Genomic DNA, 50,549 nt, shown 5'->3' on the forward strand with positions numbered 1-50,549 from the left:
TTTATTTGTGACCTAAGCTCAAGCCTACCGCGCGGCGGAAGTGCCGGGCGCGGGTACTTTTGCGCCGGGCCGCGGTGGCCCGCTTGCATTCGCGCTTATGAAAATCCGGACCGGCTTCGGCTACGACGTTCACCAATTGAAAGAAGGGCTGCCCTTCTGGCTCGGCGGCATTGAGGTGCCGCACACCCACGGCGCCCTCGGCCACTCCGATGCCGACGTGCTCATCCACGTCATTTGCGACGCGCTTTTGGGCGCGGCCAACCTGCGCGACATCGGCTTCCACTTCCCCGACACCGACCCGCAGTACAAGGGCATCGACTCGAAAAAACTGCTTTCCGGCGTGATGCGCCTGCTGCGCGAGCGCGGCTATGAGGTAAGCAACATCGACTCGACCATCTGCCTGGAGCGCCCCAAGGTGAACCCACACATTCCGGAAATGCAGCGCGTGCTGGCCGCCGTGATGGGCATCGCGGAAGAGGACATTTCCATCAAAGCAACCACCACCGAAAAACTGGGTTTTGTGGGCCGGCAGGAAGGCGTGGCCGCCTACGCCAGCGTGCTGATTCAGAAAGGGCTGTAGAGACGCATAATTGCGTCTCTACAGCCCCGCACCGTTGAATACGTTTGCCGTTCAACGACGAGACGCAATTATGCGTCTCTACATCGTTCTAAATTTCCCACCATACTAATACAATGAAGCAAACCCCTCTCCTGCTGGCTTTTCTCGCGCTGGCCAGCGCCGCCCCGGCTCACGCCCAGGGCAAGGTTAAGGTGAAATCCAAGGCCGCCACCACGACCAAAATCAAAACCAAGGCCGGCGAAACCGCCGGAAAAGACTGGAGCGTGAAATACGCCGACCAGGTAACCGCCGAACGCCTGCGCACGCACCTAGCCGTGCTGGCATCGGACGAGTATGAAGGCCGCGAAACCGGCCAAAAAGGCCAGCACATGGCCGCCGACTACGTAGCCAAGCAGTTCAAAGAGGCCGGCCTGACCGGCCCGGTAACCACCGGCACCGACCCTTACCAGCAGCATTTTGATGTGGAGCAGGTGACCTGGGCCGACGGCAATACCCTGAAAGTGGGCAGCACGAGCTACGAATGGCTGACGGATTTCTATGGTCTGGGCGATTCGCCGTTCGGCCAGGAAACCAGCGTGAAGCCGGTTTTTGTGGGCTATGGCATTGAGCAACCCGGCTATTCCGACTACGCCAATGTGGACGTGAAGGGCAAGGACATTCTGGTGCTGATGGGCGAGCCCACCGGCGACGGTGGCAAAGCCCTGCTCAGCGCCGACGGCTCGCCCACCAAGTGGGGCACCGACTACCGGGGCAAGGCCCAACTGGCGGCCCAAAAGGGTGCCCGCACGGTATTTTTCGTGAGCTTCAACCCCACCAGCAACTTCGCCAAGCAAACGGCGCGCATGGCCCCATTTATCTCGCGCCCGTCGATGGTGATGGTGGGCAACGACAAGCCCGGCCGGGCGCCGTCGTTCTTTATCTCGCCGGCCGTGGGCCTGGCCGTGCTGGGCACCAATGATGCGGCGATGCAGACGTATCTGGGCAAAATCAACTCGACCAAGCAGCCGGTAGCCGCTACTTTCAACGTGGTGCCGATGCAGATTAAAGCCGAGCGCAAGCGCGAAAAGCTCGACACGCAGAACGTGCTGGGCTTCATCGAAGGCACCGATAAGAAGGAAGATGTCATCGTGATTTCGGCCCACCACGACCACCTCGGCAAGCACGAGGGCCAGGTTTTTAACGGGGCCGATGATGATGGCTCGGGCACCACAGCCATTATCACGATGGCGGAGGCTTTTGCCAAGGCCAAGAAGGAAGGCCACGGCCCGCGCCGCAGCTTGCTGTTCCTGAGCGTGACGGGCGAGGAAAAGGGTTTGTTTGGCTCGGAATATTATTCCAAGCACCCCATCTTCCCGCTGGCCAGCACCGAAGCGGACTTGAACGTGGACATGATTGGCCGGACCGACGTGGAGCACGAGGGCAAGCCCGACTACGTGTACGTAATCGGCTCGGACAAGCTGGCCTCGGAGCTGCGCGTAATTCTGGAAGCCGAAAACAAGCAGTACGACCCCATTGACCTGGACTACCGCTTCGACGACCCCGCCGACCCGAACCGCTTCTACTACCGCTCCGACCACTACAACTTCGCCGTGAACAAGGTGCCAGTGGCATTTTTCTTCAACGGCGTACACGCTGATTATCACCAGCAGAGCGACGAAATCGAGAAAATTCAGTTCGATAAAATGGAGAAGCGGGCACGGCTGGTGTTCCACACCGCCTGGGAGTTGGCCAACCGCGACGGCCGCATTGTCGTTGACTCGAATAAGCCGTAGATTAAACAGTCGTCATCCAATTCGTCTGTCATCCTGAGCACAGCGAAGGACCTTATCGCGTCTGAATAAATAGCAGTCTGTTTACTGCCAGCCCTTCAAGCGTGATAAGGTCCTTCGCTGTGCTCAGGATGACAGACGTTTTCATTTTTTCTTACTCCCGCCCACATTCCTCCTTCCTCCATGCTGAAAATGTACGCGCTGGCGGCCCTGCTGCTAGCTAGCGCTCTACCCGCCGCCGCCCAAACTGCGCCCACCAAAATCAAGGTAAAAACCAAGGGCGCACCCGCTACCCCCGCCGCGCCGGACATATCCCAAACCTACGCCGCCCTCATCCAGCCCGCCGACTTGCGCACTCACCTCACGGTAGTGGCTTCGGATGCGTTCCAAGGACGCGAGGCGGGCCAGCCGGGCCAGAAGCTGGCGGCGGATTATCTGCAGAAGCAGTTTGCGGAACTCGGCCTGCAAGGGCCGGTGGCGGGTAGCGACAACCCGTATTTGCAGCATTTCCAGCTGACGCACAGCCTCTATGCGCCGGGCGGCTACCTGAAAGTGGGCGCACAGCGCTACGAGTACCTGAGCGATTGGTTCAGCTACGGGCCGATGCCGTCACCCTTTCTCACCGAAACGACTTCGCAGCCGGTTTTTGCGGGGTTTGGGGTGGAGCAGGGGGCGTATTCGGACTACGCAGGCTTGGATGTGAATGGCAAGGACGTGGTGGTCATCATGGGCGAGCCGCAGGACGAGCGCGGCCGCAAGCTGCTGAAGCCGCTGGGCCGCAAGGATGATTACTGGGATTCGGGCCTGCGCAAGGCGGCGCTGGCCAAAGCCCACGGGGCGCGCAGCATTTTCCTGATGACGTTTGCCCCGTCCCTGACTTTCCAGAAGCAGACGAGCGAGCTGGGCGAATCACTGCGCGAAGCAGCATTTTCGCTGCCCGACCCCGGCCCGGAAATTATCGACACGGTGGCTGAAAATATCCCGCCGGGCATCGGCGTGTATTTCACCTCGCAGGAATTGGGGCTGGCAATGGCGGGCACCAGCATAAACGGGCTGCTTGACTACGTGCGGGCGCTGGGCCGCGCCGGGCGGCCAGTTCCGGCGGGCTTTCAGCCTCCGGTGGCGACCATTTATTTGCCACAAAACCAGCAGCCGCTCACCACGGAGAACGTGCTGGGCTTTCTGGAAGGCTCGGATAAAAAGGATGAGGTGCTGGTGGTTTCGGCCCACTACGACCATTTGGGCGTGAAGCATGACACGGTATATAACGGGGCCGATGATGACGGTTCGGGCACGGTGGCGGTGATGGCACTGGCGAAGGCGTTTGCGCAGGCGAAGAAGGACGGGCACGGCCCGCGCCGCAGCATCCTGTTTGTGCTGATGACGGCGGAGGAAGAGGGCCTTTTCGGCTCGGAATACTACACGGCGCATCCTGTGTTCCCGCTGGCTAATACCATTGCCGACCTTAACATCGATATGGTGGGGCGCACCGACCGCAAGCACAGCGCCAAGCGGCATTTTGTGTGCATCGTGGGTTCGGATAAGTTGTCGTCGGAGCTGCACGCCATCAACGAGGCGGCCAACCGCGACTACACGCACCTGGAGCTGGACTACCACTTCAACATTCCCGGCGAGCCGGAGCACATCTACTACCGCTCGGACCACTACAACTTTGCGCGGCGCAAAATCCCGGTCATCTTCTACACCACCGGCGAGCACGTCGACTACCACAAGGTCACGGATGACGTGGAGAAGATAGAATTCGATAAATTGGCGGAACGCGCGCAGCTGGTGTTCCACACCGCCTGGGCGCTGGCCAACCGCGAGCAGCGCATCGTGGTTGACTCCAACAAGCCCTGATTTGCCATGACCACCGCCACCAAAGCCAGCCAGTTTCAGCTCGACGCCGAGAAGAAAGCCTTCGACCGCGAGCACCGCCGCAAAATCCGCTTCAACATCGGCAAGTACGACGCGGCCGTGAGCGCGGGCATGAAGCTCTACGACCAGCACGAGCTGGCCCGCGACCGCGGCGCTTACCTCAAAGCCACCGTGCTGGAAAAGCTGGACGAGTACCTCCTGCAGTTCGAGGCGGCCTTCACGGCGCGGGGCGGGCGCGTAATCTGGGCGCGTGATGCCGCCGAGGCGCTGGCCGAAATCGGCAAGCTGACTAAGGCGCGCAACACCAAAACTGTGGTGAAGGCCAAGAGCATGACCACCGAAGAAATTCACCTCAACAAGTACCTCGCCACGCAGGGCATCGAGTCGGTGGAAACCGATTTGGGCGAGTACATTGTGCAGCTCAATGGCGAGCGGCCCTACCACATTGTGACGCCGGCCATGCACCTGAGCAAGGCCGACATCAACGATATTTTCGTGAAGCACCTCGGCACCGAAAGCACCGACGATGCCCAGAAGCTCGTGCTCACGGCCCGCCACCTGCTGCGCAATAAGTACACCGCCGCCGAAGTGGGCGTTACCGGCGGCAACTTCCTCATTGCCAAAGAAGGAGCCGTGGCCGTGACGGAGAACGAAGGCAACGCCCGCCTTTCGGCCACCTTCCCCAAGCTGCACATTGCGGTGGTGGGTATTGAGAAAGTCATTCCGCAGCTCACGGATTTGGATTTGTTCTGGCCCCTGCTCAGCACCAGCGGCACGGGGCAGCAGGTCACGGTTTACAACACGGTTTATTTCGGCCCGCGCCAGCCCGGCGAGGTGGACGGCCCGGAGGAAATGGTGGTGATTCTGCTAGATAACGGCCGCACCAACCTGCTGGCCCAGCCCGACAAGCGGGCAGCCCTGCGCTGCATCCGCTGCGGGGCCTGCCTGAACGTGTGCCCGGTGTACAAGAACATCGGCGGCCACACCTACGAAACCACGTATTCCGGCCCCATCGGCTCGGTCATCAGTCCCCACCTTTCGGGCCTGCCCGAGCACAAGCACCTGAGCTACGCCAGCAGCCTGTGCGGAGCCTGCACCAGCGTATGCCCAGTTCGCATTCCGCTGCACAACCTATTGCTGCTCAACCGCCAGCAGAGCGTGCAGGAAGGCTACGCGCCCACCGAGGAAAAACTCGCCATCGGCCTCTGGAAGTGGAGCATGCAGCACCGCTGGGCGCTGGATTTGCTGCCCGTGAAGCTGAAAGACTGGAGTCTAGGACGCCTGCTGGGCCAGGTGGGCTGGAGCAAACGGCGCGAGAGCCTGCACATCGCCGGGCCGTCGTTCCGGGAGTTGTGGAAGGCCCGGGCAGGCCACTAGGCTACCCGGGAGGGATTCATTAATTCGGCTGCCGGGGGATTTTGCGCGTATCAGGTTTTTTCGCCGCCTATGCCTTCCCCCTTGTTTTTCGCGTTGCGTGTAATCGTCGGTCTGAGCGGCATGGTGTTGGTTATTACCACCTTGTCAGCGGCCATCCGGTCGTTCGTACTGCCCCGCAACGAGGTGGTGCGCCTGAACGTGTGGGTATTCATGGGAATTCGCGTGTTTTTCGATTTGGCGGCGAAATTGTCCAATTCCTACGAGCGGCGCGATAAAATCATGGCTCATTACGCACCGGTGGCGCTGGTGGCACTGCCCATATTCTGGGAAGCGTTGGTGAGCTTGGGCTATACCGGCATGTACTGGGCCGTGGGCGAAGGCAACCTGCTGCACTGCTACCAGCTGAGTGGCAGCTCGTTGCTCACACTGGGCACCATTGATGATTTCAGCTTTATCGGGGGCGTGCTCACTTATTCGGAGGCGGCGCTGGGGCTGCTGCTGCTCACGCTGCTGCTATCGTATCTGCCCACCATCTACCAGTCGTTTTCGCGGCGCGAGGCCACGGTGGCGCTGCTGGAACTGCGGGCCGGCACGCCGCCCACGGCCGCCTGTCTGCTCATGTGGCTCAACCACGACGGCTCGGTGCAGAACGACGACCAGCAGTGGGCCGAGTGGGAGCGGTGGTTTGTCGAGATTGAGGAAAGCCATACCTCGCTGCCCATCCTCTCGTTCTTCCGCTCGCCGCAGCCGGGGCGTTCCTGGGTCACGTCGGGCGGGCTGATTCTGGACACGGCCGCGCTGCTTTTTGCCGCCGTGGATGGCCCCCAGCCCCGCCAGGCCCAGATTACCTTCAAGGCCGGCTGCCTGGCCCTGAACCGGGTGTACCGCTTCTTCGACACCAAAGCCGGGGCCGAGCCCACCAGCCTGTTGCCCGACGAAGAAGCCGACCCCGGCCGCGTCGATTTTGACCAGACCTGCCAGGAGCTGGCCGCGCACGGCCTGAAGATTTGCGAAGACCGGGCGGATGCCTGGCGGCGCTACTGCGAGCTACGCAGCCGCTACACCATGGCCCTTGGTTTCCTGGCCCGGCTCACCATGGCCCCGGGCGTAAAAAGCAGCACGTAGTACCCGGCCGAAGGCATTTTCCGGGCAGTAGCACGGTGCCAAATCAGCCAGGGCACGAAGGACAACCATGCGCCGCCTAAAAGCTTGGTTAGAATATATTTTGCGGGCAAAAACCGGCTTAAAATACTAACTGAAGGACTTTTGCATAATTTCAGCAACAAGAAGGACTACACCCTTACCAATGATAATAGCCAAGCGCTGGAATATTGATTAATTTACGCCCCCATTTACTGGCTTAATTCAACTTACTCTTTTTCTTTTTTCCTCTTCTCTCTTCACCCTCTTCCCCAACTCTATTTCCAAACCTCTATGCACACATTTTTATTAAGCAACCGGCTGGGCCGGTGGCTGGCGGTAACGCTTTTGGCGTTAATGAGCGCCACCACGGCCCATGCCCAGCTCACTGGTGCCAAGACCATTCCGGGCGACTATGCCACCGTGGCCGCAGCTATCACGGCCCTCAACGCGCAAGGCGTGGGCGCAGGCGGCGTCACGTTTAACGTGGCGGCGGGCTACACCGAAACGGCCGCCAACCTAGTCATTACGGCCACCGGCACCGCCGTTAACCCCATTGTGTTCCAGAAATCGGGCACTGGTGCCAACCCGCTCATTACGGCGGGTGTAGGCGTGAGCACTTCCGTGGATGCAGTAATTGCCCTGGCTGGCTCCGACTACGTGACATTCAATGGATTGGACGTGACCGAAAACGCCGCCAATACCACCACCACCACACAGATGGAGTTTGGCTACGCGCTGGCCCGGGCCTCGGCCACCGACGGTGCCCAGTTCAACACCATTCGCAACTGCGTGGTGACGCTGAACAAGACCAATACCGCCACCATCGGCATCGCGGGCCTGGCTTCGGCCATTGCCAACACCACGGCCGTGCCGGCCACGAGTGCAGCCGGTGCCAACTCCGGCAACAAGATTTACGGCAACGTGGTAACCAATTCGCTGGTTGGCATTTACCTGGCGGCGGGCTCGGCTACGGCCGTTGCTTACTTCGACCAGAACAACGAAATCGGGGTAACGACGGGCAACACCGTTGGCAACTTCGGGGGCACGGCCTCGGGCTACGGCGTGGGCGGCACCTACCAGAACGGCCTCAAGATTTCGGGCAACACCATCAACAGCACGCTGAACTACACGTCGGCCACGGCCTCGACGGCTGTGGCAGCCAGCACGGTTACGAGCACGCTGCGGGGCATTTACACGCCCAGCAGCACCTCCGCCACCATCGATATTACCAACAACATCGTTACGCTGGCCAGCGGGGCCACCTCGTCACAGCTGTCGGGCATCGAAAACTCATCGGGCGGTACGCCGACGACCAATACGATTACCATCAGCGGCAATACCTTGTCGATGTCCTACCTGACGGCCACTTCGGCCACGGTGTACGGCATTAACAACTCGGTTTCGCCCGCCACAATTGTTATTTCGAATAACATCATCAATAACACGACGCTCTCGACCACCGGCACCACCTACCTTATCTACAACAACCACAGCGCGGCGGTAGCAACCGTCAGCGGCAACCAGGTGTCGGGGGTGACGCGCACGGGGGCATCGGGCACGATGTACGGCTACTACAACAACGGCTCGGGGGCCGGCACGCAGTCGCTGACCAACAACGTGTACAACAACATTTCGGTGGCGGGCTCCTCGGCATTCTACGGCCTGTACAACACCAGCTCTTCGAGCGAAACGCAGCTGTGGTCGGGCAACCAGATTACCAACATCACGGCCGGCACCACGCCTACCGGGGCACTGTACGGCATCTACGATTCGTACGGCAATACTGGTTCGCAGTTCTTCAACAACACGGTGACGGGCCTGAGCGGCGGCAGCACGGTGTATGGCCTGAACATTTCCAACTCGGGACTGGCGCAGGCCGCCGCCTACGGCAACACCATTGGCGGGCTGAGCACTTCGGGAGCATCGTCGGTTTATGGCATTTACACGTCGGTTACAACGCCTACCATCTACCGCAACAAGGTGTATGGCCTGTCGGGTAGCAACGCCGGTGCGACGCTCTACGGCATTTATACCGCCGGCGGCACCACCATCACCCTGTATAACAACCTGGTGGGCGACCTCCAGGCTCCGGCGGCAACGGGCCTGACGGCCGTGAACGGCCTGTACTTCAGCTCGGGCACCACCATCAATGCCTATTTCAACACGGTATACCTGAATGCCAGCAGCACGGGGGCCACGTTCGGCACCTCGGGCATTTACTTTTCGAGCACGCCTACGACCGTAGACCTGCGCAACAACATTGTGGTGAATAAATCGACGGCCGTAGGCACGGGCGGCTACACCGCCGCCCTGCGCCGCAGCACGGGCACGGCGGGCACGGTGCCCGCCAACCTGGCCACTACCACCAACAACAACCTCTACTACGCCGGCACGCCCTCGGCCACGAACCTGATTTACGTGGAGGGCACCACCACGGCCACCAACGCCCAGCAAACGCTGGCCGCCTACAAAGCCTTCATGGTGAACCGCGACCAGGCGGCCGTGACCGAAGACGCACCGTTCCTGAGCACCACGGGCACGGCCGCAACCTTCCTGCACATCAACCCCGCCGTGGCGACGCAGGTGGAAAGCGCCGGTGCGCCCGTTAGCGGCATTACCACCGACTTCGACAACGATACCCGCAACACGACCACTCCCGACCTGGGGGCTGACGAAGGCACCTTCACCCCGCTGGATTTGACGGGCCCGACGGTTACGCTGGTTGCACTGGGCAACACCAGCAGCACGGCCAACCGCACCCTCACGGTCACCATCACGGACCCGAGCGGCATTTCGACGACGACGGCCCCACGCATCTTCTACCGCAAGGGCACGAGCGGCGCGTTCACGTCGGCCCTGGCCACGAGCGTGAGCGGCAGTGCCTACACCTTCACGCTCAACAGCGCCACGCTGGGCGGCGTAGTTATCGGCGACGTTATCCAGTATTATGTAGTGGCCCAGGATGTGCCCGGCAACGTTTCGTCGAACCCGGCGGGCGGCACCTTCAGCACCGCGCCGGCAACGTTTTATTCGTACACCATCCTCGGCACGCTGGCTGGAGTGTACTACGTAGGCGCGGGCACCTCGCCCAATCCGGCCCGGACCTACACCACCCTCACGGCCGCAGCCAACGCCTACAATACCAACGGCCTGGCCGGTGCGGTCACGTTCCTGCTGCTCGATGCCACGTATTCGACCGCTGAGACGTTCCCGATTGCTTTCTTCAACAACCCAGAAGCCAGCGCCACCAACACGCTCACCATCAAGCCCAACACGGGCGTAACGAGCACCATCACGGGCGCTTCTTCCCTACTGGCCTTCCAGAACCCGCGCTTTATCACGCTCGACGGCTCGAACGCCACCAACGGCACTTCGCGCGACCTGACCCTGACCACCACCAGCACCACCAGCGGTGCGTACCACGTATTGGTGCTGAGCCCCACCACCAACACGCTGGGCTCGACCAACATGACGGTTCGCAACCTGAACGTCGTGGGCGGCAGCGCCATCACGTCGGGCGTGCTCGGCATCGTCGCTCAAGGCTCTGATAATGACAACCTGACGGTGCAGAACAACAGCGTTGTGGGCGTTACGATTGGTATTCAGGTTAACGGCGCGGCCACGGTTTCGGCCGGTGGCAACGACAACACCGTGGTCCAGGGCAACATTGTGGGCCCGGCCACGGCCGCTACAGCTACTAACATTGGCACGACGGCCCTCTACGTGGGCAACTCGGTGAATGCCACCATCAACGGCAATACGTTGCAGAACGTCACCAACTCCACAGCCCCCTTTGGCCTGAGTGTGGTGGGCGTGACCGGTGGCACTGTAAACGGTAACACGGTGCGCGGCATTGTGAACACCGGCACCGGCGGCTACGCCTATGGCATCAACGTGAGCACGGCCTCGACGGGCCTGGTCATTGATGCTAACCGCATCAGCGGCGTGGTGGGCGTGGGCACGGGCGGCTACGGCGGCTACGGCATCCGGGTGTCGACGGCCACGGCCAACAGCAACCTGCGCATCAGCAACAACTTCATCAGCGACATTCAGGGCACCAGCTACACGACTCTGACGAGTGGTGGCACGGTGGGCCTGCTGCTGACCTCGGCGATGAGCGGCGTGAACGTGTATTACAACTCGGTGAACCTGACCGGCAACTACAACTACACTGCCGGCTTCTCGATAGCGTTTGGGGTTGATGCCTCGGTAACGGGCCTCAACGTGCAGAACAACATCTTCGCCAACTCGCAGGTGAACAGCGCCGGCGCGGGCAGTGCCTACGCCTTCTACAGCGCGGCCCCGGCTGCGGCCTACACCACGCTGAACTACAACGACTACTACAGCAGCGGTACCCAAGCTACCCTGGCGTACTTCGGCAGCGCCAACCAAACCACGCTGGCGGCCCTGCGCACGGCCACGGGCAAGGATGCGAACTCCATCAGCGCCGACCCGGTGTTCACGTCGGCCACCGACCTGCACGCCGCGGCAGTAGCCGTGAACGCCGCCGCCACGCCCATCGCGGGCATTACGACCGACTTCGACGGCGAAACCCGCAATGCTTCGACCCCCGACATCGGGGCCGATGAATTCACGCCGCTCTCCTTCGACCTCGCCGCCGTGGCGCTGGTGGCCCCGGCTACGACCAGCACCTGCTACGGCACCGCCGAACCGGTGAGCGTGAGCATTCGCAACGCCGGTACGGGTACGCTCGACTTCAGCACCACGCCGGCTACCATCAGCGTAACAGTGACGCTGCCCGGCGGGGGCACCATTCCCCTGACCACGACTCTGAGCACGGGCACGCTGGCCAGCGGGGCCACCCAGACCGTGGTGCTGCCCGGCACGCTTAACATGAGCGCCGTAGGCACGTACTCGTTCGCCGTCACGGCCACCGTGACCGGCGACGGCAACACGGCCAACGACGTACTGACGCCTGTGCCCACCCGTACGGTGGCAGCTCCGGTGGTTGGCACGCTGGCCGCAAGCTCTGCCAACCTCTGCGTGAGTGGCACCACCGTGCTCACCCTCGCGGGTGCGGCCAATGGCAGCATTCAGTACCAGAGCAGCACCGACAACGTGACCTTCACGGACATAGCCAATGCGACCAGTGCTACGTACACCACGCCGGTTCTCACGGCTACTACGTACTACCGCGCCCAGGTGCGCTGCAATACCGGCACGGCTACCTCCAACGTGAGCACCATCACGGTGAACAACCCGCTGGTGGCTTCCACCAACACGCCGGTCGCCATCTGCGCAGGCAGCACGGCTACCCTCACGGCTACGCCTTCGGCCGGCGCTTCGGTACGCTTCTTCAGCGCGGCCACGGGCGGCACGGCCCTGGCCACGGCCGGCAGCTACACCACGCCAGCCCTCACGGCCAACGCGACCTATTACGCCGAAGCCTTTACCGTGGCGGGCAGTAGCGAGACAGTAGGCAAGGCTACCTCCATTCAAACCAACGGCGGCTACAGCGGCACTGGTACGGGCGTGGTGTTCACCACCACGGGTCCCCTGACCCTGCAATCAACCACTGTATACAATGCCACGGCTACGGCCGGTTCGATGAGCGTCGACCTGGTGAACAACGCCACTGGTGCCGTTATCACGACGGTTGGGCCGTTTGCCATCCCGGCCGGCAGCACCACGGCACTGGTTCCGACGGTTCTGCCGCTGAACCTGGCCGTACCGGCGGCGGGTACCTATCGCCTCGTCACGTCGAGCACCCCCACGCCGCCCACGCTGTACCGCGACTCGGGTAGCAACACGTTCCCCTACACTTCGCCCAGCGGTCAGATATCGGTTACGGGCGGCTACATCAGCGGAGCGAGCACGACGTACTACTTCTTCTTCAATATCCAGGTTAGCACCGAGTGCGTAAGCGCTGCTGCTCGTACACCTATTCAGGTGAACGTGACGCAGCCGGCTACGGCCAGCTTCCCGGCCGCTACGGCCAGCACCTGCGGCACCTCGGCCTTCGCGCTGACGGGCACTGTGGGCGGCTCGGTTACGACCGGCACCTACAGCACCAGCGGCACGGGCACGTTCTCGCCCAATGCCACCACGCTCAACGCGACCTACACGCCTTCGGCTGCGGACGTGGCCGCCGGCACGGTAACCATCACGCTGACGTCGGCTGCCTCGGGCCCTTGCGCCGCCGCCACGGCTACGCAGACGCTGAGCATCAGCCCCGCTCCGGTGGCTACGTTCTCCTACCCCACGGCTACGACGTATTGCGCCGGCAGCACCAGCACCGTTTCGCCCACGCTGGGCACGGGTGCTACCGCTGGCACGTTCTCCTCGACCACGGGCCTGAGCATTGACCCCTTCTCCGGCATTATCATGCTGAGTGCATCGACGCCCGGCACTTATACCGTGACCAACACGGTGGCCGCCAGCGGTGCCTGCGCCGCGACCACGGCCACCGCCACAGTGACCATCACGCCGGCTACTACGGCCACGTTTGCTTACACCACAGGCACGTTCTGCGCCAGCGGCACCAACCCCACGCCCACGGTGACGGGCACGGCCGGCGGCACATTCAGCTCCACTTCGGGCCTGAGCCTGAACGCTACGACCGGTGCCATTAACCTGAGCGCCTCGACCATTGGCACCTACACCGTGACGTACACGGTGGCCGGCGCTTGCGGCAGCTCGGCCACGGCTTCGGTGACCATCACGGCGGCTCCGGTGGCTACGTTCAGCTACCCCACGGCCACGACGTATTGCGCCGGCAGCACCAGCACCGTTTCGCCCACGCTGGGCACCGGCGCTTCGGCTGGCACGTTCTCCTCGACCACGGGCCTGAGCATCGATGCCACCACCGGCGTTATCACGCTCAGCACTTCCACCGCCGGCACCTACACCGTGACCAACACGATTACGGCTTCGGGCTCGTGCGCTGCGGCGACGGCCACTACTACGGTAACCATCACGCCGGCCACCACGGCCACGTTCGCCTATTCGGGCGCGACCTTCTGCGCCAGCGGCACCAACCCCACGCCCACGGTGACGGGCACGGCCGGCGGCACGTTCAGTTCCACTTCGGGCCTGAGCCTGAACGCTACGACCGGTGCCATTAACCTGAGCGCCTCGACCATTGGCACCTACACCGTGACGTACACGGTGGCCGGCGCTTGCGGCAGCTCGGCCACGGCTTCGGTGACCATCACGGCGGCTCCGGTGGCGACGTTCAGCTACGGCACTACTTCGACCTACTGCGTGAGCGGCGCTACCAACCCCACCGTTGCCTTGGGCACCGGTGCCACGGCTGGTACGTTCTCTTCGACCACCGGCCTGACGCTGAATGCCACCACGGGTGCCATCACCCTCTCGTCTTCGACGCCCGGCACCTACACCGTGACCAACACGGTAGCCGCCAGCGGCGGCTGCGCTGCCACCACGGCTACGGCCACGGTGACCATCACGGCGGCCCCGGTTGCTTCGTTCAGCTACGGCACTACTTCGACCTACTGCGTGAGCGGGACCACGGCTCCGGCCGTTGTACTGGGCACGGGTGCCACGGCTGGTGTGTTCTCCTCGACCACGGGCCTCACGATTAATGCCACCACCGGCGCTATCACCCTGGCTTCGTCCACGCCCGGCACCTACACCGTGACCAACACGATAGCCGCTGCCAGCGGTTGTGCCGCCGCTACGGCCACCACCACGGTGACCATCACGGCTGCTCCGGTGGCGACGTTCAGCTACGCCACTACGGCGGGCTGCGCGGGTTCGACCACCGCGGTGACGCCCACGCTGGGCACCGGCGCATCGGCCGGCACGTTCTCTTCGACCACGGGCCTGGTGATTAACGCCACCACGGGTGCCATCAACCTGGCCACCTCCACGGCCGGCACCTACACCGTGACCAACACAGTAGCCGCCGCCGGTGGTTGCGCTGCGGCCACGGCCACGGCCACCTTCACGGTGAACCCCCGCCCAGCTACGCCCACCATCAGCGTGGTGTACAACGGCACGACCACGACGCTGACTTCCAGCGCCACGACCGGCAACCAGTGGTACCTCAACGGCAACATCATCACTGGTGCCACGGGTCAGACCTACGTGGTGAACGGCTTGCCCGCTCAGTACGGCCCCTACACCGTGACCACGACCAATGCCAATGGCTGCGTGTCGCTGCCCTCGACCCCGCTGGTTATCACGGCGGCTCGCAACGGCATTGCCGGGGCCAGCCTCCAGGTGTACCCGAACCCCACGCCCACGGGCCAGATGACCCTGGAGCTGACCGGCTACCGCCTCGCTACCCAGCTCACGGTGCTTGACGCCTTGGGCCGGGTTATCATCAGCGAGCTGCTGCCGGCCAACGCCGGTACCGCCACCCGCACCCTCGACCTGAAGGGTGTGGCCACGGGCGTGTACCTGCTGCGCCTGCGCAACACCGACGGCGTGGAAACCCGCCGCCTGGTGCGCGAGTAGTCGCTGGTTGGCACCCATTGAAAAGCCCCGCTGGCATTGCCAGCGGGGCTTTTTTGTGTCTTGTTGGGAAGCTTAATGGTCGGCTTCGTCGGGTAGAATATTCACGTCCTGCACCAGCACCATCTTCTCGATTTCCTTGCCGCGCTTGGTGGCGGCCAGGCCGCCGAGGGCGGTTTCCTTGTAGCGGGTTTCCATGGCCTGGCCCACTTCGCCGAGGGCTGCCACGCACTGGTCGACGGGAATAACCGGGTCGATGCCGGCGATGGCAATCTGGGCCGACGAAAAGGCAATAGCGGCGGCCGAGGCGTTGCGCACCACGCAGGGCACTTCCACGAGGCCGGCCACGGGGTCGCACACCAGCCCGAGCATGCACTGAATGGTGACGGCCACGGCGGCAAACACCTGCTCCACGGGCCCGCCCAAGCAGTACACGATGGCCCCGCTGCCCATGGCGGCGGCCGAGCCGGTTTCGGCCTGGCAACCGCCCACGGCCCCGGCCAGCGAGGCATTTTGCTCAATGATGAGGGCAATGCCGGCCGCCACCAGCAAGCCTTCCAGAATCTGGCGGTCGGATAGTTTATGCAAATCCTGAATGGTGACCAGCACGCCGGGCAGGATGCCCGAGGCCCCGGCCGTGGGCGCGGCCACTACGCGGCCCATGCAGGAATTCACCTCCTTGGCCCCCAAAGCCCTTGTGATGAGCTGCTTGAACTCGGGCGAGAGGACAGTGACGGGCGAGGCGGCAATTTTCTTGGCCCCGTTGTTTATCATGCCCGAGCGCGAGGTCATGTCGCCGGTCAGGCCTTCCTTCACGGCGTCGCGCATCACGTCGTAGGCGCGTTGCAGGCCGGCCCAGATTTCGTCTTCGGTGCGGCCCTTCTGCTCGATTTCGTAGGCGAGGACGGGCTGGTAGAGGGGCTCGCCGGTTTCGGCGCAGTGCGCGCCCCAGGAGGCGAAATCATTAAACAACAGAGACATGGCGCGGGTGGAATGGTGGGCTAAAAAGAAGTAAACGTAAAGCCCCGGTCGAAGGTGTCTTCAACCGGGGCTCAAAGCTACGGGATTGGGGCAGGGCGAGGCGGCGGGCCGCCCCAGGGCAGGGCTCAGAATTACAGCTGCTGCCAGCGGGCCTGCCACTGCCGGGTGCCGGCGCGCAGGTGCACCAGGTACAGCCCGGCCGGCAGGTTGGCGGGCAGCGCTAGGGTGCCGCGCGCGGCCTGCGCGGGTGTGCTCGTGAGCACGGCCACCTGGCGGCCCAGCTGGTCGAACACGGCCCCGCTGGAGGCGGCTACCCCGGTTTCCAGCAGAATTTGGGCCTGGGTGCCTGCTTCGCTGGGGTTCGGCACCACGGCCAGCAGCTGACGGGCCAATGCCCCGCGGCTGCTCGTCACCTGCTGGTAGTTGAACAGTATCCGCGACACATTCACGAAGGCGCTGCCCGTCCAGTCTTGGCTCGTCACCGAAGCCACGTCGCCGGCGGCATTGTAGGCGTACAAATCCTGCGAATTGACCACCCACGCGTTATTAACCCAGTTGTCGGTTGTCACCACCGAGGTCCGGTCCTGCGCGTCGTATTGGTAGGTATCGCGGGTGGAGTTGGCGTACACGCCGGTGGTGGGCGGCGCTATTTCGGTTACTATCTGCAGCGGCTTGCTTGTCGCGGTGTAGGTAGAGGTGCTGCGAGTGGATGGTACCCAGGTAGCGCCGTTGTTGATTGTATTTTGGGTTTCCGCCACTGATACCAGATTCTGAGCGTTATAAGTGTACAAGTCGCGCGAGGTGGCCAAATACGTTCGGGTCATGTAAAACTGGTGGAGCACCTGGGTGCGCTGGCCGGCCGCGTTGTAGGTATGCGTACTGCGGCTCGTCGAATCGAAGGGCACGCTGGCGGCGCTGCCCGGGGTCCGGCTCAATGTCCACTCCCAGCGCACCTGGGTGGGGGTGTTATAGGTATTCACCAGCACGACAAACGGCCCGAACGTGGGCTGTTGGAACTGGTGAATCGTGTCGGTGAGCACTAGCCCGGCCGAGTTGTAGCGCAGGTAGCTGGCCGAAGTAAGGGTCCAGGTAGTGCCAGTTCTGCGGTCGGTTTCAATGAGCCCTGGCAGCGTCCCCCGGTAGCGCGAGTACCGGGAGCGCGAAAAGTTAGCCCAGTCGCCGTTGGTGTAGTTCTGAAAAATGGCTTCCTGCAACGGCAAGGCGGTGATTTGCCGCAGGACCGTGGCAGGCACCCCGCCGGTAGCCCGGCTATCCAGGAGCCCACCCGAGGCGCTGGGCGAGGAAGTAACGGTTTGGGCCGAAGCTACCGCCCCCGCCAGAAACAAACCTGCTGCGATGGAAAAAGTACGTTTTAGCATGGCACAAGGAGTTTTGGGATAGTTTGGGATAAAAAAATGCCTGGCCAGTCAGCAGACGCTGACCAACCAGACATAAATTTACTAAATATATTAAATAGTATATATAATATACTATTCGGAAATAATTATCCGTTAGCAGGCTGTTCCTGCTGCACCAGTTTCACGCTGGCCGAGTTGATGCACAGGCGCAGGCCGCTGGGCGCGGGGCCGTCGGGGAAGGCGTGGCCCTGGTGGGCATCACACACGTTGCAGAGCACTTCGATGCGGGTCATGCCGTAGCTGGTGTCCTTCTTGTAGCGAATGGCGCTTTCGTCCACGGGCTGGGTGAATGAGGGCCAGCCGGTGCCGGACTCGAACTTGGTGCGCGAGTCGTAGAGCGGGGTGCCGCAGCACACGCAGGCGTAGAGGCCGGCTTCGTGGGCCTCGCAGTATTCGCCGGTGAAGGCGCGCTCGGTGCCGTGCTCGCGGGTGACGTGGAACTGCTCGGGCGTGAGCAGGGCGCGCCACTCTTCGGGCGTTTTCTCCACGCGGCGGGGCGAAGGGATGGGATGGTTGGCGAGGCGGATAACGTCGTTCCAGGTTTGCATATCGGGGAGTTATTTGGAGGAAAGCGGCAGGAATAAGGTAAACGCGGCCGGAGCCGGGAGGTTTTCGGCCGCGCTGGATAGACGCCTCTTCCGCTCTTTCCTTACACGCTGCGGCTCGCCGTCAACTCACCCGATACGGGTGCCACCACATTGCCGGTGCGCTGGAGCACGCCCCAGCTTTGCAGCTCGCCCTTGAGGGCGCGCAGCACCGACCGCACCAGCACCACGTACATCAGCTGGCGGTACACGAAGCGCTGGGGCAGCAGGCCCCACAGCCGGCTCCGGCGCTCGCCCTCGAAGCCGAAGGCCAGCGCCGCCGCCGCGGCATCGACCCCCAAAAAGCCCAGGTAGTAGCCCAGCACCGGGCCACCCTGCCCGGTGAAGAGCGAGTAGAGCATCAGCAAATCGGCCAGGGGATTGAGGAAAGGCAGGATGAGCTGGAACACCAGCAGATTGGGGAAGGCCACCAGCCCCAGCGCTCCGTAGCGCGGGTTGAGGCACACGGCGCGGTGCTTACAGAACGCCTGCATGATGCCGAACGACCAGCGGAAGCGCTGCTTTAGGAACATGGCCACGGTTTCGGGCGCCTCCGTCACGGCCAGGGCGCGGGGCGCGTAGGTGACGCCGTAGCCGGCCCGCTGCAGCCGGATGGTGAGGTCGCAGTCCTCCGCCAACGTATCGGTGGTGAAGCCTCCCACGGCCCGCAACGCCGCCGTGCGGAACGCGCCGATGGCCCCCGGCACCACCGTGATGCCGCCCAGCAGGGCGAAGGCGCGGCGGTCGAAATTCTGGCTGGTGATGTACTCGATGGCCTGCCAGCGGGTGAGCAGGTTGCGCTCATTGCCCACCTTCACGTTGCCGGCCACGGCCCCCACCTGCGGCGAATCGAAGTGGCTGAGGAGGTGGCGCAGGGCGGCCGGGTCGAGCTGGGTATCGGCATCGATGCAGACCACGAAGTCGCTGGCGGCGCGGGCGATGCCGTAGTTCAGGGCCGAGGCTTTGCCGCCGTTGGGCTTGGTGAGCACGCGCACCTGCGGATTATTGGCGAAGGCGGCCGATACCAGTGCATGGGTGGCATCCTTTGAACCATCGTCCACAAACACTACCTCAAAATCAGGGTAATCGAGCCGCAGCAGGCTTTCGAGGCTGCGCACGGCGTTCACCTCCTCGTTGTAAGCCGGCACGATGATGCTCAGGCGGGGCCACACGCCACCCGTCTCGGCGGGCGGGGCGGGGGCGGCGGCTTCGCGGGCGCGGGTGCGGCGGTGCTGCACCCAGGCCAGCGTGGCCACGGCCAGCTGCCGCCCCAGCGTGAGGATGATGCCCAGCAGCATGAGCGTGTAGAGGCCGTGCTCCAGGAAATAAAGGCCCACCACGGTGGCCCAGTTGGCTTCGGCCAGGTGGCGGTCGTGGTCGTTGGCGAGGGCGGGCATCAGTTCGGCTTTGGGCTTGTGCATTAGCTCCGAAACGGTGATGAAGCGGTAGCCGCGCTGCTTAAAGTAGTGGATGATGCGCGGCAGGGCAGCCACCGTGGCGGCGCGGTTGCCGCCCGCGTCGTGCAACAGAATCACGCTGCCGTTGGCCTGCTCCTTCACCACCTGATTGAAAATCTCGTCGGCCGTGACGCCCTTGCGCCAATCCTGCGGGTCGATGCTTTCGCCCACGGTGAGGTAGTTCTCGTGCTTGGCCAGCATGATGGGCTCGATTTCCTGCAGGCTCTGCGGCTCGGAGTCGGCGTTGTAGGGCGGGCGAAACAGGATGGTGCTGTGCCCGGTCACGCACTCGATGAGGCGGCGCGTGGCGTTCAGCTCCAGCTCGGCGCGCGCCGAACTCACGTTGGCAATGTTGGGGTGCGAAAAGGTGTGGTTGCCAATTTCATAGCCGTCGTCGTAGAGCTGGCGCAACAGCGGCACGTTGTTCTCGGCGTTTTCGCCCACCACGAAGAAGGCGGCCGGCACGTTTTCCTGCTGCAATATTTTGATAACCTGCGGCGTATAGGTTTCGTCAGGGCCGTCGTCAAAGGTCAGCACCACGGTTTTGGGGGCCAGGCCCAGCTTGCGCACCACGTAGCTGGTGGGCAGCACGGCATAGTTTTCCTCGCTGATGAGCTGGTCGGGCGCATTGAGCCCGAGGTCGATGCGCCCATTTTGCGGACCGCTGAGAATATCGAGCACCTCGCCTTCCCCGATATAGTCGACATCGGTCGCGCCCACCGGCCGGCGCAGGCGCTGCATGAGCACGGGGCCGGATTTCTGCAAACTATCGGCCCGCAGGCTGCGGTTGAAGAACGTCCACAGGCGCGGGTCCTCGGAGCCCAGCCGCCACACGGCCACGCCCGCCAGGCCCTGGTCGTCGGCGGCGCGCATGGCGTTGAAGTTGCTGGCCGCATCGGTGAAAAACACCTGGTGCGGGTGGTCGTGCTCGTCGGCGTAGCTGAAATCGAGGTTGTAAGTATCGTTATCGAAGTGGATTTTACCCTCTGATTCCTTGGCCGTGGTCAGGGCTTCCTGGTAGGTGAGGTCGGTGCCTTCGATGTGCTTTTTGCCGCCGTCGGTGCGCCAGTCGTAGCCGTAGGCGGCCAGGCCGAGCACCAGCTTGCGTGGGTCCACCTGTGCTTCCATTTTGGTCAGAATGTCCTCCACCCACTTGTGGGCGGCCACCGGGCCGGGGCCGCTGCCGGTTTCGTGCTGGTCGTAGGCCATCAGAATCAGGTAGTCGTTGGAGCGGGCCAGGGTGGCGGGGGCGTAGTCGTCGTTGAGCGGGGCGATGTCCTGCGTCACGAGGTAGCCGCCGGCGTGCAGGGCGGCGTACAATTCGCGCTGGAAGGTTTCGAGCGGGGCGCGGTCGTCAAGGTTCAGGCTCTCGAAGTCGATGTTCACGCCCTGAAACCCGTAGCGCCGGATGGCCTGCAACACGTTGGTGATGAACAGCTGGCGGGTGCGCTCGGTGGCAATCATGCGGCGCACGTTGCCGCCGTTCCACTTCTCCTTATAGTAGTTTGAAATCATGGGCACCACGGCCACGCCGGGGTGGCGGCGCAGCAGCGCCAGGGCGGCCGTGTCGATGTCGGTGCTGAGCTGGCCGGCCTGGTCGGGCACGAACAGCCACTCGGGCAGCACCATGTTCATCTTGTCTACCTGATGCCGCAAGGTATTGAGCGACTGCGCGTCCCAGTTCACGTAGAAGCCCGCCCGGATGGGCAGGCCGTCGCGGAAGGCCGGGGCGGGGTTTCGGCGCGGGGGCACCTGCTGGGCCAGCGGCACGGCGGCTTTGCTGCGCGGGTCGCGGTAGCCGTGGACATGCCGGGGCAGTTGCTGGCGCAGGGTCTGGTAGGCGCGGTTGTGGCGGTTGGCCAGCGTGGCGAGGTGGGCGGGGTTGAGAATCTGCTTGTAGGTTTCGTTGGGCCCGAAGGCTTTCGGCAGCAGCGTGGCCGACTGCTGGAACAAGGCCCAGGCCAGTCCCGCGCCGGCCAGCAGCAGCAGCGCCACAGCCATGCGCGCGCCCCACAGGAAGCGCTGCCAGCGCCGGGGCGAAAAACTCTGAAAAACCTGCGGGGAAGTATCGGCGGCAGACATGGCCAGGGCAGAAATAGTGAGGGTTGAGAGCAGCAAAATTCCCGCTTCAAGATGTAGGTGGAATGAATAAGCGCACCCAGTTTTTATCTCATAAGACATTCATTTAACGCCGGTTAATCTTGTCCCGAAGTCGTTGGTCTGACACCGTTGGCCGGGCCGTTTCCGTCGGCTATCGGGGCACATCTCGCGCCTCTGCTTTCGCTTCCCTCCCCTTGCTGTTTGCTATGCGCCTATTGCTTGTGTCCCTGCTGTTTTTAGCGCTGCCGGAGCTGCAGCCAGCCGCCGCGCAAAGCCCGGCTCCGCCCGCCGACTCAGTGGCCGCGCGCCGGACATTAGCCAGACCCGCCGCGCCGCCGCGCTTCATCGTGGACCTGACCACGGCCAACCGCAACGCCTACCTCATGCGCGCCCCCGACGCGGCCGATGACCACGGCTACCTCGGCACCCAGCTCACTTACCAAACCCGCAGCGGCCTGTATGCGGGGGCCTACCTCAACAGCTCCTACGGCCCCGACCAGCCGCTTTTCGACGATTACGAAGGCACCTTGGGCTACGCCCACGCCGGCCACGGCCCCACCGAGTGGAGCCTGCAATACACCCACCTCTTCGTGCCGGCCAACAGCAAGCTGCTCCGCGCCACTATCACCGACAACGTGGAAGCCAGCCTGACCCACGATTTCGATTTCGTTTACGCCAGCCTCACGGCCGATGCCTTTTTCGGCGGCACCCGCGACGTGGTACTCACCTGGAACGTGTCGCACGCTTTCCCATTGCCGGTTTTTGCCCACGATACCCTCAACATCACCCCTACTTTTGAGCTGGGCACAGGCACCCAGCGCTTCTACGCCGCCGGCCTGGCCCGCCGCGTGCAGCAGCAGATTGCCACCACCAAAAAGAACGGCCTGCCCGGCAAAACAAAAACCACCAGCGTACTGGAAACGCCCGATACGCCGGGTTTCACCAGTACCGGCTACACGCTGTCGCTGCCCATTTCGCTGGATACGCGCCGCAGCAGTTTTGCCCTCATTCCGGCCTACCTCGTGCCGCTGCACGTGCCGGAGTGGGGCAATGCCGAGAAACTGTTTTATGTATCAGTGGAGTTTACACGGCGGTTTTGGTGAGGGGGGTTGGGAGATGGAACGGAAAAAGAACGTCATGCAGAGCGCAGCGAAGCATCTTTACCGCAGCAGTAAATCAAATTACTATTGCAGTAAAGATGCTTCGCTGCGCTCTGCATGACGGCCTAAATTCCATAGCCTTTCTTCCACTCACCCCAACTCCTCCAGCAGCGCCAGTCCGGCTGGCCACTCGCCGTAGCCGCTGGCCGTGTTGATGTGACCAGCCGCGCCGATGTCGACCAGCTCGCTACCCCATGCCTCGGCAAACTGCCGGGCGCGGGCGGGCGTCACCCATTCATCATTCTGGCTGAATACGACTTTGCTCGGGAAAGGGAGCCGGACCAGCGGCATCGGGGCGAAGCCGGTGGTGGGAAAGGCGGCGTAGTGCGCGGTTTCCACGTCGCTGGGCGCTACCAGCAGCGCGCCCTTGATGCGGTGGCCATATTGCCCGGCCCAGTGCGCGATGGTGGCGCAGCCCAGGCTGTGGGCCACCAGCACCACCTGGCTCAGGTCTTCGCCATCGAGGGCATCTTCGAGGCGGGCGACCCATTCGGCGCAGTCGGGCACGTCCCATTCGCGCTGCTCGATGCGGATAAAATCCGGCTGTGCGCGCTCAAAATACGTTTGCCAATGGTCGGGGCCCGAGCTGCCGAGGCCGGGCACGATGAAGACGCGAGTGGTTTCCTGCATCCCCAAAAGTAACCCTTCCTATTCCTCCTCCCTCCCATGCACATCTTATCCGCCGCCCAAACCCACGAGCTCGACCAGGCCACCATTGAAGAGCAGGGCATTCCCTCCGTTGAACTGATGGAACGGGCCGCCGGGGCCTTTGCCGAGTGGTTCGCCCGGCACTTCACGCCGCACGCCGCCGGCGAAACCCTGGTGCTGTGCGGCCCCGGCAACAACGGTGGCGATGGGCTGGCCGTGGCGCGCCTGCTGTACCAGGCCGGCTACGCCATGCGCGTGGCCCTGCTGCCCGCCGATAAGCAGTCGGCCGACTGGCAGCACAACCGCCGCCGCCTGCCAAAAGCCGTGCCCGTGGCCGAAATCAGCGCGGAAAGCCTGCCGCATATTATGCCCGGTGCTGTGGTAATTGATGCCTTGTTCGGCACGGGCCTTACCCGGCCGCTGGCCGGCCTGCCCGCCACGGTGGTAGCCCACCTGAATACGGCGGCGGCCCGCGTGGTCGCCGTGGATATTCCCAGCGGCCTCTTCGCCGATGCTCCGCAGCCAGCCGACAGCATTATTGTGCGGGCGCAGCACACCGTCAGCTTCGGCCTGCCCAAGCTGGCTTTTCTGCTGCCGCAAAATGCCGCATTCGTGGGCCAATGGCATCTCAAGGAAATTGGCCTGAGCCCGCATTTCCTCGCCAATGCCGCCACCGACTGGCACTACACCGATGCCGCCACTGTGGCCGGGGCCCTGCCGCCGCGCCCCAAATTCAGCCACAAGGGCACCTTTGGGCACGCGCTGTTGCTGGCCGGCAGCCGGGGCAAGATGGGCGCGGCCGTGCTTTCGGCGGGGGCTTGCCTGCGCGGCGGCGTAGGGCTGCTCACGGCCCACATCCCCGGCTGTGGCTACGACATCTTCCAAATCAGCCAGCCCGAAGCCATGTGCCTGACCGATACGCAGGCCGATTTTATTAGCGAATTGCCGGAGCTGAAACCATACCAAGCCGTGGGCATCGGCCCCGGCCTGGGGCAGGAAGCCGCCAGCCTCGAAGTGCTGCGCCAGTTGCTGAAAGCGGCAGATAAGCCCCTCGAAAAAACCGGCCAGCCCCTGCCCCTCGTCATCGATGCCGACGCGCTTAACCTGCTGGGCAGCCACCGCGAGCTGCTGAAGCTGCTGCCCGAAAACACCGTCCTCACCCCCCACCCCAAGGAGTTCGAGCGCCTCACCGAGCCGGCCCGCGACGACTATCACCGCCTGGAACTGCTGCGCGACTTCGCCATCCAATATCGCTGCCTGGTGGTGCTAAAAGGCGCTTACACCTGCCTAGCCACGCCCACTGGCGAGCTGCATTTCAACAGCACCGGCAATGCCGGCATGGCCACCGGCGGCAGCGGCGACGTGCTCACGGGCCTACTGCTAGCCCTGCGCGCCCACGCCCAGATTCCGGCCTTCGAGGCGGTGCGGCTGGGGGTGTATGCCCACGGCCGGGCCGGCGATTTGGGGGCGGCGCAAACCGGGCAGGTCGGGCTGGTGGCGGGGGATATCGTGCGGCACATTGGCCCGGCACTGAGTGAGGTGTAGCACAACCCAAAGCAGCTGCTACTCTTCAGCCGCTGCCAGAAACGCCGTCACATCGCCCGTCAACAGTGGCGCGAAATGGGTGATTTTCTCGATGGGCCAGTCCCACCACGCCAGGGCCAGCAGGCAGGCGACAGTGTCGGCATCGAAGCGCATACGGATGACGCGGGCGGGGTTGCCGCCCACGATGGCGTAGGGCGGCACGTCGCGCGTGACCACGGCGCAGGCCCCGATGATGGCTCCGTGCCCAATGCTCACGCCTGGCATGATGGTGGCGCGGTAGCCAACCCACACGTCATTACCAACCGTGGTGTCGCCCTTGTTCGGGTACGTCTTGCCGGCCATGGCCCCGGCCCAGTCGCCGCCGAACACGGCAAACGGGTAGGCGCTCACGGCTTGGGCCAGGTGGTTGGCCCCGTTCATAATGAACTCGACACCCGAGGCCAGCATGCAGAATTTGCCGATGCGCAGATGGTCGCCGGTGAAATCGAACAGGTAGCGCACCCGGCGCTGGAAGTTGGCAACGTCCTCGAAGTCGTCGTAATAGGTGTAGTCGCCCACGGTAATCTGCGGGTGGTCAACCACGTTTTTCAGGAAGCACAGCCGGTCATAGCCGGCCAGCGGGAATATGGTAGAAGGGTCAACAACAGCCATAGGAGGTGTTTGGTGGAGTGAATGCGCGCAAAATACGGCCGGGCGTTACACCACGAAATACAGCACAGCCGGCACCAGCAGCACCCCATCGGCCAGGAAGGCGAAGAAGTAGTCGTTGCGCCGCTCATCAGCCAGCAGGATGACCGTGGCGGCGGACAGGCCCGTGAGCCACAACCCCAGCGGGGCCACGCCGCGCTCGAAGCCCAGCAGCATGGCGGCAGCCAGGAAAGCCAGCGCCACGGCTTTGGCCCCGGCCAGGCCCAGCACCACCGGGAAGGTGCGGGTGCCGGCCGCCCGGTCGCGGCTCAGGTCGCGGATATCGAACACGATGGTGAGGGCCAGCACCAGGCAGAAGCGCTGGCCCAGCAGGCCCGCAGCCTCGGCCAGCGGGTGGTGCAGGGCCAGGGCGGGCAGCCCCACGGTGATGGCCGACCATACCCCCGCAATCAGAAAACCCTTCAGCAGCGGCACTTCGCGGAGGGCACGGCGCTGCCCCTGCCAGCGCACCAGCGGCCACGAATACACCAGCGCCAGCACCGTGAGGGGCAGCAGCGCCGGCAGGTAGCGCCACCAGCCATCGGCCAGAAAAAAGTAGCCAGCGGCCAGCGCCGCTATGCCCGCCAGCGCGGCCAGTCCGCGCCGGTGCCGCTGCTGCCAGGCCTTGCGCCCCGAGCCGGCGGCCGGCTGCCGGTGCTTGAAGGGCAGCACGGCATCGAGGTTGTACACGAGCAGCGTGGCGGCAAACACCAGCGCCACCACGCGGCCGTTCACGCCCCCGGCGGCGGGCCAGCGGCGGAAGCTGGCCGCCGTTTGGGCAGCTGCCGCGCCGGCCAGCCACACGCTGCTAAACAGCAACGCATCGAAGGCCCGCCGCAGGAAAGGGCGGGCGGCAACGGGGGCGGCCAAAGAAGGGGAAGAATCCACGGGGCGAAGGTAAATCAGGCCGGCCGTCGGCCCCGCCGCCTTGGTGTTGCGGCAGGGCGGAGAGCCAGCTTAACGGCATTGCTGCGGCCCGCGCACGCAAAAAAGGCGAAGCTGCCCCGTTGTGGGGGTCAGCTTCGCCTTGTCGTTGGCCGGGGGCCGGTGGGGCTATTCGGCCTTGCGGTCGCCGAAGGTGTCTTGGTAGAGTTTGATGCTGTCGTTGATGATGCGGTAGGCATCTTCCTTGCCCATGAAGCGCTCCACGGTGACGTGCTTGTTGTGCTCCAGGGCCTTGTAGTCCTCGAAGAAGCGCTGCATTTCGAGCAGCGTGTGCGGGGGCAGGTCGGAGATGTCGTTGTAGTGGTTCACCGAGATGTCGTGGGCGGCCACGGCGATGATTTTATCGTCCTCCTCGTCCTGGTCCACCATCTGCATCACGCCGATAACCTTGGCTTCCACGAGGCACATGGGCACGATATCGACCGAGCAGAGCACCAGGATGTCGAGCGGGTCTTTGTCGTCGCAGTAGGTTTGGGGGATGAAGCCGTAGGCGGCGGGGTAGTGCACGGCCGAGAACAGCACGCGGTCCAGCTTCAGCAGGCCGCTCTCTTTATCGAGCTCGTACTTGCCTTTGCTGCCTTTGGGGATTTCGATGATGGACTGGACGACAGTAGGGGTTTCGTCGCCGCGCGACACGTCGTGCCAGGGGTTGAAGTGGGTCATATTCAGGGAAAGCAGCCGCCTATCTTAACGGCCAGAGACAAAATTACAAGCAGAACAGGGAGTTTGTTAATAAAAGTCGGCTTACCGGCCCAGCACTTCGCGTAGCGGCACGCCCGAGCACCCACTGGGCTCCTGGATGTGCAGAAACTGCGCAATGGTGGGCGCAATGTCCACGGTGTGAACGGAGGCCGACGACTCGCCGTGCTTCACGCCCCAACCCCAGAACAGCAGCGGCACGTGCGTATCATACGCGCCGGCCGAGCCGTGGGTGGTGCCCTTCACCACGGGGAAGGCGTAGGCCTCCAGCCAGCCGGGGGCTAGCACGGTGAGCACATCGCCGGAGCGCGGGGCGTAGAAGCCGTTTTCCTGGTACATGCCCAGGCCCTCGCTCCAGTGGGCACGCTGCAGGTCGAGGGCGGTGAGGGCCTGGGTCACGCCGGGCAGGGTGAGCAGGGCCGTGGCCACGGCTTGCTGGGCCTTGGCCAGGTCAATGTTCTTCTTCTGGAGCAGCGGGCGGTTGAGGTACACCTGCTGGTTTTCATAGCTGAGCACCCACTGGCCGGGGCCGTATTGGCGGGTGAGGGCGCGCTGCACCGAGTCGCGCATCACCGACGGGCCCACGCCCCCCCCGGGCAGGCGGTGGGCCTGCGAGAAGCCCACGGCGTGCGCGGCGGCATGGTCGGCGGTGAGGAAGACGAGGGCCTGGCCCTTGCCTACTTGCTTGTCGAGGGCTTCGAAGAGGCGGGCCAGCTCGCGGTCGAGGCGCAGGTAGGTGTCTTCGGCTTCGATGGAATTGGGGCCGAACTGGTGGCCCACGTAGTCGGTGCAGCTGTAGCTCACGGCTAGGAAGTCGGTGATGCCGCGCTGGCCCATCTGCTCCTGACGCAGGGTTTCGAGAGCGAAGTCCGTGGTCAGGCTGTTGCCGAAGGGCGTGCTGCGGATGAGGTCGAGGTTCTGGGTGGGGGGCTGGGGGCTCTTCGTTTCGCCCGAGTTCTTGAGGGCGGGCTGCACCGAGGCGGGCGCGCCGGCCGAGAGCACCGGCAAATCATGCGGGAACACGGGCTTGGCTTCGCCCTTGAAGGCGCCTTCCCAGGCCACGTCATCGGGGGAGCTTTCGGTGTAGTCGGCGATGGGCAGCAGGGTATTCCAGGGCTTGGCGAGGTAGTCGGCAGCGTGGTGGGCGGCGTTGAACTTCGCCACCCAATCCGGCAGGGCGGGCTGGTAGAAGGTGCTGCTGATGAAGGCCCCGTTGGTGCCGTCGTACCAATAGGCGGCGGTAGCCGAGTGGCCGGCGGGCAGGATGCTGCCCCGGTCCTTCATGCTCACCCCGATGGTTTTGGCCTGGAAGTTCGTGGCCAGGCGCAGCTCGTCGGTGATGGTGGTGCTCAGCATGTGGCGCGGCGACATCTGGCCGGCGGCCTCGGTGCCGCCCACGGCTTTCACGGTTTTGTCCTCGGTCACGTAGGTTTCGCGGCCTTCCTCGCGCACCCACCAGTTGTTGCCGATGATGCCGTGCACGGCCGGCGTGGTACCGGTGTACACGCTGGCGTGGCCGGGGCCGGTGTAGGTGGGCACGTAGTTGTAGTGGCAGCTTTCGTAGCTGAAGCCCTCGCCCAGCAGCCGCCGGAACCCACCCGCCGGGTACTTGCTCCAGTAGCGGTAGATGTAGTCGTAGCGCATCTGGTCGACCACGATGCCCACCACCAGCTTGGGGCGGGCCACGGGCTCGGGAGGGGTAGCCGCGAGGGTGGGCAGAACGAGACAGGCTAAGGCAAGGAGGGTCTTCATGGAATGGCAATTGAGCGAAAGCCCGGCAAAGATACCGCCGCGCCCCGCCCGCCGTGCGTACGCCAGATTATGAAACCAGCCCTCATCTTCGACATGGATGGCGTCCTCGTCGACAACACTCCTATCCAGGCCCGCGCCTTCCAGCTTCTCTTCCGCGACCTCGGCCTCAGCACCAATGCCCGCCAGCTCCTCAAGCGCCTCAACGGCATGCCGGCCGGCGACATCATCCAAAGCGTCTTCCGGCACCCCATTCCCAAAAAGCAGCTCGAACTCTACGCCGAGCAGCGGGAGTTCCTCTACCGTACCCTCTATTGGAGCAAGCGCCGCGCCCTGCCCGGCCTCGTGGCCTTCCTGCAAGCAGCCCGGGCCGAAGGCTTCCCCATCGGCCTCGGTACTGGCTCGGGCGGCCCTACCCTGAGCTACATCCTCGACCACCTCGACCTGCGACGCTACTTCGATGTCATCATCGGCAAGGACGACGTGCCCAAAGGCAAGCCCCACCCCGATACCTACACCGCCACCGCCGCCAAGCTGGGCGTGAAGTCGGCCGACTGCATCGTGTTCGAAGACGCCGTGCTGGGCGAGCAGGCCGCCTACCGTGCCGGCATGCGCTGCGTAGCCGTGGCTACCACCCTGCCGGCTGCGGCCTTCCAGGCCCCGCTCACCGTCATCAAGGACTTTACCAGCCTCACCCCCGCCCGGCTGCTGGAGCTGCTACAGCAGCAGCCCGAAGCGCCCAAGCCACAGAAGCGGCGCGGCTGAGTTACTGCTGGGTGCGCTCCCGTGATTGAGGTCTTTCAGACCGTGGAAGACCTCTGCTACGCCACGCAAGAGCTCTGCCACGCTATGGAAGACCTCTGCCATGCCACGCAAGACCTCTGCCACGCCACGCAAGACCTCTGCCACGTCGTGGAAGACCTCTGCCACGTCGTGGAAGACCTCTGCCACGCCGTGGAAGACCTCTGCCACGCCGTGGAAGACCTCTGCCACGCCGTGAAAGACCTCTGCCACGGCGTGCAAGGCATCGTTCACGGCATGGCTAGGGGTAGGCGGGGTATAAAACCATGCACAACAAAGGGCAGGCCAATGGCCTGCCCTTTGCGGGGATTGTCCGGGGCGGGGAAATGCTACTCCACCGCGAGGCGCAGGGCCTGGGTGCCGGCCCGGACCACGTACACGCCCGGCGCGAGGCCGGCCGGCAGTGGCAGCGTAGCGGTGCCGGCGGCATCGGCCGGGGCGGCCGTCACCTGGCGGCCCAGGGCGTCGAGCACCGTCACCACCGCACCGGGGAGGGTGCCCGTGAGCGTGGCCGCGCCGCCGTGGGCGGGGTTGGGGTAGAGGGCCAGGCCGGCCGCCGCACCGGTTAGGGCCACGGTGCGCACGGGCGAGTAGCTGAACGTGCCATCCACGTCCACCTGCTTCAAGCGGTAGTAAAGAGTAACGGAGCGGCTGAGTGGCTGAGTGTCCAGCAGCTCGTAGCGGCGCGGGGCGCTGCTGCTGCCGGCCGCCGCCACCGTGCCGATGATGCCGAAGACGTGCCCATCGGTGCTGCGCTCCACCTCAAAGGCTTTGCTATCTTTCTCCGAGGCCGTGGCCCAGGCCAGGCGCACGGCGGTGGGGCCGTCGGCGGTGGCGGTGAAGGCCGTCAGCTCCACGGGTAGGGCGGCCTGGGCCGGGGATACCTGCACCGGCGCGGGCGCGGTGATGGGCAGGCCCGTCTGGCCGTAGTTGTTGAGGCCCCAGGCCCAGAGGCTGCCATCGGCCTGCACGGCGATGGTGTGTACGGCGGTGGCCCCGGTGGCCACGCTCTGCCAGGTGGCCGCGCCCACGCGGGCAAACGTGGTGCGCTGAGTAGTGGTGCCGTCGCCGAGCTGGCCGCTGGTGTTGGAGCCGCTGCTCCACAGGCTGCCGTCGGGGCGCAGGCCGAAGGTCTGGTTGCTGCCGGCGGCCACCTGCTGCCAGGTGGCCGCCCCGATGGGCACCGGGGCCAGACGCTGGGTGGTGGTGCCGTCGCCCAGCTGGCCGTTGCCATTATAGCCCCAGGCCCAGAGCGTACCATCGGCCCGGATGGCGACGGCGTGGGCCGAGCCAGCGGCCACCTGCTGCCAGACGGCGGCCCCGATGGGCACCGGGGCCAGGCGCTGCGTGGTGGTGCCGTCGCCCAACTGGCCGTTGCCGTTGGTGCCCCAGGCCCAGAGGGTGCCGTCGGTGCGCAGACCCAGGGCGAAGCCTACCCCGGCGCTCACTTGCAGCCAGTTGGCATCGGTGCCCACCTGCACGGGAGCGAGGCGAGTGGTGAGGGTGCCGTCGCCGAGCTGGCCGCTGGTGTTCAGGCCCCAGGCCCAGAGCGTGCCATCGGCCCGGATGGCCAGCGTGAACTCCTGGCCGGCGCTCAGGCTTTGCCAGGTGCTGCCGGCGCTCACCGGCACGGGCGTGGACACGGGCGGGTTGTTGAAGGCCGTGTTCTGGCCGGTCTGGCCGAAACCATTCTGGCCCCAGGCCCAGAGGCTGCCATCGGTGCGGATGGCCGCGCCGTGCCGCAGGCCCACGCTGCTGCGCTGCCAGGTGGCCGCGCCGGCTACCGGGGCGGGCACGGGCAGAATCATTTTCAGGGCGCTGCCCTGGCCCAGCTGGCCGCTGATGTTCTCGCCCCAACTCAGCAGCTCGCCGGTGGTTTTGGTGGCCGTGGTGAAGTCGCTGCCCACGGCGGCGGTGGCCCAGTCGAGGGCGGTGCCCACCTGGGTGGGCGTGGCGTGGAGCGGGTTGGGCGCGTCGGGGCTGCCGAGCTGGCCGTCGGAGTTCCAGCCGAAGGCCCACACCGAGTTGTCGGTGCGCAGGGCCAGGGTTTGGTAGTTGCCGGTGGCCAGGGCCTGCCAGGTGGTCACGGAGCCCATCTGGGTGGGGGTGGGCTGGTTGGTGGTGCTACCGTCGCCCAGCTGGCCGTAGTCGTTGTTGCCCCAGCCCCAGAGGGTGCCGTCGGTGCGCAGGGCCACGGTGTAGGTGGGGCCCACCACGGCCTGCTTCCAGGTGGTGGCGCTGCCAATCTGCACGGGGCTGCGGCGCACGGTGGTGGTGCCGTCGCCCAGCTGGTTGTTCACGTTGCGGCCCCAGGCCCAGAGGGTGCCATCGGTGCGGATGGCCACACCGTGCAGGGCAAAGGGGCCGGCCGCCACGCTGCGCCAGGTGGTGAGCAGGCCGATTTGGGTGGGGCTGGGACGGGTGGTGGTGCTGCCGTCGCCGAGCTGGCTGTCGCCGTTCTGGCCCCAGGCCCAGAGGGTGCCGTCGGCTTTCACGGCCAGGCTGTGGTACTGGCCGGCGGCGATGCTGCGCCAGGTGGTTTCGGTGCCCACCTGCACGGGGTTGGGGTTCACGTTGCCGTTGGTGGTGCCGTCGCCGAGCTGGCCGAAGTCGTTGCGGCCCCAGGTCCATAGGGTGCCATCGGCCCGCAGGGCCAGAGTGTGGTTGGCCCCCACGGCCAGGCTGCGCCAGTTGGTGGCGGTGCCCACGCGCACGGGGGCCGCCCGGTTGAAGCTGGTGCCGTCGCCCAGCTCGCCCCGGTCGTTGCGGCCCCAGGCCCAGAGGCTGCCGTCGGAGCGAATGGCCTGGGTGAAGAAGCTGCCCGAGGCCACGGTCTGCCAGCGCTGGGTGCCAATGCGCACCGGCAGCGTACGGGCCTGCGGAGCCCCGCCATCGCCCAGCTGGCCGTTGCCATTGTAGCCGCTGCCCCACAGCGTGCCGTCGGCATGAATGCTGAAAGAGGTGCTACCGCCGGCCGCCACGGCCTGCGCCCGGGCCGCTACCGGCAGCAGGGCCACCAGCAGCCCCAGCACCAGGCCCAGCAGCCGGCGGGGTTGCGCCCCTCGCGGGGCCAAAGAGTAAGAATGCATCATGCAGAAAGCGAGAGTGCCACGTCCCGGCGTAAGGCACGGGCCGCAGCAGTGCGCGGGCGGCCCGGAATTAAAACTCAAAAGTGAGTATCCCGGCAAAGGTACCAGCCCACCCTCCTGCCCCACCCCGGCCGGGCGCAAAAAAGCCGCCGCCCCGGGTGGTGCAACGGCCTTTCGATGAGCCCGGCCGGCCTTTACTCTACCGTGAGGCGCAGGGCCTTGCTCCCGGCGCGCACCACGTACATGCCAGCCGGCCGGCCGGCCGGCAGCTTGATTGCGGCCGTGCCCGCCGCATCGGCCGGAGCCGATGCCACCTCGCGGCCCAGTGCATCAAACACCGTGACCACCGTGCCGGGCTGCACGCCCTTGAGGGTGGCCGTACCCGCAGGGGCCGGGTTGGGATACAGGCTCAGGCCTTCGGCCGCGCCGGTCAGGCCCACGGCCCGCACGGGCGAGTAGCTGAACGTGCCGTCGGCATCGACCTGCCGCAGGCGGTAGTAGATAGGGTCCTGAGGACTGGGGGTCTTGGGGACTTGGGTATCCGTGTGCTCGTAGGCGCGGGCGCTGCTGCTGTTGCCGGCCGCTGCAACCGTGGCGAGGCGCTCGAAGCGCGTGCCGTCCAGGCTGCGCTCCACCTCAAACTGCTGGCTGTTTTTCTCCGAGGCCGTGGCCCAGGCCAGCCGCACGGCGCTGGGGCCGCTGGCCGTGGCCGTGAACTGCGTCAGCTCCACCGGAAGGGGCGTGGCGCTGCCGGTGAGGTAGAACTCCGAGAAATGGTCGGCCACGGTAAGCTCGGCCACGAAGTAGGCCGTGCCGGCCGGCTGCGTGGCCGGGGCGGCCAAGGTGCGGTGCTCGGCGGCGGCCACGTCGTTGGCCAGGGCGCAGTCCTCGTTGGGGCCGCTGTACTGGGTGGCTTTCAGGCCTGCCAGCGTGGCGGCGGCATCGGCTGCCTGCAGGCGGGCCTGCTCGCTGGCCAGGCCGTAGAGGCGCAGGCTCACGCTGCGCCCGGCGAACGGGCCGGCGCTGGCCGTCAGGTGCCAGTTGCGGTCCAGGTAATAGTGGTTGCGGGGGTCTTTGCGCACGGGCTGGGCGGCATCGGCCCGCAGCACGTCGATGGCCAGATTGCCCAGGCTGGCGCCGGTGTAGCTGTAGGCGGCCACCACCTGGCCCGTGCCGCTGAACAGGTAGTGCCAGGCCCCGTCGTTCAGGCTGGCCGTGGCCGGCACGGCCGCCGCGCAGGCCCCCAGCGTACCCCCGTTGTACACGGCCAGCACGCTGAAGGACTGAGCAGTACTGGTGCTGCCGCTCGTCGTTACGCTTACCGGGGCACTGCCCTCGGCCAGGGCGGCGGGCACGGTGGCCGTGAGCTGGGTGGCCGATACGTACGTCACGCCGGCCCCCGTGCCCCCGAAGCTCACCGTGCTGCCGGCCGCGAAGCCCGTGCCCGTAATGGTCACCACCTTACCGGGCAGCTCGGATGCCGGGCTCACGCTCGTGATTGTGGGGGGCGGCACCACCGTAAACGTCTGGCTGCTGGCCGCGCTGGTGCCGGCGGGCGTGGTCGCGGTGAGCGTGCCGGTGGTGGCCCCGGCCGGCACGTTCAGCACGATTTGCGTGGGGGTGTTGCTGGTGAAGGTGGTCTGGGCCGTGCCGTTGAAGCGCACGTTGCTGGCGCTGCCCAGGTTGCTGCCCGTGATGGTGACGGCGGTGCCCACCGGCCCGCTGGTGGGCGTGAAGCTGGTGATGGTGGGCGTCAGGACCACCGTGAAGGTGTTGGTGCCCGAGCTGGCGCTCACGGCCAGGCCGCTGCCTTGGGCCGTGGCGTACACCGTGTGGCTGCCCGAAGCCAGCGCCGTGGGCTGTACCAACGACCAGCTGCCGCCCGCACTGGCCGTGGTGCTGCCGATGGACGCGCCGTCGACGTAGACCACGACGGTGCTGCTGGCGGCGGCCGTGCCGCTGTAGGTGGGCGTGGCCGTCGCAACCGTGCCGCTGTTGGCCGGCGCGGTCACGACCGGTGCGGCCGTGTAGGTGATGATGGGCGTGATGGTCAGGGACCCGTCGCCGAATGCCCCGCTCGTGGCGTAGCTGATGGCGGTGCCGCTGGCCATCACCCACGACGAGCCGCCGCCGCCGCCGCCGCAGTTGTAGGGACTGGTAGAGATGGTGCTTTTGCCACTGCCCCCGCCGTAGTAGCCGCCGCCGCCGTTGCCGCCGTAGGTATTGCCGGCGCCGCCCACGTTGTTGCTGGCCGCTCCGCTGGCCGAGGCGCCCACCGCCGTTTGCGAGGCTCCCGTGCCGATGTAGCCGGCCGCGCCCGTCCCGTTGCCGCCGTTGGGGGTGCCGCCGGCACCGCCGTTGCCAGAAGTGTTCTGGATGGCGAAGCTGCTACGAGCCACGGGGCCGGCATTGCCGCCGCTGCCGCCGCCGCCCGCCACCAGCAGCGCATTGCGCGACGTCAGGTAGTCGCCGGTGCTGGTGCCGCTGCGGCGCAGGTCGGTAGCCCCGCCGCCCCGGCCGCCGTCGGGCGAAGCGCCGCCGCCGTTGTAGCCACGGAAAGTGGCCCCGCCGCCGCCGCTGCCCACGCTGTTAGTAACGCCCTGGCCGCCCACCATCACGGTGAGCGTTTCGCCGGGCGTGGCGGCCACGGTAGCGCGCACCACGGCGCCGTTGTACGCTCCAGTGGCAACTACCTGCAGCTGGCTGGCTCCCGCCGGCACCACGTAGGTTTGGGGGGCGCCGGTTAACGCGAAGGAGCTGGTCTGGGCCCGGGCGGGGCCCGCCAGCAGCAAGGCCAGCAGCAGGAAACCGCCCAGCCGGGCCGGGCGGGCAACGTGGGCCGCGCGGGCCGCGCAACAGGAGAACAGGGTAAAGAGCAGCATACGCGCAGCGGAATAAAGGGAAGCAGCCACCCCCTTCCCCTGCGGGACGACGGCCAACAAATTCGTTGAAACTGAATAATCCCACAAAGCTAGGGCCTTGGGCAATGCGTCGGTATCGCATGTTGATGCGATGCCCCGGCCCGGCCCGGACATCAAAACCGCCGCCACCCCGGGGGGGACGGCGGCGGATGGAGGCGGCAGACAGGAAAGTAGAGACGCCTGCTTGCGTTTTGTCGTTGAACGACTTGCGCAGGCCGACACTTACGCGGCGCGAACGACGATACGCAGGATGTTGCGCTCCTACATCGGCCGCCGCCTGGTGCCGCCCCTACTGCTACGATGCGGCTCAACACGTCGGGGAAAGGCTGCTGGTCGGTGTCGCCGCCCACGGCGGCCACTTTGCAGTACACCTTGTCGGTGCTTTTGCACTGGCTGATGAGGGCGTCGCCGTCGCGCACTACCACCACGTATCATTCAATGTCGAGCAGGTTGGCATCGAGGGTGTAGAGGTACTTCATGGCCACGGCGTGGGGTGGGCATTTGGCTTTGGCGCAGAGCGTGCCCGGCTGGGGGCCGTCCACGAGCTGGAACCTGGTGGGCGTCTCCAGGGTGGTGTGGCGCTCGGGGATTTTGCCCAGGCTGAGGCCGGTGGAAAGCAGGGCGGCCTCATCGTCAAAACAGTTAACCCGATGCGCCGTCCGGTTAACCGGTTGTCGTAAGTAGTCGACCTGAAATGAGGGAGGGATGGGCGAATGCCCCCGGACAGGCCCCGCTCCTGCCCATACAGGACGGCCACGCTGAAACAACGAGAGGGCAAGGCAAACACGGCGCGGGTAGAGCGGGAAAGGACAGCCGGCCGGCTGAAAGCTTCAGCCTCAAGGCCTCAGCCGGGCTCGCCGGAGCCGGAAACCAAATGCAGCACGCCGCGCCAGCACCGCAAAAGTTTGGGGAGAATTAATTTCCACGAAGTAGCGGCTTAGTGCTTTGTGACACTGGTGGAGTGGCTTATTGTCCGCTACGGTCCGAATCGGGAACTGCCGCAGAGTGCGGGGTCGTCCCCTGCCAGTCGGCAGGCCGGGTGGTTGCGGGGCTACTCCACCAGCAGGCGGGCGGCCTGCCCGGCGGCGCGCACCACGTAGAGGCCGGGGGCCAGGCCGCCCACATCCAACAGGGCAGCGCCGTTGGTGGCGGGCGCAGTGCGCACTACGCGGCCCAGGGCATCATGCAACTCAGCGGTGGCGGCGGCGGGCGGCAGCACGAGCGTCACCCGGCCGGTAGCAGGGTTGGGGTAAGCCGTGAGGGTGGCGGGGGCGCGGCCGGGGGCCGTGGCCAGCGGGCCGCTGCCCCCGTTTAGGCGCACGCTCACGGTGCCCGCCGTGGTGGCGTTGGCCGTGAGCAGGTCCAGGTCGAGGTCGCCGTCCACGTCGGCCAGGGCCACGGCGTAGGGGGTGCTGGGGGCCGTGGTGGCATTGCCCACGGCCACATCGGAGCCGCCTGAGAAGATGCCGTTGCCGTTGTTGAGGCGCACGCTGGCCGTGCTGTTGCCCGAGTTGGCCGTGAGCAGGTCGAGGTCGCCGTCGTGGTCCACGTCGCCCAGCACCACCGTGGGAGGGTAGCTATCCACGGCCACGCTCTGGGTTCCCGAAAACTGCCCGCTGCCGTTGTTCATCCGCACGCTCACTATGCCGTTGAAGAGGTAGCTCACGGCCAGCAGGTCCAGGTCGCCGTCGCCGTCCACATCGCCCAGGGCCAGGCCCAGGGGCTGCCCCCCGGTGGGCACCTCCTGCCCGCCCGCGAAGGTGCCGCTACCGTTGTTGAAGCGCACGCTGGCGGTGCTGGCCAGCAGGTTGGTGGTCACCAGGTCCAGGTCGCCGTCGCCGTCCACGTCGCCCAGGGCCAGGGCCTGGGGGCCATCGCCCACCAGCACGCCCCGGCGGAGCTTGAAGTCGCCCAAGCCATTGTTCAGGCGCACGCTCACCGAGTCCACGTCGCGATTGGTTGCCACCAGGTCCAGGTCGCCGTCGCCGTCGAGGTCGCCCAGGGCCAGGCCCTGCGGGCTAAAGCCGGCGGGCACCTCGGGGCCGGGGCCAAAGGTGCCGCTGCCGTTGTTGAGCCGGATGCTCACGGTGTTGCCCGTGTCGTTGGCCGCCAGCAGGTCCAGGTCGCCATCGCCGTCCACGTCGCCCAGCAGCAGGCCGCGCACGTTGGCGGCCACGGCCACCTCGAAGCCAGCCGCGTAAGTGCCCCGGCCGTTGTTGAGGCGCACGCTCACGGTGGCCGCGCCCCGGTTGCCGGTCAGCAGGTCGAGGTCGCCGTCGTTGTCCACGTCGCCCACCACCAGGCTGTTGGGCTGCGCGCCCACCGCCACCTCCGTGCCCGGCGCGAAGCTGCCCGTGCCTGTGCCCCCCACCGCCGTGGTGAACTGCTGCACCCGCGCCGTGGCCAGCGCCCCGCCCGCACTGGCCGCAGCGCGGGTCACGGTTAGCTGCACCGTCTCGCCGGGCCGGAAGTCGTAGGCCATCGGGAAGAAGCCCAGATTAGCCCCCACCACCGTGGCCGCCCCCCCGCCCCGCAAGCCCCCGCGCTGGCTGCTGAACACCTTGAGCGCCGTGGCCGAAGCGGGCGTGAGCGGCTGGCTGAAGCTGGCCACCACCCCGCCGCTGCGGGGCGCGGCCACCGCATTGGCCGCCGGCGTAAGGTTGATGAGAACAGGGGCTTGGGCCGAGGCCAGCGAAGCCAGCAGCAGCAGGGCCGCCCCGGCACTGGCCGGCAGAAGGTAGCGAGTCAACACGATAGCAAGAGGAAAGAAGATGGCAGCACCCCGGCCTGCACCTTACGGTAGCGCAGCCGGGGCCCAAAGTTACGCCCGCCCCGGAACCGGGCGGCCGGCCATCGCCGGCGCCTACTCCACTGTCAGGGCGCGGGCCACGCGCTCGGTGCCGGCCCGCACCTGCACGCGGTAGAGGCCGGGCACGCGGCCCAGCAGCGGCACCTCGGCCGTGCCGCCGGCCGTGGTCAGGCTCACGGGCTGCTCGAATACGGTAGTGCCCTGGCCATCGGTAAGCGTCACGGTGGCCGTATCGGCCCCCGGCACCGCCGGCACCTGCACCGTGGCCCGGATGTGGGCCGGGTTGGGGTACACGCTCACCTCGGCCAGCGGGGCCAGGGCTTGGGCGTGGGCCACCGGTCCCAGCAGCTCCAGCAGGGCTGGCACGGCCAGCAGGGCCATGCGGGGCGATAACACGATGCTTCTCATAGCGGGGATAATTAGGTGATAAGGCAGGATAAAGCGGGCCGGCGCGGCCAGGATAGCGGCGCGGAAGGGCGCCGGGCAGGGGCAGCTGTTGGTTGGCCCAAGGGCTTTGTGCATCCAGGCCTCCCTGCCGGCCGCGCCCCCCTCCTACTCCACAACGGCCCCTGGTGTTGGCCCCAGCTATACGCAACCGGCCCGCCTCCAACGGAAGCGGGCCGGTTTCATTGTGTGCGCGGCGGGCAATTGCCCGGCCGGTGGCATCGCGGGGCCGCCCCCACCCCGGAGCGCAACGGGCGGGCGGCTCACCCACCGCGCCCGCCGGTGGGGGCGCTCCGGCAGCAGCCCAAAGGCCCTGCGCCGTAGCGGCGCGGCGGCTCGCTACTCCACCACCAGCACCTGGCTGCTTTGCAAGGCCCCGGCCTGCACCCGCACCCGGTAGCTGCCGGCCGCCAGCCCGGCCAGCGGGATTTCGGTGGTGGTGAGGGCGGCCCCCAGGCGCACCCGCCGCACCAGTACGGGGCGGCCCAGGGCATCCAGCAGGGTGAGCGTGGCCTCGGGCGTGGCGGCCACGGCCGGCAGCCGCACGGTGGCCGAGGCCCGCGCAGGGTTGGGAAACACCTGGAACCCGCCGGGGGCCACCGGGGCCGCCGCCGCCGTGGCGGTGGTCACCGTGAAGCTCACCGCCGCACTGTTGCCGCCGGGCGTGGTCACCATCACCGGGCCGCTCACGGCCCCGGCCGGCACCACCAGGCCGGTGAGCTGGGTGCCCGCCGCGTTCACGGCAAAGCCGGTGCGTACCGTGTTGTTGCTCGTGCCGCTGAAGGTGACGACCGCGCCCGTCAGGCCGGTGCCCGTGAGGGTGAGGGTGCTGCCCACCGCCCCGCTGCCCGGGCTGATGGCCGTGAGGAAGGGCACCGCCGGGCTGCTAAAATAGCCCAGGTTGTTCATCACCTTGCTGCCATCGCCCACCGTCCAGAACCCGCCGCCCACGTAAACGCCGGCAGCCGTGGGGGCCAGCGCCGATACCGAACCCGAGGTGCCGGTGCCCAGGGAGGTCCAGGCCGTGCCGTTCCATTTGGTGACGGCCCCGGCCGCCGTGCCGCCGTAGCCCTGCCCAAAGCCCCGCCCCACGTACACGTTGCCGCTGCCATCCACGGCCAGCCCGAAGGTAGTGGCGATGGGGTCGGGCGGCAACGGCAGCCCGGTCCAGGCCGTGCCATCCCACCGGCCCACCCCGCTCGGGGCCGGCTGGCCACCTACCGCCGTGAAGGTGCCGCTGGCATACAAGGTGCCGTTGGGGGCCACAGCTATGCGCGACACCATGCCGTTGGTACCGGTGCCCAGCGCACTCCAGGCGGTGCCGTTCCACTTGGCTATATTGGTAATGGTGCCCCCACCCGCAGCGGGGAAGGAGAAGGTGCCGCCCACGTACACGTTGCCGCTGGCATCGGCCGCTACTGACGACGCCGCACCGGGCCGGGGGATGCCCGTGCCCACCGCGCTCCAGGCATTGCCATCCCAGCGGGCAATGCCGGCGGCGGGCACGCTTCCGGCCTGCGTGAAGTAGCCGGCCGCGTAAATCGTGCCAGCCCCGTTGGTAGCCAGGCCCGTCACGCTGCTGTTGAGGCCGGCATCCAGGGCACTCCAGGCTATGCCATCCCACTTGGCAATGCGGGTCACGGGCACCCCGCCCGCCACGAAGAAATCGCCGACAGCGTAGAGGTTGCCCAGGCCGTCGAGCGCCAGATGACTCACCCGGGTGTAGGTGTTGGCGCTGAAGCCCAGCCCGGTGCCCAGCGGCTCCCAGGTCGTGCCGTTCCACTTGGCAATGTTCATGGCGGCCACATCGCCGATGGCGGCGAAGCTGCCGGCGGCGTAGAGGTCGCCGTTGGTGTCCAGGGCCAGGGCGAAGATGTCGCCCTTCTGGTTGGTGCCCCCGGCATTCACCAGGCTGCCCAGCCGGCTCCAGCCCGCGCCCGTGGCCGACCAGCGGGCCACGTTGTGCGCCACCAAGCTCCCCGCCATCATGAAGTCACCGCCCGCGTACAAGTCGCCATTGGCCGCTACCGCCAGGGCACTGCCGTACACGGGGATGTTGGTGGCCGGACGGTTGGTAGGCACCGGCCCGCTGAGGCCCGCGTCCAGGGCAGTCCAGGTGGCTCCATCCCAATGCGCAACGGCGTTGGCCGCTGCCGTACCGGCCATGCTGAAGGTGCCGCTGGCATACACGTGGCCACGGGCATCCACCGCCAGGGCATTCACCATCACCGAGCCGCTGGGGTTGGTGATGCCCGTGCCCAGGGCACCCCAGGCCGTGCCGTTCCAGCGGGCCACGCAGTTGGCCGGCGCGCCACCGGCCGCCCCGAAGTTACCCCCCGCGTAGAGGCTGTTGCTGCCGCGGTCGAACGCCAGCGCATACACAATGCCGCTGCCGGTGCTGGTGCCGATGCCCGTGCCCAGGGCACTCCAGGCCGTGCCGTTCCAGCGGGCCACGCGGTTGGCCGTCACGCTGCCCGCCGTGCTAAAAGAACCGCCCGCGTACACGTTGCCGTTACCGTCGGCCGTCAGGGCATACACCATGCCATTGAAGCCGCCGTTGGTGCTGGTCCAAGCCGTGCCGTTCCACCGCGACACGTTGCCGATGCTGAAGCTGGTGTTGAAGCTGCCGCCCGCATACACACTGCCGTTGCTATCTACCGTCAGCGCATCTACCGAGCCGTTGAAGCCGGTGCCCATCGCACTCCAGGCCAAGCCGTCCCACTTGGCTACCCGGCTGGCCGCCACGCCCCCGGCCCGGCTGAAAGAGCCGCCGGCGTAGAGGTTGCCGCTGGCATCAACTGCCAGGGCATACACATAGTCCGAGAAGATGGTCCCGATGCCTGTGCCCAACGCAGCCCAGGCGGTGCCGTCCCATTTCGCCACGTTGGTGGTGGCCACCCCGCCGGCCGTGGCAAAGTAGCCCCCGGCATATAAGGTATTGCCGGCCACCGCCAGCGCATACACCGTGCCATTGATGCCATTCAGGCCAAACCCATCCGACCAGCCCGCATCGCCGGCACCGCGCGTGCCCCGCACCCGGCGGGCCGCCAGCGGCCGGAAGGCTGGGCGGCCATCGGGGGCCGTCCCCACCTCATACCCTTTGGCATCGAACGAGCCCTGCGCCCCCGCCCGCACCGTGCCATCGGGGTTCAGAATGGTGCTGAGCGCCGTCGGTCCCTCCGCCCAGGCCGGCCCCGCCAGCACCACACAAGTCAGTAAAAGCAGCCCCAGGCGGCGGCCAAAGCAAGAAACGAGTAGAACCGTAAGAGACATAGCAACCGGGAAAGGAATGAACACCGGAAGCCGGCGGCTAAAGATATAGCCGCCGGCTTCCAGATAACCAAAGCCCTCGCCACTGCCTTCGGCTTTGTCCCGTGTTAGCTGAAGATTACCGGGTGTCCCCTCTTGCTATCCGAAGCCTTTCAGCCCAGGAGTATGCACGCAACAGAACACCGGTTAGCCAGTTGCCAGCGCCCTGATTTCGAACATCCCGGCCGTGAGGACCGCCGGCCGCAGGCGGCTGCGGGGCCGCTTGTGGACCTTGAGTAGCAGCGGTCCCGGCTATTCCACCATCAGCGCCCGGCTGGCTTGCCGGCCACCGGCCTGCATCAGCAACTGGTAGAGGCCCGGGGCGAGGCCCGCCAGCGGCACCTCGGCCGTGGCTCCGGTGGCGGGCAACGCCAGCTGCTGCGTCCTCACCGGGCGGCCCAGGGCATCCAGCAGGGTGAGGGTGGCGGTGGTGCTGCCCGGCACGGCGGGCAGGCGCACGGTGGCAGTGCCGTGGGCCGGGTTGGGGAATACGCTCGGCCCCGGCAGCGCCGCGGCCGAAAGGGCGGCCAGCGGCGTATTGGAGTAGTAGCCAATGCCCGACATAAACTTGCTGCCGTCGCCCACTGCCGTAAACAAGCCGCCCACGTACAGCCCCGTGCTGATGCTGGCCAGCGCGTACACGCTGCCGTTGGTGCCGGTGCCCAGGGGGCTCCAGGCCGTGCCGTTCCACCGGGCTACGCGGTTGCTGGCCGTGCTGCCGGCATAGGTGAAAAAGCCCCCGGCATTCAGGTTGCCACCGCCATCCAGCACCAGGCTCAGCACCGTGCCATCGGTGCCCGCGCCGAGGGCACTCCAGGCCGTGCCGTTCCAGCGGGCCACGTTGCTGGCGGCGGTGCCGCCGGCCGTGCCAAACACGCCGCCCGCGTACAGGTTGCCGCCACCGTCCACGGCCAGGGTATAAACGGTGGAGTTCATTCCGGTGCCCAGGGCACTCCAGGCCGCGCCGTTCCACTTGGCTACGCGGCTGGCCGCGCTGCCCCCGGCCGTGGTAAAGTCGCCGCCCGCGTACACGTTGCCGCTGCCATCCACGGCCAGCCCCCGCACCACGCCGTTGGTGCCGGTGCCCAGCGCACTCCAGGCCGTGCCGTTCCACTTGGCCACGTTGCCCACCGCCACGCCTCCCGCCGTGGCGAAGGCCCCGCCCGCGTACAGGTTGCCGCTGCCGTCTACTACCAGCGTAGCCGCCGCGCTGTTGATGCCCGTGCCGAGGGCGCTCCAGGCCGTGCCGTTCCACTTGGCCACGCGGTTGGCGGCCACGCTGCCGGCCGTCGTGAAGCTGCCGCTCGCGTACACGTTGCCGCTGCCGTCCACCGCCAGCGCGTTCACAATGTAATTCAAGCCCGCGCCCAGGGCGCTCCAGGTGGTGCCGTTCCAGCGGGCCACGTAGTTGGCGGCCACGCCGCCCGCAGCGGTGAAGGCCCCGCCCACGTACAGGTTGCCGTTGCCATCGGCCGCCAGTGCGTACACGTAGTCGCTGATGCCGTTGCCGGGCGGGTTGCCCAACTGCGCCCAAGTGCTGGTGCTCACGGTCCACTGCGCCACGTTGTTGGCTACGGTGCTGCCGGCCGTGCCAAACACGCCGCCCGCGTACACCGCATTGTTTGCCAGGGCCAGGGCCGAAACGGTGCCGGTGGCGCTCACGCCCGCGCCCAGCCCAGCCCAGGCCGTCCCGTTCCACCGGGCCACGTGGTTGACCACGGCCCCGGCCGAGATGTTGGAGAACAGGCCCCCGGCGTATAGGTTGCCGCTACCGTCCAGGGCCAGCGCATACACGTCGCTCGTGAGCCCCGGCCCCACGGTGCTCCACGCGGAGCCGTTCCACCGGGCAATATTGAAGGCCGTGGCCCCGCCCGCCGTCTGGAACCCGCCGCCGACGTAGAGGTTGCCGCTGCCATCCACGGCCAGCGCTTTCACGGTGCCGTTGGTGCCCGCACCAAGGGCGCTCCAGGCCGAGCCGTTCCACTTGGCTACGCGGCTGGCCGCGCCGCCCCCGGCCGTGGCAAAGTCGCCGCCCGCGTACACGTTGCCGCTGCCGTCCACGGCCAGCGTCCGCACCACCGCGTCCGTGCCGGTGCCCAGCGCGCTCCAGGTCGTGCCGTTCCATTTGGCCACCCGGTTCACAGTCACGTTGTCTATCATCGTGAAGTAGCCGCCCATGTAGAGGTTGCCGCTGCCATCCAGCGCCAGCGCGTACACGTCGCTATTCACAAATGTGCCCGCCCCCAGCGCGCTCCACGTCGTGCCGTTCCACTTGGCCACGTTGGAGGTCGTTATTCCTCCTGCCGAGAAGAAACTGCCGCCCGCGTACACGTTGCCGCTGCCATCCACGGCCAGGGCCCGCACGAAATTGCCGCTGCCGATGCCACTGCCCAGCGCACTCCACACCGAGCCGTTCCACTTGGCCACGTACTTCGCGCTGATGCCGCCGATGGTCGTGAAACTGCCGCCCACGTAAAGATTGGGGCCATACACGGCCAGGGCCAGCACGTCCGCGTTAGCCCCGTAGGCCCCAAACGCGTTCGACCAATTCGCATCGCCCACGCCCGCAACTCCCCGCACCGCCACCGGCCGAAACGCGGGCCGGCCGTCGGGGGCCGTCTCCAGCGCATAGCCGCTGGCATCGAACGAGCCGCGTGTGCCGGCGCGCACCGTGCCGTCCGGGTTCAGCACCTCGCTGAGGGGAGAGCCCACGCCCGCACCCGCCCACGCAGTTTCCGCGCCTCCCAGCAACGAAATCAAGATAACAGTTGCCCAAACCAAGGACTGAAAGCAAGCGCGTAAGAAGTTCTTCATAAGCAAATAAGATGTAGACAATTGATAGCCTTTATCAAAGATACTCTGCGACACCCCTCTTCGCCGCTCATAAATGCGCCCGAAGCAGCCGGCCCTACACCGCACACAAAAAGGCCCGCCTCCTCTCGGAAACGGGCCTTTCTACTTCGTAAAATCGAAACCAGCCTAGCCGGCCGCCAGCGCCTCAGCACCACCCACGATTTCGAGAATCTCGGTCGTGATGGCCGCCTGACGCGTCCGGTTGTAGGTCAGCTTGAGGGCCTTGAGCAGCTCACCGGCGTTGTCGGTAGCTTTGTCCATAGCCGTCATGCGGGCACCGTGCTCCGAAGCGTTACTTTCCAGAACAGCTTTATAAAGCTGAATCTTGATGGACTGCGGAATCAGCGTCTGCACGATTTCCTCTTTCGAAGGCTCGAACAGGTAATCCACGTTCGACTCCACCTTGGCCGTGGCGGGCGCTTCTTCCTGCACCAGCGGCAACAGCTGCTGGGTCCGGATAATCTGCGTGGCCACGTTGCGGAACTCGTTATAAACCATCACCACCTCGTCATAAATGCCGTTGCGGAAACCGTCCATTGCTACCTCAGCAGCAGCCCGCACCGTCTCGAACGAGAGCTTGGCGAAAACGTGCGTGTAGTCGCCCACCGTCTGGCCACGACGGCCGTAGTAGTCGTGCGCCTTCTTGCCAATGGCCATCACCGAGATGTTGGCCGTCGGCAGGTTGGAATAACGCGAAGCAATAGCCGCGTTCACGCCCTTGAACACGTTGGTGTTGAAGGCACCGGCCAGACCACGGTCCGACGTGATGGCAATGACCAGCACCTTGCGCACCTCGCGGGCCACGCCGTAGTCGCTCACGATGTCATCGTCGGCGTTGCGGGTCAGGTTGGTCAGGATGGCATTCAGGCGCTGGGCGTAGGGCCGCATCCGCACGATGTTGTCCTGGGCCCGACGCAGCTTGGCCGCCGCCACCATTTTCATGGCTTTGGTAATCTGCTGCGTGCTGCTCACCGACTGAATGCGGTTACGGACTTCTTTTAAGCTTGCCACTTGTTTTTAATTATGAGTTATGAATTATGAATTATGAGTTGATGCTATGAATTATGAGCGCCCGTTATCCGAACAACTCATAATTCATAACTCATAATTCATAATTTACTTAACTGCGTAGTTCGCCGAAACGTCTTTGGCTACCTCGCGGATGGCCTTCGTGCCAGCGTCCTCCAGCTTGCCGGCTTTCAGGGCCTTCAGCACGTCGGGGTAGCGCGAGTTCATCACCTGGCCGAACTCCTTTTCGAACTCACGCACGCGGTTCACGGGCACGGTGTCGAGCAGGCCGTTAGTGGCGGCGTAGATGATGGCCACCTGGTCCTCCACCTTCACGGGCGAGTACTGGGGCTGCTTCAGGATTTCGAGGTTGCGACGGCCGCGCTCGATGGTGAGCTTGGTCGAGGCGTCGAGGTCGGAGCCGAACTTGGCGAAGGCTTCCAGTTCACGGAACTGGGCCTGGTCGAGTTTCAGCGTACCAGCCACTTTCTTCATCGACTTAATCTGAGCGTTACCACCCACGCGCGATACCGAGATACCCACGTTGATGGCCGGGCGAACACCCGAGTTGAACAGGTTGGTCTCGAGGAAAATCTGGCCGTCCGTAATCGAAATCACGTTGGTCGGGATGTACGCCGATACATCACCAGCCTGCGTCTCAATCAGGGGCAGAGCGGTCAGCGAACCGCCGCCTTTCACCAGATGCTTGATGCTATCCGGCAGGTCGTTCATCTCGCGGGCGATTTCGTCCGAAGCGTTGATTTTAGCGGCCCGCTCCAGCAAACGGCTGTGCAGGTAGAATACGTCGCCGGGGTAAGCCTCGCGGCCCGGAGGACGACGGAGCAGCAGCGACACCTCGCGGTAAGCCACGGCCTGCTTCGACAAGTCATCATAAACCACGAGGGCGGGACGACCCGTGTCGCGGAAGAATTCACCAATAGCAGCACCCGTGAAAGGCGCGTAGAATTGCAGCGGAGCCGGGTCGGAAGCCGAAGCGGCTACTACCACGGTGTAGTCCATCGCGCCGCCCTTAGTGAGGGCCTGCACTACCTGAGCTACCGTAGAAGCTTTCTGGCCGATGGCCACGTAGATGCAGAATACGGGCTTGCCGGCTTCGAAGAATTCGCGCTGGTTGATGATGGTATCGATGGCCACGGCCGACTTGCCGGTCTGACGGTCACCGATAATCAGTTCGCGCTGGCCACGGCCAATCGGAATCATGGCGTCAATCGACTTGATGCCGGTTTGCATCGGCTCGGTCACGGGCTGACGGAAGATTACGCCGGGAGCCTTGCGCTCCAGGGGCATCTCGTACAGCTCGCCAGCGATGGGGCCACGGCCGTCGATGGGCTGGCCCAGCGTGTTTACCACACGGCCCACAATGCCCTCGCCCACTTTGATAGAGGCGATTTTGTTGGTGCGCTTCACCGTGGCGCCTTCCCGGATTTCCGAGTAGTCGCCCAGCATTACGGCACCCACGTTGTCTTCTTCCAGGTTGAGCACGAGGCCTTGCAGACCATTTTCAAACTCAATCAGCTCGCCGGCCTGGGCTTTGCTCAGACCGTAGATGCGGGCCACGCCGTCGCCCACTTGCAATACGGTGCCGACTTCTTCGAGCTCGGCTTCGGACTTGAAATTGGACAGTTGCTGCCGCAGGATTGCGGAGACTTCATCCGGACGTACTTCTGCCATTTTTGGAGGGAATAAGGTATAGGGAACAAGGGATATGGGGCGGGGACGACGGGAGCGTACTCCCCATCCCTACTTCACCTATACCCTACAGTTTTTGTTGGTAAGAATTTTCTTGCAGCGAAGTGCGCAGCTTGCGAAGGCTGGTCCGCACGGAATCGTCAATCTGGTTGTCGCCCACCCGCAGCACGAAGCCGCCGATGAGTTCAGGGTCCACTTTCTCGGTGAGCTGCACCTCGGTAAGACCGGTTTGCTTGGTTACCAGCGCCTGAATCTCAGCACGCGAAGCGGGCGTGAGCGGCGTGGCCGACGTCACCTGAGCCGACTGTACGCCCTGCATCACGTTGTACTGCGCCAGAAACTCCGGCCCAATGCCTTCGATAGCCGACTCGCGGTTTTTCTCGGTGAGGATAGTGAAGAAGCGCAGCGTCATGTCCGACACCTTGCCTTTGAAGATGGCATTCAGAATAGCCAGCTTCTTGTCGTGCTTCACAATCGGGTTGCGCAGCAACAGGCGCAGGTCGCGGCTTTCGGCCATGGTCTTGCTCAGCAGGTCCATGTCCGCTTTCACTGCGCTCAGGGTGCCCATCTCCTTGCCCAAGTCGAGGAGCGACTTGGCGTAGCGGGCCGCTACTCGTTGGTCAGCCATTGGTTGGTTATTGTAGTTGTCATGCTGAGCTTGCGAAGCATCTTATCATGCTCGCATCGCTCGGGTATTTACTAATTCTGACGGTGGCAGCGGTGATAAGATGCTTCCTTCGTCAGCATGACAGAAACTAGTTCAGTTTCACGTCTTTCAGGTAAGAATCGACCAACTGTGTTTGGGCGGCGGGGTCGGCGAGCTCGCGGCGCAGGATGCGCTCGGCGATGTCGAGCGACAGCTTGGCGGCGGTATTTTTCACTTCGGCCAGGGCCGCGTTTTTCTCCTGCTGGATGGCTTCGCGGGCTTGCTGGATGATGGTGTTGGCTTCGGCGGTGGCGCGGGCCTTTTCGGCTTCGCGGTGCTGGTTGGCCATTTGGGTGGCTTCCTGCATCATGCGGTCGCGCTCGAGACGGGCTTCGGTCAGCAACTTTTCGTTGCCGGCTTTGAGCTGCTGCATCTCGATTTTGGCCTGGTCGGCCATGCGCAGCGCACCTTCGATGTTGTCTTCACGCTCCTTGAGGGCGAGCAGAATCGGCTTCCAGGCAAATTTCCCCAGCAGGAACAAGACCAGCAGGAAAATGACCAGTTGCCAGAAAATCAGGCCGAGTTCAGGGGATAAAAAAGCTGGCAGCATTGATATGGTATTTTAAAGAAATGTCGACTAATCAAGTACTCAGATTAGGAGCAGGTAAGCCCGCCGCGCCAACTGCGTATTGCAGCAGCGGGCGGCGGGCTTCCAACTACTTCCGGGCCCGAAGCCCGGCCAGCACTAAACGAGTTTCGTCCAGATAAGCACGCAGACTACGACTGCGAACAGGCCCAGACCTTCAATCAGAGCGGCGGCGATAATCATAGCCGTCTGGATTTTGCCCGAAGCTTCCGGCTGACGGCCGATAGCATCCATGGCGCTGCCGCCGATGCGGCCAATGCCCAGGCCAACGCCCAGAGCTACCAGACCAGCACCGATACCGGCACCCATTACAGCCAGACCAGGACCGTAGTTAGCCGCCATAGCGACAGCTTGCAAAAACAAAGAGAGCAACATAAAAATTGGAAAAAGGGGAAAAAGAAAAAGTTCGTCAGTCCCGCAGCGGGGGGGGGGGGATTGCCACGGTCTGGCCGAAACAGCCAGTTGGTCGGATGGCAGGCATCCGGCCGGTTAAGTCAGATTAGTGGGAAACGTGGGTCGAGGCCGAGCCGTCGTCGTAGCCCATTTGCATGTCAGCATCGTGGTGGTCTTCCACTGCGCCACCGATATACATCGACGTCAGCAGCGTGAAGATGAAGGCCTGCAGAACGGCCACCAGCAGCTCAAGCACGTTGATGAACAGGCCGAAAGCCAGCGTCACCGGGGCTACGGCCCACGATTTGAAGATGAACACCAGGCTGATAAAGCTCAACACCACGATGTGGCCCGCCGTGATGTTGGCGAACAGACGAATCATGAGCGAGAAGGGCTTGGTGAAAATGCCAATCACTTCTACAATAATCATGATGGGCAACAGCGGCTTGGGCACGCCGGGCGTGGCGAAGATGTGGGCCCAGTAGTATTTGTTGCTCGAAGCCAGGGTGATAACCAAGGTCATCAGGGCGAGAACCATGGTCACGGCGATGTTGCCGGAGAGGTTGGCCGCGCCGGGCGTGAGGCCGAGCAGGTTGTTGAACCAGATGAAGAAGAATACGGTGAGCAGGTACGGCATGTAGCGCTCGTACTTGGGGCCGATGTTTTTCTTGGCTACTTCGTCGCGGATGAAGACGATGATGGGCTCGAAGAACGACTGGATGCCCTTGGGAGCGCGGCCGTGGTTCTTGCGGTAGCCGCTG

The 50,549-nt window shown here is 65.2% G+C and carries 32 protein-coding genes; 9 read left to right on the forward strand and 23 right to left on the reverse strand.

Annotated elements, in window-relative coordinates; all coding sequences use genetic code 11:
• Positions 1-97: 97 nt before the first annotated feature.
• From ispF to AAFH49_RS06825, 6 genes are all read left to right on the forward strand, one after another.
• Positions 98-580, forward strand: coding sequence for a 2-C-methyl-D-erythritol 2,4-cyclodiphosphate synthase (ispF, locus tag AAFH49_RS06800; RefSeq protein WP_342296820.1), 483 nt, complete (start codon positions 98-100; stop codon positions 578-580).
• Positions 581-693: 113 nt separating this feature from the next.
• A complete protein-coding gene (locus tag AAFH49_RS06805) occupies positions 694-2,352 on the forward strand; it encodes a M28 family peptidase (RefSeq protein WP_342296821.1) in 1,659 nt (552 codons plus the stop codon).
• A gap of 180 nt (positions 2,353-2,532) precedes the next feature.
• A complete protein-coding gene (locus AAFH49_RS06810) occupies positions 2,533-4,209 on the forward strand; it encodes a M28 family peptidase (RefSeq protein ID WP_342296822.1) in 1,677 nt (558 codons plus the stop codon).
• A gap of 6 nt (positions 4,210-4,215) precedes the next feature.
• On the forward strand, positions 4,216-5,604 hold the full coding sequence (locus tag AAFH49_RS06815; RefSeq protein WP_342296823.1) for a LutB/LldF family L-lactate oxidation iron-sulfur protein: 1,389 nt from the start codon (positions 4,216-4,218) through the stop codon (positions 5,602-5,604).
• Positions 5,605-5,673: 69 nt separating this feature from the next.
• The gene (locus tag AAFH49_RS06820) at positions 5,674-6,729 is read left to right on the forward strand and encodes a hypothetical protein (RefSeq protein ID WP_342296824.1); all 1,056 of its coding nucleotides are present in this window, start codon (positions 5,674-5,676) and stop codon (positions 6,727-6,729) included.
• A 309-nt stretch (positions 6,730-7,038) separates the two neighbouring features.
• A complete protein-coding gene (locus AAFH49_RS06825; RefSeq protein ID WP_342296826.1) occupies positions 7,039-15,189 on the forward strand; it encodes an Ig-like domain-containing protein in 8,151 nt (2,716 codons plus the stop codon).
• A 72-nt stretch (positions 15,190-15,261) separates the two neighbouring features.
• Here the strand turns inward: AAFH49_RS06825 and sdaAA are convergent, their stop codons facing one another.
• The 4 genes from sdaAA to AAFH49_RS06845 all read right to left on the reverse strand — a co-directional run bounded on the left by sdaAA (position 15,262) and on the right by AAFH49_RS06845 (position 21,708).
• Positions 15,262-16,167, reverse strand: coding sequence for an L-serine ammonia-lyase, iron-sulfur-dependent, subunit alpha (sdaAA, locus tag AAFH49_RS06830; RefSeq protein WP_342296827.1), 906 nt, complete (start codon positions 16,165-16,167; stop codon positions 15,262-15,264).
• Positions 16,168-16,298: 131 nt separating this feature from the next.
• Positions 16,299-17,546, reverse strand: coding sequence for a hypothetical protein (locus AAFH49_RS06835; protein ID WP_342296829.1), 1,248 nt, complete (start codon positions 17,544-17,546; stop codon positions 16,299-16,301).
• A gap of 125 nt (positions 17,547-17,671) precedes the next feature.
• A complete protein-coding gene (gene msrB, locus AAFH49_RS06840; protein ID WP_342296830.1) occupies positions 17,672-18,133 on the reverse strand; it encodes a peptide-methionine (R)-S-oxide reductase MsrB in 462 nt (153 codons plus the stop codon).
• A 101-nt stretch (positions 18,134-18,234) separates the two neighbouring features.
• Positions 18,235-21,708 (reverse strand): trifunctional glycoside hydrolase family 18/polysaccharide deacetylase/glycosyltransferase family 2 protein, encoded by a 3,474-nt coding sequence (locus tag AAFH49_RS06845; RefSeq protein WP_342296831.1) that lies wholly within the window; start codon positions 21,706-21,708, stop codon positions 18,235-18,237.
• Positions 21,709-21,932: 224 nt separating this feature from the next.
• On the opposite strand from AAFH49_RS06845, the gene AAFH49_RS06850 reads away from it, so the two are divergent.
• Positions 21,933-22,829: a hypothetical protein gene (locus tag AAFH49_RS06850; protein ID WP_342296832.1), complete on the forward strand. Its 897-nt coding sequence runs from the start codon at positions 21,933-21,935 to the stop codon at positions 22,827-22,829.
• 147 nt (positions 22,830-22,976) lie between these two features.
• Here the strand turns inward: AAFH49_RS06850 and AAFH49_RS06855 are convergent, their stop codons facing one another.
• A complete protein-coding gene (locus AAFH49_RS06855) occupies positions 22,977-23,516 on the reverse strand; it encodes an RBBP9/YdeN family alpha/beta hydrolase (RefSeq protein ID WP_342296834.1) in 540 nt (179 codons plus the stop codon).
• 36 nt (positions 23,517-23,552) lie between these two features.
• On the opposite strand from AAFH49_RS06855, the gene AAFH49_RS06860 reads away from it, so the two are divergent.
• Positions 23,553-25,079: an NAD(P)H-hydrate dehydratase gene (locus AAFH49_RS06860; RefSeq protein WP_342296836.1), complete on the forward strand. Its 1,527-nt coding sequence runs from the start codon at positions 23,553-23,555 to the stop codon at positions 25,077-25,079.
• Between the two features lie 18 nt (positions 25,080-25,097).
• Here the strand turns inward: AAFH49_RS06860 and AAFH49_RS06865 are convergent, their stop codons facing one another.
• From AAFH49_RS06865 to pafA, 4 genes are all read right to left on the reverse strand, one after another.
• Positions 25,098-25,730, reverse strand: coding sequence for a CatB-related O-acetyltransferase (locus tag AAFH49_RS06865; protein WP_342296838.1), 633 nt, complete (start codon positions 25,728-25,730; stop codon positions 25,098-25,100).
• Positions 25,731-25,775: 45 nt separating this feature from the next.
• Complete coding sequence (locus tag AAFH49_RS06870; protein WP_342296839.1) at positions 25,776-26,654, reverse strand: UbiA prenyltransferase family protein; 879 nt, start codon at positions 26,652-26,654, stop codon at positions 25,776-25,778.
• A gap of 165 nt (positions 26,655-26,819) precedes the next feature.
• On the reverse strand, positions 26,820-27,374 hold the full coding sequence (locus AAFH49_RS06875; RefSeq protein WP_342296841.1) for an inorganic diphosphatase: 555 nt from the start codon (positions 27,372-27,374) through the stop codon (positions 26,820-26,822).
• Between the two features lie 81 nt (positions 27,375-27,455).
• Positions 27,456-29,162, reverse strand: coding sequence for an alkaline phosphatase PafA (pafA, locus tag AAFH49_RS06880; protein WP_342296842.1), 1,707 nt, complete (start codon positions 29,160-29,162; stop codon positions 27,456-27,458).
• 69 nt (positions 29,163-29,231) lie between these two features.
• On the opposite strand from pafA, the gene AAFH49_RS06885 reads away from it, so the two are divergent.
• Positions 29,232-29,924, forward strand: a complete 693-nt coding sequence (locus AAFH49_RS06885) for an HAD family hydrolase (RefSeq protein ID WP_342296843.1) — start codon at positions 29,232-29,234, stop codon at positions 29,922-29,924.
• Here the strand turns inward: AAFH49_RS06885 and AAFH49_RS06890 are convergent.
• The 14 genes from AAFH49_RS06890 to atpB all read right to left on the reverse strand — a co-directional run.
• Entirely contained in the window at positions 29,877-30,194 is a 318-nt protein-coding gene (locus AAFH49_RS06890) for a hypothetical protein (RefSeq protein ID WP_342296845.1), read from the reverse strand. The genes AAFH49_RS06885 and AAFH49_RS06890 overlap by 48 nt on opposite strands.
• Before the next feature lie 95 nt (positions 30,195-30,289).
• A complete protein-coding gene (locus AAFH49_RS06895) occupies positions 30,290-33,052 on the reverse strand; it encodes an RCC1 domain-containing protein (RefSeq protein WP_342296847.1) in 2,763 nt (920 codons plus the stop codon).
• Between the two features lie 191 nt (positions 33,053-33,243).
• Positions 33,244-35,931: an IPT/TIG domain-containing protein gene (locus AAFH49_RS06900; RefSeq protein WP_342296848.1), complete on the reverse strand. Its 2,688-nt coding sequence runs from the start codon at positions 35,929-35,931 to the stop codon at positions 33,244-33,246.
• Between the two features lie 470 nt (positions 35,932-36,401).
• Complete coding sequence (locus AAFH49_RS06905) at positions 36,402-36,737, reverse strand: hypothetical protein (protein WP_342296849.1); 336 nt, start codon at positions 36,735-36,737, stop codon at positions 36,402-36,404.
• A 284-nt stretch (positions 36,738-37,021) separates the two neighbouring features.
• A complete protein-coding gene (locus AAFH49_RS06910; protein WP_342296850.1) occupies positions 37,022-38,722 on the reverse strand; it encodes a T9SS type A sorting domain-containing protein in 1,701 nt (566 codons plus the stop codon).
• Between the two features lie 111 nt (positions 38,723-38,833).
• The gene (locus AAFH49_RS06915) at positions 38,834-39,187 is read right to left on the reverse strand and encodes a T9SS type A sorting domain-containing protein (RefSeq protein ID WP_342296851.1); all 354 of its coding nucleotides are present in this window, start codon (positions 39,185-39,187) and stop codon (positions 38,834-38,836) included.
• A gap of 375 nt (positions 39,188-39,562) precedes the next feature.
• Positions 39,563-42,496: a beta strand repeat-containing protein gene (locus AAFH49_RS06920; protein ID WP_342296853.1), complete on the reverse strand. Its 2,934-nt coding sequence runs from the start codon at positions 42,494-42,496 to the stop codon at positions 39,563-39,565.
• A gap of 288 nt (positions 42,497-42,784) precedes the next feature.
• Complete coding sequence (locus tag AAFH49_RS06925) at positions 42,785-45,346, reverse strand: SBBP repeat-containing protein (protein WP_342296855.1); 2,562 nt, start codon at positions 45,344-45,346, stop codon at positions 42,785-42,787.
• Between the two features lie 165 nt (positions 45,347-45,511).
• Complete coding sequence (atpG, locus tag AAFH49_RS06930; RefSeq protein ID WP_342296857.1) at positions 45,512-46,396, reverse strand: ATP synthase F1 subunit gamma; 885 nt, start codon at positions 46,394-46,396, stop codon at positions 45,512-45,514.
• 105 nt (positions 46,397-46,501) lie between these two features.
• On the reverse strand, positions 46,502-48,085 hold the full coding sequence (gene atpA, locus AAFH49_RS06935) for a F0F1 ATP synthase subunit alpha (protein WP_342296859.1): 1,584 nt from the start codon (positions 48,083-48,085) through the stop codon (positions 46,502-46,504).
• 85 nt (positions 48,086-48,170) lie between these two features.
• Positions 48,171-48,731 (reverse strand): ATP synthase F1 subunit delta, encoded by a 561-nt coding sequence (gene atpH, locus AAFH49_RS06940; protein ID WP_342296861.1) that lies wholly within the window; start codon positions 48,729-48,731, stop codon positions 48,171-48,173.
• Positions 48,732-48,858: 127 nt separating this feature from the next.
• Complete coding sequence (gene atpF, locus AAFH49_RS06945; RefSeq protein ID WP_342296862.1) at positions 48,859-49,359, reverse strand: F0F1 ATP synthase subunit B; 501 nt, start codon at positions 49,357-49,359, stop codon at positions 48,859-48,861.
• 135 nt (positions 49,360-49,494) lie between these two features.
• Positions 49,495-49,770 carry an ATP synthase F0 subunit C gene (gene atpE, locus AAFH49_RS06950; protein ID WP_168671467.1) on the reverse strand — a complete coding sequence of 92 codons (276 nt, stop codon included), beginning with the start codon at positions 49,768-49,770 and terminating at the stop codon, positions 49,495-49,497.
• Positions 49,771-49,894: 124 nt separating this feature from the next.
• On the reverse strand, positions 49,895-50,549 hold a 655-nt coding region (gene atpB / locus AAFH49_RS06955), incomplete at its 5' end, for a F0F1 ATP synthase subunit A (RefSeq protein WP_342296864.1).

The organism is Hymenobacter segetis (assembly GCF_038448715.1).
In the GTDB taxonomy this organism is placed as follows: Bacteria; Bacteroidota; Bacteroidia; order Cytophagales; family Hymenobacteraceae; genus Hymenobacter; species Hymenobacter segetis.

What these genes read in the sequence shown, in the direction of transcription:
- AAFH49_RS06805 (WP_342296821.1), top strand. Translation starts at nt 694, where the DNA reads ATGAAGCAAACCCCTCTCCTGCTGGCTTTTCTCGCGCTGGCCAGCGCC.
- atpE (WP_168671467.1), bottom strand. Translation starts at nt 49,770, where the DNA reads ATGTTGCTCTCTTTGTTTTTGCAAGCTGTCGCTATGGCGGCTAACTAC.
- AAFH49_RS06900 (WP_342296848.1), bottom strand. Translation starts at nt 35,931, where the DNA reads ATGCTGCTCTTTACCCTGTTCTCCTGTTGCGCGGCCCGCGCGGCCCAC.
- AAFH49_RS06850 (WP_342296832.1), top strand. Translation starts at nt 21,933, where the DNA reads ATGCGCCTATTGCTTGTGTCCCTGCTGTTTTTAGCGCTGCCGGAGCTG.
- sdaAA (WP_342296827.1), bottom strand. Translation starts at nt 16,167, where the DNA reads ATGTCTCTGTTGTTTAATGATTTCGCCTCCTGGGGCGCGCACTGCGCC.
- atpA (WP_342296859.1), bottom strand. Translation starts at nt 48,085, where the DNA reads ATGGCAGAAGTACGTCCGGATGAAGTCTCCGCAATCCTGCGGCAGCAA.
- ispF (WP_342296820.1), top strand. Translation starts at nt 98, where the DNA reads ATGAAAATCCGGACCGGCTTCGGCTACGACGTTCACCAATTGAAAGAA.
- AAFH49_RS06855 (WP_342296834.1), bottom strand. Translation starts at nt 23,516, where the DNA reads ATGCAGGAAACCACTCGCGTCTTCATCGTGCCCGGCCTCGGCAGCTCG.
- AAFH49_RS06925 (WP_342296855.1), bottom strand. Translation starts at nt 45,346, where the DNA reads ATGAAGAACTTCTTACGCGCTTGCTTTCAGTCCTTGGTTTGGGCAACT.
- AAFH49_RS06885 (WP_342296843.1), top strand. Translation starts at nt 29,232, where the DNA reads ATGAAACCAGCCCTCATCTTCGACATGGATGGCGTCCTCGTCGACAAC.
- AAFH49_RS06895 (WP_342296847.1), bottom strand. Translation starts at nt 33,052, where the DNA reads ATGATGCATTCTTACTCTTTGGCCCCGCGAGGGGCGCAACCCCGCCGG.
- AAFH49_RS06920 (WP_342296853.1), bottom strand. Translation starts at nt 42,496, where the DNA reads ATGTCTCTTACGGTTCTACTCGTTTCTTGCTTTGGCCGCCGCCTGGGG.
- AAFH49_RS06815 (WP_342296823.1), top strand. Translation starts at nt 4,216, where the DNA reads ATGACCACCGCCACCAAAGCCAGCCAGTTTCAGCTCGACGCCGAGAAG.
- AAFH49_RS06915 (WP_342296851.1), bottom strand. Translation starts at nt 39,187, where the DNA reads ATGAGAAGCATCGTGTTATCGCCCCGCATGGCCCTGCTGGCCGTGCCA.
- AAFH49_RS06860 (WP_342296836.1), top strand. Translation starts at nt 23,553, where the DNA reads ATGCACATCTTATCCGCCGCCCAAACCCACGAGCTCGACCAGGCCACC.
- pafA (WP_342296842.1), bottom strand. Translation starts at nt 29,162, where the DNA reads ATGAAGACCCTCCTTGCCTTAGCCTGTCTCGTTCTGCCCACCCTCGCG.
- AAFH49_RS06865 (WP_342296838.1), bottom strand. Translation starts at nt 25,730, where the DNA reads ATGGCTGTTGTTGACCCTTCTACCATATTCCCGCTGGCCGGCTATGAC.
- AAFH49_RS06810 (WP_342296822.1), top strand. Translation starts at nt 2,533, where the DNA reads ATGCTGAAAATGTACGCGCTGGCGGCCCTGCTGCTAGCTAGCGCTCTA.
- atpF (WP_342296862.1), bottom strand. Translation starts at nt 49,359, where the DNA reads ATGCTGCCAGCTTTTTTATCCCCTGAACTCGGCCTGATTTTCTGGCAA.
- AAFH49_RS06845 (WP_342296831.1), bottom strand. Translation starts at nt 21,708, where the DNA reads ATGTCTGCCGCCGATACTTCCCCGCAGGTTTTTCAGAGTTTTTCGCCC.
- msrB (WP_342296830.1), bottom strand. Translation starts at nt 18,133, where the DNA reads ATGCAAACCTGGAACGACGTTATCCGCCTCGCCAACCATCCCATCCCT.
- AAFH49_RS06825 (WP_342296826.1), top strand. Translation starts at nt 7,039, where the DNA reads ATGCACACATTTTTATTAAGCAACCGGCTGGGCCGGTGGCTGGCGGTA.
- AAFH49_RS06820 (WP_342296824.1), top strand. Translation starts at nt 5,674, where the DNA reads ATGCCTTCCCCCTTGTTTTTCGCGTTGCGTGTAATCGTCGGTCTGAGC.
- AAFH49_RS06835 (WP_342296829.1), bottom strand. Translation starts at nt 17,546, where the DNA reads ATGCTAAAACGTACTTTTTCCATCGCAGCAGGTTTGTTTCTGGCGGGG.
- atpH (WP_342296861.1), bottom strand. Translation starts at nt 48,731, where the DNA reads ATGGCTGACCAACGAGTAGCGGCCCGCTACGCCAAGTCGCTCCTCGAC.
- AAFH49_RS06875 (WP_342296841.1), bottom strand. Translation starts at nt 27,374, where the DNA reads ATGACCCACTTCAACCCCTGGCACGACGTGTCGCGCGGCGACGAAACC.